This window comes from Ruegeria sp. AI2, assembly GCF_056541275.1.
Genome location: NZ_JBQFYB010000007.1, coordinates 1 through 57,671, shown reverse-complemented (window position 1 = coordinate 57,671; position 57,671 = coordinate 1). Strand labels below are relative to the sequence as shown.

Annotated in this window: 46 protein-coding genes (1 of these 46 running past the window's edge); 20 read left to right on the top strand and 26 right to left on the bottom strand. The window is 59.3% G+C overall.

Annotation, left to right across the window (positions count from 1 at the left end):
• A protein-coding gene (locus ACR0LL_RS13455; RefSeq protein WP_480587530.1) for an EF-hand domain-containing protein crosses the window boundary here: on the bottom strand, positions 1 to 207 show its 5' portion. Its footprint begins 42 nt before the window's first position; the window shows 207 of its 249 coding nt (coding positions 1-207); the start codon lies at positions 205 to 207; its stop codon lies off the left edge, out of view.
• Between the two features lie 256 nt (positions 208 to 463).
• Between ACR0LL_RS13455 and ACR0LL_RS13450 the strand changes: the two genes are divergently transcribed.
• On the top strand, positions 464 to 1,330 hold the full coding sequence (locus tag ACR0LL_RS13450; RefSeq protein WP_480587527.1) for a LysR family transcriptional regulator: 867 nt from the start codon (positions 464 to 466) through the stop codon (positions 1,328 to 1,330).
• 337 nt (positions 1,331 to 1,667) lie between these two features.
• Here the strand turns inward: ACR0LL_RS13450 and ACR0LL_RS13445 are convergent, their stop codons facing one another.
• From ACR0LL_RS13445 to ACR0LL_RS13430, 4 genes are all read right to left on the bottom strand, one after another.
• Positions 1,668 to 2,312, bottom strand: coding sequence for a queuosine precursor transporter (locus tag ACR0LL_RS13445; protein ID WP_480538470.1), 645 nt, complete (start codon positions 2,310 to 2,312; stop codon positions 1,668 to 1,670).
• A 91-nt stretch (positions 2,313 to 2,403) separates the two neighbouring features.
• A complete protein-coding gene (locus tag ACR0LL_RS13440) occupies positions 2,404 to 3,288 on the bottom strand; it encodes an esterase-like activity of phytase family protein (RefSeq protein WP_480587524.1) in 885 nt (294 codons plus the stop codon).
• On the bottom strand, positions 3,261 to 4,124 hold the full coding sequence (mepA, locus tag ACR0LL_RS13435) for a penicillin-insensitive murein endopeptidase (protein WP_480587521.1): 864 nt from the start codon (positions 4,122 to 4,124) through the stop codon (positions 3,261 to 3,263). Before mepA ends, ACR0LL_RS13440 begins: the two co-directional genes overlap by 28 nt.
• Positions 4,121 to 5,488, bottom strand: coding sequence for an MFS transporter (locus tag ACR0LL_RS13430; RefSeq protein WP_480587518.1), 1,368 nt, complete (start codon positions 5,486 to 5,488; stop codon positions 4,121 to 4,123). Before ACR0LL_RS13430 ends, mepA begins: the two co-directional genes overlap by 4 nt.
• 129 nt (positions 5,489 to 5,617) lie before the next feature.
• On the opposite strand from ACR0LL_RS13430, the gene ACR0LL_RS13425 reads away from it, so the two are divergent.
• The 3 genes from ACR0LL_RS13425 (at position 5,618) to yaaA (ending at position 8,826) form a co-directional block, all read left to right on the top strand.
• Positions 5,618 to 5,905: a YggT family protein gene (locus ACR0LL_RS13425; protein ID WP_170382138.1), complete on the top strand. Its 288-nt coding sequence runs from the start codon at positions 5,618 to 5,620 to the stop codon at positions 5,903 to 5,905.
• 78 nt (positions 5,906 to 5,983) lie between these two features.
• A complete protein-coding gene (gene recQ / locus ACR0LL_RS13420) occupies positions 5,984 to 8,023 on the top strand; it encodes a DNA helicase RecQ (RefSeq protein ID WP_480587515.1) in 2,040 nt (679 codons plus the stop codon).
• A gap of 32 nt (positions 8,024 to 8,055) precedes the next feature.
• Positions 8,056 to 8,826, top strand: a complete 771-nt coding sequence (yaaA, locus tag ACR0LL_RS13415; RefSeq protein WP_267365408.1) for a peroxide stress protein YaaA — start codon at positions 8,056 to 8,058, stop codon at positions 8,824 to 8,826.
• Positions 8,827 to 8,873: 47 nt separating this feature from the next.
• Here yaaA and ACR0LL_RS13410 read toward each other — a convergent pair whose 3' ends face one another.
• The gene (locus ACR0LL_RS13410; RefSeq protein WP_480587512.1) at positions 8,874 to 11,132 is read right to left on the bottom strand and encodes a response regulator; all 2,259 of its coding nucleotides are present in this window, start codon (positions 11,130 to 11,132) and stop codon (positions 8,874 to 8,876) included.
• A 115-nt stretch (positions 11,133 to 11,247) separates the two neighbouring features.
• On the opposite strand from ACR0LL_RS13410, the gene ACR0LL_RS13405 reads away from it, so the two are divergent.
• Entirely contained in the window at positions 11,248 to 16,674 is a 5,427-nt protein-coding gene (locus tag ACR0LL_RS13405) for an alpha-2-macroglobulin family protein (RefSeq protein WP_480587510.1), read from the top strand.
• A 36-nt stretch (positions 16,675 to 16,710) separates the two neighbouring features.
• On the top strand, positions 16,711 to 18,768 hold the full coding sequence (gene pbpC / locus ACR0LL_RS13400) for a penicillin-binding protein 1C (protein ID WP_480587508.1): 2,058 nt from the start codon (positions 16,711 to 16,713) through the stop codon (positions 18,766 to 18,768).
• A gap of 20 nt (positions 18,769 to 18,788) precedes the next feature.
• On the opposite strand, the gene ACR0LL_RS13395 is transcribed toward pbpC, so the two are convergent.
• The 4 genes from ACR0LL_RS13395 to ACR0LL_RS13380 are packed head-to-tail and all read right to left on the bottom strand — an operon-like array spanning position 18,789 to position 25,466.
• Positions 18,789 to 20,831: a hypothetical protein gene (locus ACR0LL_RS13395; protein WP_480587505.1), complete on the bottom strand. Its 2,043-nt coding sequence runs from the start codon at positions 20,829 to 20,831 to the stop codon at positions 18,789 to 18,791.
• Positions 20,828 to 23,590, bottom strand: coding sequence for a DUF4159 domain-containing protein (locus tag ACR0LL_RS13390; protein ID WP_480587502.1), 2,763 nt, complete (start codon positions 23,588 to 23,590; stop codon positions 20,828 to 20,830). The genes ACR0LL_RS13395 and ACR0LL_RS13390 overlap by 4 nt, the downstream gene beginning before the upstream one ends.
• Positions 23,587 to 24,462, bottom strand: coding sequence for a DUF58 domain-containing protein (locus ACR0LL_RS13385; RefSeq protein WP_267365920.1), 876 nt, complete (start codon positions 24,460 to 24,462; stop codon positions 23,587 to 23,589). Before ACR0LL_RS13385 ends, ACR0LL_RS13390 begins: the two co-directional genes overlap by 4 nt.
• Positions 24,459 to 25,466 carry an AAA family ATPase gene (locus tag ACR0LL_RS13380; protein WP_480587500.1) on the bottom strand — a complete coding sequence of 336 codons (1,008 nt, stop codon included), beginning with the start codon at positions 25,464 to 25,466 and terminating at the stop codon, positions 24,459 to 24,461. Before ACR0LL_RS13380 ends, ACR0LL_RS13385 begins: the two co-directional genes overlap by 4 nt.
• 64 nt (positions 25,467 to 25,530) lie before the next feature.
• On the opposite strand from ACR0LL_RS13380, the gene ACR0LL_RS13375 reads away from it, so the two are divergent.
• Positions 25,531 to 26,106: a DUF1285 domain-containing protein gene (locus ACR0LL_RS13375; RefSeq protein ID WP_480587497.1), complete on the top strand. Its 576-nt coding sequence runs from the start codon at positions 25,531 to 25,533 to the stop codon at positions 26,104 to 26,106.
• On the opposite strand, the gene ACR0LL_RS13370 is transcribed toward ACR0LL_RS13375, so the two are convergent.
• Positions 26,089 to 26,943: a DMT family transporter gene (locus ACR0LL_RS13370; RefSeq protein WP_480587494.1), complete on the bottom strand. Its 855-nt coding sequence runs from the start codon at positions 26,941 to 26,943 to the stop codon at positions 26,089 to 26,091. The two genes, ACR0LL_RS13375 and ACR0LL_RS13370, sit on opposite strands and share 18 nt — an antisense overlap.
• A gap of 268 nt (positions 26,944 to 27,211) precedes the next feature.
• Here ACR0LL_RS13370 and ACR0LL_RS13365 point away from each other — a divergent pair, with 268 nt between their 5' ends.
• Both ACR0LL_RS13365 and ACR0LL_RS13360 read left to right on the top strand, forming a co-directional pair.
• Positions 27,212 to 27,976, top strand: coding sequence for a hydroxypyruvate isomerase family protein (locus ACR0LL_RS13365; RefSeq protein WP_480587491.1), 765 nt, complete (start codon positions 27,212 to 27,214; stop codon positions 27,974 to 27,976).
• Between the two features lie 53 nt (positions 27,977 to 28,029).
• Positions 28,030 to 28,260, top strand: coding sequence for a DUF2798 domain-containing protein (locus tag ACR0LL_RS13360; RefSeq protein WP_480474477.1), 231 nt, complete (start codon positions 28,030 to 28,032; stop codon positions 28,258 to 28,260).
• Between the two features lie 43 nt (positions 28,261 to 28,303).
• On the opposite strand, the gene polA is transcribed toward ACR0LL_RS13360, so the two are convergent.
• Together polA and ACR0LL_RS13350 are read right to left on the bottom strand one after the other, a co-directional pair.
• Positions 28,304 to 31,105, bottom strand: coding sequence for a DNA polymerase I (polA, locus tag ACR0LL_RS13355; RefSeq protein ID WP_480587488.1), 2,802 nt, complete (start codon positions 31,103 to 31,105; stop codon positions 28,304 to 28,306).
• A 126-nt stretch (positions 31,106 to 31,231) separates the two neighbouring features.
• The gene (locus tag ACR0LL_RS13350) at positions 31,232 to 31,411 is read right to left on the bottom strand and encodes a zinc-finger domain-containing protein (protein WP_267364399.1); all 180 of its coding nucleotides are present in this window, start codon (positions 31,409 to 31,411) and stop codon (positions 31,232 to 31,234) included.
• Between the two features lie 87 nt (positions 31,412 to 31,498).
• On the opposite strand from ACR0LL_RS13350, the gene ACR0LL_RS13345 reads away from it, so the two are divergent.
• Positions 31,499 to 32,491, top strand: coding sequence for an ABC transporter ATP-binding protein (locus ACR0LL_RS13345; RefSeq protein WP_480506606.1), 993 nt, complete (start codon positions 31,499 to 31,501; stop codon positions 32,489 to 32,491).
• Here the strand turns inward: ACR0LL_RS13345 and ACR0LL_RS13340 are convergent.
• A complete protein-coding gene (locus tag ACR0LL_RS13340; protein ID WP_480587485.1) occupies positions 32,488 to 32,952 on the bottom strand; it encodes a DUF1203 domain-containing protein in 465 nt (154 codons plus the stop codon). The two genes, ACR0LL_RS13345 and ACR0LL_RS13340, sit on opposite strands and share 4 nt — an antisense overlap.
• A gap of 110 nt (positions 32,953 to 33,062) precedes the next feature.
• Between ACR0LL_RS13340 and ACR0LL_RS13335 the strand changes: the two genes are divergently transcribed.
• From ACR0LL_RS13335 to ACR0LL_RS13325, 3 genes are all read left to right on the top strand, one after another.
• Positions 33,063 to 35,981: an error-prone DNA polymerase gene (locus ACR0LL_RS13335; RefSeq protein WP_480587482.1), complete on the top strand. Its 2,919-nt coding sequence runs from the start codon at positions 33,063 to 33,065 to the stop codon at positions 35,979 to 35,981.
• 48 nt (positions 35,982 to 36,029) lie between these two features.
• Complete coding sequence (locus tag ACR0LL_RS13330) at positions 36,030 to 36,443, top strand: group III truncated hemoglobin (protein WP_480587480.1); 414 nt, start codon at positions 36,030 to 36,032, stop codon at positions 36,441 to 36,443.
• A 153-nt stretch (positions 36,444 to 36,596) separates the two neighbouring features.
• Positions 36,597 to 37,535, top strand: a complete 939-nt coding sequence (locus ACR0LL_RS13325) for a DMT family transporter (RefSeq protein ID WP_480587477.1) — start codon at positions 36,597 to 36,599, stop codon at positions 37,533 to 37,535.
• A gap of 59 nt (positions 37,536 to 37,594) precedes the next feature.
• Here the strand turns inward: ACR0LL_RS13325 and ACR0LL_RS13320 are convergent, their stop codons facing one another.
• The gene (locus tag ACR0LL_RS13320; RefSeq protein WP_267364409.1) at positions 37,595 to 38,707 is read right to left on the bottom strand and encodes an S-(hydroxymethyl)glutathione dehydrogenase/class III alcohol dehydrogenase; all 1,113 of its coding nucleotides are present in this window, start codon (positions 38,705 to 38,707) and stop codon (positions 37,595 to 37,597) included.
• 130 nt (positions 38,708 to 38,837) lie between these two features.
• Between ACR0LL_RS13320 and ACR0LL_RS13315 the strand changes: the two genes are divergently transcribed.
• Together ACR0LL_RS13315 and ACR0LL_RS13310 are read left to right on the top strand one after the other, a co-directional pair.
• Positions 38,838 to 39,128 (top strand): I78 family peptidase inhibitor, encoded by a 291-nt coding sequence (locus ACR0LL_RS13315; protein WP_267364411.1) that lies wholly within the window; start codon positions 38,838 to 38,840, stop codon positions 39,126 to 39,128.
• Between the two features lie 66 nt (positions 39,129 to 39,194).
• The gene (locus tag ACR0LL_RS13310) at positions 39,195 to 40,847 is read left to right on the top strand and encodes a DUF6504 family protein (RefSeq protein WP_480482653.1); all 1,653 of its coding nucleotides are present in this window, start codon (positions 39,195 to 39,197) and stop codon (positions 40,845 to 40,847) included.
• Positions 40,848 to 40,850: 3 nt separating this feature from the next.
• On the opposite strand, the gene ACR0LL_RS13305 is transcribed toward ACR0LL_RS13310, so the two are convergent.
• Complete coding sequence (locus ACR0LL_RS13305) at positions 40,851 to 41,576, bottom strand: SDR family NAD(P)-dependent oxidoreductase (RefSeq protein ID WP_480587475.1); 726 nt, start codon at positions 41,574 to 41,576, stop codon at positions 40,851 to 40,853.
• Positions 41,577 to 41,728: 152 nt separating this feature from the next.
• Between ACR0LL_RS13305 and ACR0LL_RS13300 the strand changes: the two genes are divergently transcribed.
• From ACR0LL_RS13300 to ACR0LL_RS13280, 5 genes are read left to right on the top strand one after another with little or no spacing between them, the layout of a single operon-like run.
• The gene (locus ACR0LL_RS13300; protein ID WP_480587471.1) at positions 41,729 to 43,060 is read left to right on the top strand and encodes an NAD(P)/FAD-dependent oxidoreductase; all 1,332 of its coding nucleotides are present in this window, start codon (positions 41,729 to 41,731) and stop codon (positions 43,058 to 43,060) included.
• Positions 43,014 to 43,559 (top strand): hypothetical protein, encoded by a 546-nt coding sequence (locus tag ACR0LL_RS13295; RefSeq protein ID WP_480587468.1) that lies wholly within the window; start codon positions 43,014 to 43,016, stop codon positions 43,557 to 43,559. Before ACR0LL_RS13300 ends, ACR0LL_RS13295 begins: the two co-directional genes overlap by 47 nt.
• Entirely contained in the window at positions 43,559 to 44,782 is a 1,224-nt protein-coding gene (locus ACR0LL_RS13290) for an MFS transporter (protein ID WP_480587465.1), read from the top strand. The genes ACR0LL_RS13295 and ACR0LL_RS13290 overlap by 1 nt, the downstream gene beginning before the upstream one ends.
• Positions 44,779 to 45,396, top strand: a complete 618-nt coding sequence (locus ACR0LL_RS13285; RefSeq protein ID WP_480482643.1) for a DUF3833 domain-containing protein — start codon at positions 44,779 to 44,781, stop codon at positions 45,394 to 45,396. The genes ACR0LL_RS13290 and ACR0LL_RS13285 overlap by 4 nt, the downstream gene beginning before the upstream one ends.
• Positions 45,393 to 45,935 carry a DUF3833 domain-containing protein gene (locus ACR0LL_RS13280; protein WP_480487914.1) on the top strand — a complete coding sequence of 181 codons (543 nt, stop codon included), beginning with the start codon at positions 45,393 to 45,395 and terminating at the stop codon, positions 45,933 to 45,935. The genes ACR0LL_RS13285 and ACR0LL_RS13280 overlap by 4 nt, the downstream gene beginning before the upstream one ends.
• Before the next feature lie 517 nt (positions 45,936 to 46,452).
• Here the strand turns inward: ACR0LL_RS13280 and ACR0LL_RS13275 are convergent.
• The 10 genes from ACR0LL_RS13275 to ACR0LL_RS13230 form a co-directional block, all read right to left on the bottom strand.
• On the bottom strand, positions 46,453 to 46,905 hold the full coding sequence (locus ACR0LL_RS13275; protein WP_480560077.1) for an SRPBCC family protein: 453 nt from the start codon (positions 46,903 to 46,905) through the stop codon (positions 46,453 to 46,455).
• Between the two features lie 99 nt (positions 46,906 to 47,004).
• Positions 47,005 to 47,817 carry an XdhC family protein gene (locus tag ACR0LL_RS13270; RefSeq protein WP_480587462.1) on the bottom strand — a complete coding sequence of 271 codons (813 nt, stop codon included), beginning with the start codon at positions 47,815 to 47,817 and terminating at the stop codon, positions 47,005 to 47,007.
• Between the two features lie 13 nt (positions 47,818 to 47,830).
• Positions 47,831 to 49,021 (bottom strand): vWA domain-containing protein, encoded by a 1,191-nt coding sequence (locus ACR0LL_RS13265; protein WP_480587459.1) that lies wholly within the window; start codon positions 49,019 to 49,021, stop codon positions 47,831 to 47,833.
• Positions 49,021 to 49,887 carry an AAA family ATPase gene (locus ACR0LL_RS13260; RefSeq protein ID WP_480587456.1) on the bottom strand — a complete coding sequence of 289 codons (867 nt, stop codon included), beginning with the start codon at positions 49,885 to 49,887 and terminating at the stop codon, positions 49,021 to 49,023. The genes ACR0LL_RS13265 and ACR0LL_RS13260 overlap by 1 nt, the downstream gene beginning before the upstream one ends.
• 105 nt (positions 49,888 to 49,992) lie before the next feature.
• On the bottom strand, positions 49,993 to 52,410 hold the full coding sequence (locus ACR0LL_RS13255) for an aerobic carbon-monoxide dehydrogenase large subunit (protein ID WP_480587454.1): 2,418 nt from the start codon (positions 52,408 to 52,410) through the stop codon (positions 49,993 to 49,995).
• Complete coding sequence (locus tag ACR0LL_RS13250; protein ID WP_480474462.1) at positions 52,407 to 52,901, bottom strand: (2Fe-2S)-binding protein; 495 nt, start codon at positions 52,899 to 52,901, stop codon at positions 52,407 to 52,409. The genes ACR0LL_RS13255 and ACR0LL_RS13250 overlap by 4 nt, the downstream gene beginning before the upstream one ends.
• Positions 52,902 to 52,915: 14 nt before the next feature.
• Positions 52,916 to 53,749, bottom strand: coding sequence for an FAD binding domain-containing protein (locus ACR0LL_RS13245; protein ID WP_480587451.1), 834 nt, complete (start codon positions 53,747 to 53,749; stop codon positions 52,916 to 52,918).
• A 139-nt stretch (positions 53,750 to 53,888) separates the two neighbouring features.
• Positions 53,889 to 54,977: an MHYT domain-containing protein gene (locus ACR0LL_RS13240; protein WP_480587448.1), complete on the bottom strand. Its 1,089-nt coding sequence runs from the start codon at positions 54,975 to 54,977 to the stop codon at positions 53,889 to 53,891.
• An 85-nt stretch (positions 54,978 to 55,062) separates the two neighbouring features.
• On the bottom strand, positions 55,063 to 56,556 hold the full coding sequence (locus ACR0LL_RS13235; RefSeq protein WP_480587445.1) for a heme biosynthesis HemY N-terminal domain-containing protein: 1,494 nt from the start codon (positions 56,554 to 56,556) through the stop codon (positions 55,063 to 55,065).
• Between the two features lie 10 nt (positions 56,557 to 56,566).
• On the bottom strand, positions 56,567 to 57,671 hold a 1,105-nt coding region (locus ACR0LL_RS13230; RefSeq protein ID WP_480587443.1), incomplete at its 5' end, for a COG4223 family protein.

The following is a 57,671-nucleotide window of genomic DNA, read 5'->3' as shown; positions in this document are numbered from 1 at the left end:
CGCAGCGACCACTTCTTCGTCATTGACGAAACCATCGGCATCCGTGTCAATTTCGGCAAAGCTCTCACTGGTAATATCGGGATACTTTGTCTGTAGCTCGGTCAGCGAAGCCAGACCATCACCGTCCGTGTCCAGTCCTACCGGCAAGGCAGCGGCCGGAAGGGCAAGGAATGACGCGAGCAGAGCAACAACAGAAACTCGACTCATTTTGTTCTCCATCAGGGAATGGGCGGTTTACCCATTGAGGGGTTGGTGCAGCGCTTGTGTGTCGGAGGCTTATCTACGGCAGACAGATTACACCTGTTCCGCAGATCGGGTTGTCCACTATACGATGAAAACTGTTGATTGGCGGTCCGATCCGGTGGGGGCACTTTCGCGCTACGCAGCATATATCGCACAATCGCATAGCGTTGAATAACGAATTTATATCACCCATAATATCGAATATTCAAATAGGTGAACGATGGACATTGAGCTCGCCCGAACCTTCCTTGCGGTCGTTGAAACCGGTACTTTTCTTGACGCAGCGGACAAGGTCCATGTTACGCAATCGACCGTCAGCATGCGGATCCGAACGCTCGAACAACAGCTTGGACAGCCCGTGTTTGAACGCAGCAAGTCCGGTGCGACCCTGACCATTGCCGGGCGGCATTTCCTCAAACATGCGCAGGTTCTGGTGCGAACGTGGACCCAGGCCAAGCTGGATGCCGGTCTGCCTGCTTCGATGGCAGCCGCCTTGGAAATCGGCGCAACACCAAGTCTTTGGGACGGCTATCTAATCAACGCCCTGCCCAAGTTGATGGCGGCACTCCCTGACGTCGCCATCCGGGCGACAGCGGCCTCGTCGGAAACACTCACGCGCGAAATCGAGGAAGGCAGCCTGGATCTTGCCATCATGTACCGGCCGCGAAACGCGCCGGGCTTGTCCGCGCTCCAGCTTTTCGAGGACGAGTTTGTCCTTGTCAGCAGCGGCCCGGAAGCCCTGCCCGCTGATCTGGGCAACGCTTATGTCCTGATAGACTGGGGCCCGGAGTTTCGCGCCGATCATATGTTGAACTTTCCGGAACTTGATGCGCCGCGCCTTCAGCTGGGCATTGGCACCCTCGGCCTGCAATATCTTAGGTCGGTTCCCTCGGCCGGATACTTCCCACAGCGCGTTGTCGACCCGGAACTTCGCAAAGGCTGGCTCAAGTTGATCGAAACGGCACCCAGATTCGCTTATGCCGCCTATGTCGTGTTCGATGAAAGCGAGGAAGACGGATATCCGGGTCAGGCCGCGCGGCAGCTTTGCCAGACATCAAGTGCACGCGGCCAGACACCGAAGCTTTGACGACACGTATTCACGCCGTTGCCGCGACCAAGCTTTATGCTGCGTCAAACGCAGCCAGCCTCCGCGCATGGTAAGTTTTGAACACCCCCAGAAGGTGAAGGGAACAAAAAGGGCCGCCCCAGCGGGACGGCCCTTCGAAAGTTCAGGAGGTCGGGTCGGTTAGATCAATCGACCAGCCGGAGCGAGCGCTCCGCCAAGGGCTGCCCTAACGGGCGATCCCCCCGGTTGTTCCGACACCTCTCTCCAATCTCTTTCTTGACACTGGATCACCTCCTTTTCTATCTGTTGCGGTTGAAAAGAAGCGTGCCACAAGTTGTGCCATTCTCAAAGCGTTTTTTTACACAGGCTGAACAGTCAGCCGCGCAACGATCACCTTGAACGGAATCAGGGCGATCAGGGCCAGCGAAAGCTTCACCAACCAGTCCGCAAAAGCCAGCGTCACCCAAAGCGGTGCCACCGGGCCGGACAACATGAAGGGTACCGGCTCCCACGCCCAGTTGATTGCGGCGTCAGCATTGGCGCCGAAGAAGGTGACCGAAGCCGAAAAGGCGAGGGTGAAGAAGATCGCCGTATCCAGTGCCGACCCCACCAGCGTCGACACCAGCGGTGCACGCCACCAGCGACCACCGCGCAGGGAATTGAACACGGTGACATCCGTCAGTTGCGCGATCAGGAAGGCGGTTCCCGATGCAACGGCGATGCGCAGCGGTACGGCAGCATAGGTGAACCCGTCACCCTGCAACATGATCTGGCTGCCGATCAGCGAACAGATAACACCGGTGACAAAGCCGGCAAACACGACCTTGCGGGCCGGACCCACGCCATAGACGCGGTTCATGATGTCAGTGACCAGAAAGGCCAGCGGATAGGTGAAAGCACCCCATGTCAGCAGCCCGTCAAGGATCAGGAACTGGACCAGAATGTTCGAGGCCACAACAATGGTGGCCATGGCAATAATGCCGGGAATGAAGTTACGTTGCATGTTTTGATGCCCGTTTTGACAAGGTAGCGGCGACTTGGCCAAGGGACCGTCCCAAGGCAAGCCGTGCCTTTAGACCTTTGCCTGCGCCCTGTCAATCGGGCAGCAGGTATTCCACAAGTTCGGTCCGCTGCAACGCCAGAAAGTTGTCATCCGAAATCATCGTGGCGCGCAACCGGCCTTGCCCGTCGCGCCAGACCGACAATCCTTCGAGGTTGTCATGCGCGCCCGTTCCGGTTTCGAACAGGGTTTCCTCGGTGCCTGGTTTCTCGTCTACCACGTCCCATCGCCGCAGTCGCGATCGAAAACCGACCAAGGATACCTTGCGTTCCAAAACGTAGAAACGCCCATCGGGACCGAAATCCGCGGCAACGGGTTTAAAGCCGCTGCGCTGTGACAGAACAAACGGGGTCGACCATGTGCCGCCATTCCAACGGTAAACCGGAATGTCCCCTTTAGCGGTGCGGTTCTTTTCGGGCAAAGTGTAAAGCCAGCCGCGCCCATCAATGGCCAGAGCTTCGAAAGAACCATTGTCGGCAAGGTCCCGAAACGCATTCGGGCGAGGTAACACACGCGCGCTCGAGCCCGGTGCAGGGTAATAGGCGACACGATGCACCCCTTCGAACGAGATGAATATCCCGCCATCCGGCGTCACCGCGATGCCTTCGGAGTCGCCGACGCCGCCTTTCATGATATGCCCATTGCTGGACAGCACCGGCCATTGACCAAGAACGTGAATATCCGCAATCTGGCCTTCGCGCCGCTCAATCCGCGCGGTCACGATCCGCGCCCGGTCGCTAAGCGCAATCATCTGGCCTCCGTCGTCCGAGATATGAAGCGCTGAAAATCCGCCAAACCAACTTGCTGGATGCCGCCAAACGAAACTGTCCAGGTGGGCCGCAGATTTCACATCCAGCGCGGCGGCCACCGGGGCAAGAAACAGCGCAGCACTCAGTTGGATTGCAAAACGGCGGAGCATTGTTGCGGCAAGTCGGCCAGAACGTATTCCCGGCGTTTCTTCGGCGGCGGTGCATTCGGATCGGGTGGCGGCGGGTTCAGAATGTTGTGCACCCATTGCCGGGCCTCGGCGCAGCCATCGCCCTTGGGGGGGGCGTCCTGATTCACGCAACCCTTTGACCCTCTGGGGCAGTTCAGGCGCACGTGGAAATGATAGTGATGCCCCCACCAAGGCCTGATTTTCCGCAGATAGGCGCGATTGCCTTTTTCGTCATCGCACATCTGAACCTTGGCCCCGGGAAACACGAAAATCCGGGCGACTCGCTTGTCTTTTGCCGCTTCGCGCAACAGCGCATGATGCTGCTTGGTCCAGTTGCCGTTGACGTAAGCGCCATTGGAACGACGAAGAGAGATGGACGAGATGTTTTCGCGTGACTTGCGGCTCAGGCGCATGTTTTGGCCTGGCAGCATCCAGATATCGATGTCCAGCCCCAGCTGATGGCTGCGATGGCCCGAGGTCATCGGCCCGCCGCGTGGCTGGCTGATATCCCCGATATACAGACCGTTCCATCCCGATTGACTTGCTGCAAACCTGCTGAGGTCCTGCACGTAGTCAATCGCCTGCGGATGCCCCCAGTTGCGATTGCGCGACAGGCGCATAGCTTGCCATGTAGGCCCCGTTTCAGGCAGTTGAACTGCCCCCGCAGCACATCCGCGCGAATAACTGCCGAAAGCGGCCGGTTTTTGCTGTGAACCTTGTTTCTGCGCCCCGAACAACTGCTTTGCCAGCGGTTCTGCCGTCGCAGTGCCTGCAAAAGCAAGCGCCGCCAAAATTACCAAAAAACGTTTTAAAATCATCTGCTCTGATCCCCTTCCGGTCTCACCCAGCGCATCAGGAATAGACCCAGAATAAACAACAGAACGATGGGTGACACCCCCAGACGAGCACTTCCTGTCACCGTGGTGGCGATCCCGATCAGAAGTGGCGCAGCAAAGGCGGTGGCACGACCCGACAGACCATAAAGGCCAAAGCTTTCGACGGGGGTCGCCGGGTCCGTATGCCGGACCATCATCGACCGGCTACAGGATTGCAGAATGCCGCCCATGCCTCCGATCAGGATACCGCAACCAAAGAAAACCATATCCGGCAAGCCCGACCCTTCGGACATGGCGATACTGAATATCTGGGACCGGTCCATTGAAACGATGGTGATGCAGACAAGGATCAACACCCAGATCGCAACGATAATCACGGGCTTGGGACCATATTTCTTGTCCAACTTGCCGCCCACCCAGGAAAATGCCGCTGCAGCCAGAACGCTGACGATGCCGAAAACACCAATCTTGATCAGGTCCCATTCCAACACTAGCCGGGCATAGACGCCGCCAAAACTGTAAAGCCCGTTCAGCGCATCCCGATAGAACATGGATGAGCCCAGGTAACTGGCCAAACTGGTGCGATGGCGCAGGTTAGACACTGATTTTGCCAACAGCCGCAGCGCCTCGGCAACGCTGCCCTTTTTGTTTGTCGTTTCGTCGTCATGGACCCAAAGGAAGTAGGGCACCATGAACAGAATGAACCATCCGGCGGTAAACGGCCCAACAAAGCGCGTACCCTGCTGTTGCGACGCATCCAGCCCAAACAAGGGGTCCATCCCGATCAGCGTTTTGCCGTTGGCCTGCTCCACAAACAGCGCAAGCATGATCGCCAGCGAGATCAGGCCGCCGAAATAGCCGAAGGCAAAGCCCGAGCCGGAGATTTCGCCAACTTCGCTGTCATCACCCAGATCGGGCAGTTGGGAATTGATGAAGATCAGGGCGTATTCCGCGCCGATGAAACCCAGACCGAAGGCAGACAGCATCAACCACATGTTCGAGCCATCGGGCATCGTGTACCAAAGCGCGCCGGAACCTACTGCGTACATCACGGAAAAGGCGAATATCCAGGGGATTCGCCGACCCGACACATCGGCCATCGCCCCCATCAGCGGTGCACCGAAGGCAATAATCAAACCAACTATGGTCATGCAGTTGGCCCAGACCACCTGCGCCTGTGCATCCGCAGACCCCGCGTCCAAGCCGGATGCCAGATAATATTCCGCAGCGACGCCCGCGAAGTAAGGGCCGAACACGAACGTTACCAAAAGAGTGTGATAGGGCTGACTGGCCCAATCGAAGAACCACCAGCCCCAGATACGCCTGCGCTTGGATTTTTCTGCCATTTCTGCCCCTGTTTTCTTGTTGCGGTCATAAGACGGGGCTTTGGGGCAATTCGCAAGCGCAGAGTTCAGTCTACTTGCTCTTTGCTGAAAGGGTGCTTAGGTCTCGTCCAACAAGAAAACGGAGATCCCATGCTGTCGCTGATCCAAATCCTGCTGCTGATCCTGGACATTGTCTGGTTCATCATTCTGGCCCATGTGATCATGAGCTGGCTGATCAACTTTCAGGTGCTCAACCTCCACCAACAACTGGTTGCACAAATCTGGTACGGATTAAATCGGATATTAGAGCCTATTTACGGGCCGATCCGCCGCGTTCTACCCAATATGGGTGGGTTGGATTTGACCCCGCTGGTGGTGCTGATCGGCGTCTATGCCTTGCGGATCATCCTTATCAACAACGCGCCCTATTTCTACTGACCTCTTGTTCACTGAATCTTAGTATGTGATTGTCCTGTTTTAAGAGCAGATAAACCTTAAAACAGGGCACCCCCGCATATGTTCGACGCCGCACCCTTGCTGCGAGATGTCTTTGGATTCGACGCCTTTCGCCCCGGGCAGGAAGAGATTGTCGACGCCGTGACGGCAGGTGAAAACGTGCTGGCGATCATGCCCACAGGTGGCGGGAAGTCTCTTTGCTTTCAACTCCCTGCACTGTTCCGCGATGGCGTGACGGTCGTTATATCTCCGCTCATTGCCCTGATGCGTGATCAGGTGCGGGGGCTGCAAGAGGCCGGGGTCGAGGCCGGTGCGCTGACATCCGGCAACACGCCCGAGGAAACCGAGGCCGTCTGGGACGCTCTGGAGGACAGGCGGCTAAAGCTGCTTTACATGGCACCCGAACGTCTGGCTGCCGGATCGGCGCTTGGGATGCTCCGTCGGATCAACGTCAGCCTGATCGCCGTGGACGAAGCCCATTGTGTTAGTCAATGGGGGCATGACTTTCGCCCTGATTACCTGCGGATCGGAGAGTTGCGGCGCGCCCTGAAGGTTCCGCTGGCCGCGTTTACCGCTACGGCGGACGCCGAAACGCAGGATGAGATTGTCGAAAAACTGTTCGATGGCATTGAGCCACGCAAATTTCTGCGCGGATTTGACCGGCCTAACATTCATCTGGCTTTCGCCGCAAAGGACGGACCGCGCAAGCAGATCCTTGATTTCGCAGATGCGCGCAAAGGCCAGTCCGGTATCGTTTACTGCGGCACCAGAAATAAAACCGAGGTGATTGCTCAGGCCCTGCGCGCCGAGGGGCACTCGGCTTGCCACTATCACGGCGGGATGGACCCCGAAGATCGCCGCATTGTCGAAACCCGTTTCGCGCGCGAGGACGGGTTGATCGTGGTCGCAACAGTGGCTTTTGGCATGGGCATCGACAAACCCGATATCCGTTGGGTCGCCCATGCGGACCTGCCCAAATCGATCGAAGCCTATTATCAGGAAATCGGACGCGCCGGACGCGATGGCGGCCCGGCCGAAACGCTGACCCTGTTTGGCCCCGATGACATTCGCCTGCGGCGGTCACAGATTGACGAGGGTCTAGCGCCGCCCGAGCGGCGCATGGCCGATCACGCGCGCCTGAACGCCTTGCTGGGTCTGGCCGAGGCCTTGGAATGCCGCCGCCAGACATTGTTGGGTTACTTTGGCGAGGCCACAGCACGCTGCGGCAAATGCGATCTGTGCGACAGCCCGCCCGAAGTTTTCGACGGCACAACTCCGGTGCGTATGGCCCTGTCCGCGATCCTTCGGACCGAGGAATGGTTCGGGACAGGCCACTTGATCGACATCCTTCTGGGAAACGAGACCGACAAAATCCGCGCCCGCCGCCATGAGGATTTGTCCACATTTGGCATCGGCAAAGATTGGACGCGCCCGCAATGGCAGGCCGTTTTCCGCCAGATGATGGGCCACGATCTGGTGCGCCCAGACCCTGAACGTCACGGCGCATTGTGCATGACCGAGGCGGCCAAACCAATTTTGAAAGGCGAGGCAAAGATAAACCTGCGCAAGGATACGCTGCGCAATGCGGTACGTCGACCTGCGGTCAAGGCTATGGTGTCCGAAGAAGACGCTCCGCTGCTGTCGGCGCTCAAGGCCAAACGCCGTGCCCTGTCCGAAGCTGCACGTGTTCCGGCCTATGTCATCTTTCCGGACCGCACGCTTATCGAGATGGCGGAAAAGCGCCCTGTAACGCTGGACGATATGGCCCGGATCGGCGGTGTTGGGGCCAAAAAGCTGGAACGCTATGGCGACACGTTCCTTGAAGTGATCGCAGGGGCGGTAAAAAGCGTCCACCCGGCGCGGCGAAAGCTGGCTGGCCGCAATCAGGGTGAGATTTACGACCGCTTGATGGAAGTTCAGTCCTTGCTGTCGCGCGGACCGGACGGGATCGACAAGCCCCTGACCTGCTCGGCCTCACAATTGGCAAAAGTTGCACAACTGCGCCCCGATGATCCCCGTGGAATTGCACAGGTGCTGGGTGATCGACGTCACGAAAGGTTTGGCGCCGCTTTTCTGGACGTACTGCGAGAGGCGGGCTAGATACCCCAAAACAGGCAAGAAAGAGGGCGGATATGCTGATCGTGATTTCCCCGGCCAAACGGCTGGACTGGGCCGAGCGGAGTGTAGGGGTTACGCAGCCCGATTTTCAGGATGATGCAATCCGGCTGTCCAAAACCGCCCGCAACCTGACGCTGGGTGATCTGAAAAAGCTGATGGACCTGAGCGACGATCTGGCACGCCTGAACCGCGACCGGTATCGCGCTTTTTCGGATGCACCCGACGCCAAGGCCACACGCCCGGCTGCGCTTGCTTTTGCTGGCGACACATATCAAGGACTTGAAGCTGCATCGCTGGACGAAGACGAGCTGTCATGGGCGCAAGACCACTTGCGCATCCTTTCCGGCCTTTATGGAGTGTTGCGACCACTCGATGCGATACAGCCCTACCGGCTTGAGATGGGCAGCAAACTGAAAACCCGAAGAGGGAAGAACCTTTATGAATACTGGCGCGACCAGCTGAGTAAGGCACTGAATGCACAAGGTGCCGAGATTAACAGCAACATTCTGGTGAATTGTGCCAGTCAGGAGTATTTTGGTGCGGTGGATTTGAATGCCCTGAACCTGCGCGTCATCACACCGGTCTTCATGGAAGATAAGGGCGGCACCCCAAAGATTGTGAGCTTTTTTGCCAAAAAGGCGCGCGGTGCCATGGCGCGGTATATCATCCAACACCGCTTGACCGACCCTAAGGGACTGCTGGATTTCGACAGTGGCGGCTATGAATACCGCCCTGATCTGTCGGAAGCGGATAAGCCCGTTTTCGTCAGACCTTATGCGGCCTGAAACCCAGGTCACTTGAACTTGCATCCCGATGACAAACGCCTGAAGTGTCAGCCCGACGAGGTCGGATTTGGGTTTTCGCCCCGCTCACGCCGGATTTTGACACTGGGCATGGTGTCTGCGACCGAGCAGACGCAATCGGGTTTATGTTGCAGGATCATCTGGTGAATTCGGTTCTTGTGTAGCGGTTTGGTCAGGTAGTGGTCCAAGCCGGCTGACAGAATACCCTGATCATCCCCCGCCATGGCATGGGCCGTCAGGGCAACGATAGGAACGTGACGACCGGTTGCAACCTCAAGCCCGCGAATTTCCGCTGTTGCCTGTTTGCCGTCCATCTTCGGCATTGAAATATCCATGAAGATCAGATCTGGCTCGAACGCCTGATAGATCTCAACTGCTTCAATCCCATTGGAGGCAAAGCGAAGATCGATATTCAGATCCTTGACCATCTTCTTCAGGATCAATTGGTTGGTGCGGTTGTCTTCTGCGGCAAGAACCCTCATGCGTCGGGGGTGCGCAGATTCAGAATCTCGCTTTTTAGAGACTGTTTTACCCACATCCAGAGCGCCCCTTTCCAACGATGAGCCATCGAGTGCCATCAGCCTGCCATACAACTCGGATCGAGGGATGGGTTTCTGCAAGACACCGTCGATCAGGTCAAGGGCAGGATGCGCGTGAATCAAACCGGGGCTTGCAGACATCACGACCACCGGAATGTCACCCCACCCGCGATCCCTGAGCGCGACCGCAAGATCCAACCCATCCATATCCGGCAGATCGTGGTCACAAAGAACCAGATCAATCTGATCATTCATCTGTGACAGCGCCTCGGTCCCCGACGTGCAAACTGTCACCTCAGCCCCCAGTCGTCCAAGCTGCTTGGCAAGAATGGCCCGGTTCACGGCAAGATCTTCGACCAGCAGGACATGTTTCAAACAATCCGCCAGGTTCGGAGGCTCGGGTTGCGGGCCTTCTACCGTGGGCAGTGTCACGCGAAAACCGAAACAGGATCCCTGTTCCGGTTCGCTTTCAACCCAGACCGTGCCGCCCATCAAGGTGATCAGCCGCTTGGTGATGGCAAGGCCAAGCCCGGTGCCTTCAAACTGGCGGTTGCGCTCGTCTTCGACCTGATTGAACTCGCCAAATATGTGGTCGATTTTCTCGGCGTCGATGCCAATTCCGGTGTCTTCAATCGCGATATGGATGTCGCAGATCTGCGCATCCGGGTTGGGCACCCCTGTCACCCGGACCAGCACGTAGCCTTCGGAGGTGAACTTGACGGCGTTGCCGACCAGATTGGTCAGAACCTGCCGTATCCGACCAGGATCGCCCACAAAAAGGGTTGGCAAGAACAAGTCGTAATCCACCAGCAATGTCAGCCCCTTATCCCGCACGCTGGGCTGTAGCAGCATCGCAACCTCAAGAATGCAACGTTCAAGATCAAACTGTTCGGGGTGCAGAGTCAGCTTGTCCGCCTCAATCTTGGAATAATCCAGAACGTCGTTGATGATGACCAGCAACGCCTCACCCGAATTGCGGATCGTGTTGACGTATAGCCGCTGCTCTTCGTCCAGCGGTGTCTCGTCCAGCAATTCGGACATGCCAACGATGCCGTTCATCGGGGTGCGGATTTCATGGCTCATATTGGCCAGAAAGGCCGACTTGGCCCGGTTTGCTGCTTCGGCTCGCTCGCGCGCCGCCTTAAGCTCGATTTCGTGCCGGACCGACGCTGTGATGTTGAGAGCAAGGCTCACCATATCACCACCGCTGCCGCGCTGGTCGATCAGGCGGATATAGTGACCGTTCCAAAGCTGCATAACGATTGGTGGCGGGTTGGCGCGGCTCCAGCGGGCCAGCATTCTGTCCTGCCAGTCTTCTGCGGATTCATCCCCGATATCGACAATACCTTCTGACGTCAGCAAATGCAGAATACGCGGGTATGATATTCCCGGCGCGACCTCGTCCAGGCCTTCAAAAACGCTCAGATACGCGGTGTTTGCGCCGATCAGCCGGTTGTCACCGTCAAAAAAGGCAAATCCGTCCTGTATTGTCTGAATCGAGTGCCACAAACGGCGTTCGGCAACCTCGATCTTGGCGTTGGCCACGCAGAGATCGGATTTGACCTTTTCGTTTTCATCCCGAACGGTTTCAACCTCAGCCTGCGTTTCGCCAATACGTTTGGTCAACGCCATGGCATGTTGGCCGAGTTTGCGATTGGCTGCCGAAAGCTCGGCCTGTTTCAGGGCCAGCATCCGTTCAGCTGCCAAACGCGCGCGCCGTTCCTGTGCCAATTTATGTGCAAGACTCATTTGATTGATTCCAGAACGCTCTGCTCCCAGCATCCCGGCGGAAGATGAAAAACTGTTTAAGCCGTTGCACAACAGGCGTACACCATGCAACGCTGTGCCCAAAGAGGAGGGCACCATGCGCCGCTTTGTTTTTATTTCAATAACTTACGTCTTTTCACTTTTAGTCCTGCCCGGCGCCACCCAGGCGCAAGATGCAGTGCCTGATTTCCGCTACATCACGACACGGGACGCAGATTTTTATGGCTCGGATCTGGACGCCCTTTTCGATACCGATCTGAAGTCCTGCATTCAGGCTTGTTCCGCCAATACACTTTGCACCGCGTTCACCTACAACACCCGATCCAATGCCTGTTTTCCAAAAAGCGGTGTAAACCGGCAAGAGACCTATCAGGGGGCTGTGTCTGCGCAGAAGGTATCTACCGCAGATCAGACCCAAACATTGGCCAAAACGCGTGCAGATGCGTTGAATGTACTTGGTACTGCCGACCTGAAGCAGGCCGCAGATCAGGCCCGAGATCTGGGCTTTGTGCATATTGCACAGGGCAACGACCTGCAGGCTGTTCTGGACGCGGCGCGCAGCGCGAGCAGCCCGCGGCAGGCGATGAATTGGACTGGTGTGGCCGTATCGCTCAGCGATGCGCCTGATCTGTGGGTGGAATACGCGCGCCTGTTGTTGCAGACAGACTCTTCGGACTGGAGTGAAAGGCGCGACCTGCGCAACCGTGCGCTGAATGCCGCAACCAATGGCTATTTGCGCGCGGACGCTCCCGGCACGCAGGTTGCCGCCCTGATGGCATTGGCCCGCGCCCTCGAGGAGGTCGAGCGTGGGCGCGATATGATCCCGGTGCTGCGGCTGGCCGAGCAAATCCAACCGCGCGAGGATGTACTGGCCGCACTGAATGATGCCATCGGGAAATACGGGTTTCGCGTGGTCGACAGTTCTGTCGAAAGCGACGCCGCCGCGCCGCGGATCTGCGTCGAGTTTTCGGAACCGTTGGTCAAGGCGGGGGTCGACTATGATCCGTTTGTCCAGCGCAACGATGACGGGTTGGTGGTACAGGCTGAGGGCAGGCAGCTTTGCGTTGACGGTGTCGCCCATGGTCAGCGCTATCGCCTGACGCTACGCGAAGGCTTGCCTTCCGCCTCGGGCGAGGCGCTGAACCGCAATGTTGAGCTTACCCATTACGTGCGCGACCGGGCGCCTTTAGTCCGGTTTCCCGGGCGCAGCTACGTGCTGCCGAAATCCGCTGATGCTGCGTTGCCCGTTGAAACGGTCAACGTCACCGAGCTGAACCTGATCCTGCGGAGGGTCAGCGACCGGAACCTGTTGCGCGCGGTTCAGCAGGATTTCTTCGGTCGCCCGCTCAGTGAATGGCAGGAAGCAGAATTTTCCGATGAAATTGCCGAGGATATCTGGACCGGTACCGCCGAAGTGGCCAACGAACTGAACCAGACCATGACGGCGCGCCTGCCAATAGCCGAGGCGATCGCGGATCAGCCCGCCGGCATCTATGCGCTGACCGCCCGTGTTCCGGGGGCTGATCCCTATGACGACCCGGGCGCAACGCAATGGTTTGTTCTGTCCGATCTTGGGATCAGCAGCGTGCTTGGCACCGATGGATTGCACGTCACGGTGCGCGGGTTGAGCGACGCGGCACCCCGTGAAGGTGTCGAGGTTTCACTGGTCACAAGCGCAAATGCGGTCATCGCCCAAGCGCGAACGGATGAATCAGGTTATGTCCGGTTCGATCCCGGCCTGACACGGGGCAAGGGTGCCAGTGCGCCCGCGCTGGTGATGGCATCGACCGGGGACAGCGACTTCAGCTTTCTATCCCTGACCGATCCTGCCTTTGACCTGTCAGATCGTGGTGTTGAAGGACGTGCACCTGCGGGGCCGGTTGATGTTTTTCTAGCCACGGATCGCGGCGCTTATCGAGCCGGAGAGGTGATACACCTCACCGCCCTTTCGCGCGATGGTGAGGCGCAGGCTATCGAGGGCCTGCCCCTGATTGCGATCCTGTATCGCCCTGACGGCGTGGAATACCGCCGAACCGTCTCGGATGGCGGCGTCGCCGGGGGGCATATCTTTGCCCTGCCTGTTGCGGAGGATGCACCACGCGGCGCTTGGCGGATCGAGATCAGGTCTGATCCCAAAGGCGATGCGCTGGCGCGACAAACAGTGCTGGTAGAAGACTTCCTGCCGGAACGTATAGATTTTGAGCTGACCCTGCCGGACGCGCCCCTGCGTCCTGGCGACAGCCCTCCGCTTTCGATCGACGCGCGCTATCTGTTTGGTGCGCCGGGGTCGGACCTGAGCATCGACGGTCAGGTTATCGCACGCCCGGCGGACACAGTGCCGGGCTACGACGGGTATCGCTTTGGCCGCTATGACGCCGAGACATCGATCAAAAGCACCTATTTTGGTGACACGCGTACAGATGCAAACGGCAAAGCATCTATTGCCGTTGAAATCCCTGTGTTAGAGACGGAAGGGAAGCCAATTGAAGCCGAGGTTATTGCGCGACTGGCTGACGGCTCAGGCCGCCCTGTTGAACGTCACCTGAGCGTTCCTGTCCTGCCGCCGCAACCTGTCATCGGTGTCAAACCCCTGTTCGAGGACGTACTCCCCGAAGGTACCGAGGCCGCGTTTCAGATCATCGGCCTTGCACCCGACCTGAGCCCCAGCCCGATGCGCCTGCGCTGGACGCTGAACAAGATCGAAACGCGGTATCAATGGTATCAGCTTTACGGAAACTGGAATTGGGAACCGACAACCAGACGCACTCGCGTTGCCACCGGAGAGATTGACGTCGCCACTATTCCTTTGACGTTGTCCCAACCCGTGGACTGGGGCCGTTATGAACTGGTGGTCCAACGTATTGATGGCACCTTTACGGAAACCGCTGTCGATTTCCACGCAGGCTGGTATCAGGCCGCAGATGCTTCGACCACGCCTGACCGGCTTGAGATGTCGCTGGATCGCGACAGCTATCGCGCCGGGGAAACCGCACAGCTGCGCATCGTTCCGCGCATGGCAGGTATCGCCCAAGTCGAAGTGTTGTCGAACCGACTGATCCATCGCCAGATGGTTGCCGTAAAGGAGGGCGAGACAGTTATCCCGATAGAGGTGACAGAAGATTGGGGTGCAGGTGCCTATGTCACAGCCACGGTGATCCGACCGATGGATGTTGCGGCCGGTCAGAACCCGGCACGCGCCATGGGCGTCGCCTATGCTGCCATTGATCCTGCGGATCGCACGCTGTCGGTTGCCGTTGAGGTGCCCGAGGTTACCTCGCCCCTTCAAACACAAAAGGCCCTTGTTAGGGTCGAAAATGTTGCAAGCGATGATCCAGTCTGGCTGACCCTTGCTGCTGTGGATGTGGGCATCCTCAACCTGACGGAGTTCGAAAGCCCAAGCCCGCAAGAGTACTACTTCGGGCAACGTCGGCTGGGCGTGGACCTGCGAGATGTTTACGGGCGGCTGATCGACGGCATGAATGGAGCGATGGGTACGGTTCGCTCTGGCGGCGACAATGACAACGGGATGCGCCGCCAATCCCCGCCACCGACGCAAGATCTGATGGCGGTGTTCAGCGGCCCGGTTCAGGTCGGTGCGGATGGCGCGGTTGAGGTCGACATCCCCCTGCCCGCCTTCAATGGTACGGTCCGACTGATGGCCGTCGCGTGGTCACAAAAAGCCGTCGGTCAGGCCGAAGCTGAAATGATCGTCCGCGACCCGGTGGTGGTTACGGCCAGTCTGCCGCGGTTTCTGGCCCCAGGCGATCAAAGCCGGATGCGCCTTGAGATCGTCCATGCGGATGGCGCATCCGGAGACATGGCGCTTGGCCTGACCACCACTGGTGGGCTGGAACTGGGCCCGGTACCGGCACGCTTTCAGCTGGAGGATGGTGGCAAAGCGGTGTTCGACATCCCTGTTACAGCCCATGTCATTGGCGATCCAGAGATCAGCGTTTCCATCACCACACCAGACGGGCGCGATCTGTCGCAAACCCTACGGATGCCGGTGCGGGCCAACGATCCCGTAATTGCCCGGACGCGGCGCTTTGCGCTGGGTGCGGGTGACAGCTTTTTGTTTTCGCAGGATGTTTTTGACGGGTTTCAACCCGGCTCGGCCAAAGCCATCCTGTCAGCCGGGGCGTTGGCCAAATTTGACACGCCCGGCCTGCTGGATCAGTTGAACCGTTACCCTTATGGCTGCACCGAGCAGATCACAAGCAAGGCGCTGCCGCTGCTTTACCTGTCCTCCGTCGCGCAGGCCTCGGGGCTGGGCAATGGCCCGGAGGTGGATCAGCGCATCACGGAATCAATCCGAAGCATCCTGACTCGTCAGGCTGCAAACGGTGCCTTTGGCCTGTGGCGCGCAGGCAGCGGTGATTTCTGGCTGGACGCCTATGTGACCGATTTCCTGTCGCGCGCCCGTGCGCAGGGGCACCCGGTACCGGATCGGGCTTTTGCGCAGGCCATGGATAACCTGCGCAATCGGGTCAACTATGCGCCGGATTTCGACGAAGGTGGTCAGGATATCGCTTATGCCCTGATGGTTCTTGCGCGGGAAGGCGCGGCGGCGATGGGCGATCTGCGCTATTATGCGGATGTCAAAGGGGATGCTTTTGACACGCCGTTGGCCGCCGCACAACTGGGCGCTGCGCTGGCGTCGTACGGGGACCAGACCCGCGCAGACGCGATGTTCGCCCGTGCGGCGCGGATGCTGCAACAGGTGCCGAACTATCAGGAAAACCACTGGCGCGCGGATTACGGCACCCGCCTGCGGGATGCGGCGGGCCTGCTGACCCTAGCCGTAGATGCGGGCAGCGAGGCGATTGACCGCAACGCATTGATCCAACGGGTAAGCACGGGCCGAACACCCCTGTCCACACAAGAGGCCGCGTGGTCCCTGTTGGCGGCGCACGCGCTGGTGTCAGACCCTTCCGGGTCCGGCTTGACGGTCAATGGCGTGTCAGTTTCCGGCCCCTTTGTTCAGGTTCTGCAATCCAGGCAGGCGGAAGAGGTCAACATCACTGCGACCGACGGTCAGGCCACCGATATCACCCTGACGGTGACCGGAATCCCCGAGGATCCGCCAGGGGCTGGTGGTACCGGCTATGCAATCGAACGGCAGTATTATTCGATGGACGGCGATCTGATTGACGCAAGCCGCTTTGCCGTGGGGGACCGGTTTGTTACGGTTCTGACGGTCACGCCGTTTGAAAGCGGTGGGGCGCGTCTGATGGTGGACGATCCTCTTGCCGCCGGGATCGAGATTGACAACCCGAACCTGCTGCGATCGGGCGATGTGCGGTCGCTGGACTGGTTGGATCTGTCTGATGCCACACATACCGAGTTCCGCTCGGACAGGTTTCTGGCTGCGGTTAACCTGTCAAGGCGCCAGACCGTGACACTGGCTTATGTCGCCCGTGCCGTCACACCGGGCGTGTTCCACCGTCCCGCGGCCTCGGTCGAAGATATGTACCGCCCCCAGAACCGTGCGCGAACGGCGACGGGACGGGTCGAGGTGCAGTGACCGGACGTCGTTCATACCCCTGTTTGGGCGGCTCTCATGCCTAGGGTGCCGCGCCTGTTATTTGCGTTGGCCGGTGCTCTCTATCTGGCGGCGTTGGCGCGGGATGGTGTCGACCGCTGGGTCGACACCACGGTGCTGCCGCCCGTTCTGACTGAAACTTCGGTCGAGATGCGGGATCGTAACGGCGACCTCCTGCGTGTGTTTCCAGTTGCAGATGGCATCTGGAGGCTGCAGCCCGGTGTGGTCGATCCCAATTTCACCACCATGCTGATCCGGTACGAAGACAAACGTTTCTGGACCCACGCGGGCGTGGACCCTGTCGCGTTGCTGCGCGCAGCCGGGCAAAGCCTTTGGAACGGGCGCGCGGTTTCGGGCGGGTCAACCCTGACCATGCAGGTCGCGCGGCTGATCGAAGATGGATCGACCGGACGCTGGAGTGGCAAGTTTCGCCAGATTAGGGTCGCATTGGCGCTGGAACGGCAGCTGAGCAAGACACAGATCCTGAACCTCTACCTGACCCATGCTCCCTATGGCGGCAATCTGGAAGGTATCCGTGCCGGTGCCCGTGCCTGGTTCGGCAAAGAAGCAACCCGTTTGACCGCCGCACAGGCGGCCCTGCTGGTCGCTTTGCCGCAATCCCCGGAGGCGCGGCGCCCGGATCGCAGACCCGAGGCAGCCCAAATTGCCCGTGATCGGATTTTGCGCAGGTTGGAGCGCCACGGCGTATTGACCAAGGCTGAGATGCACGCAGCCCTGACGGAAACCATTCCTGATCGAATGATCCCGTTTCTGCGCCTTGCACCCCATCTGACCGACCGCGTGAAAGGCCAAACCCGTGCAACCGGAGTATTTGATCTGACCCTGGATGCAGGGGTGCAAGCCCGGTTGGAAACTGTGGTCGCTCGGGCCGCCGCGCGCGTCGGGCCGCGCGTGTCCGGTGCGCTGATCGTGGCAGATCATCGCGACGGTAAGATTTTGGCCTCGGTCGGGTCAGCCGGGTATCAGGATGCACGACAAGGGTTCGTGGATATGACCCAAGCCGTGCGGTCGCCCGGATCGACGCTGAAACCCCTGGTTTACGGGCTGGCATTCGATCAGGGGCTGGCCCATCCGGAAACCCTGATCAGCGATAGCCCGGTGATGTTCGGACGTTACGCCCCGCGAAACTTCGATGGCGTTTTCCGAGGCGATGTAAGGGTTCGGGACGCGCTGCAATTGTCGCTGAATATCCCTGTCGTGCGCCTGACGCACGAGCTGGGCCCTGCGCGCGTGATGGCAGCACTGCGGACAGCAGGATCAGAACCGCGCCTGAGCAGTGGTACACCCGGATTGGCAATATCCTTGGGTGGCGTCGGTCTGAGCTTGCATGATCTTATGCAGATCTACGTGACGCTGGCCGCTGGTGGGCAAGGCCCGATCCTGCGCCATGACGCCCTGGCTGATGCACGGCTCACCTCTCGTGTTTTGTCCGAAACCTCGGCATGGCAGATTGCGGATATTCTATCCGGGATCACACCATCCACGGGCAGCACTTCAGGGACGCTGGCCTTCAAAACGGGAACCTCTTATGGGCACCGCGATGCCTGGGCCATTGGCTTTGACGGGCAGCATGTCATCGGGGTCTGGCTGGGACGCGCGGATGGCACACCTGTTCCCGGCGCATTCGGAGGGGACGTTGCCGCGCCGCTTCTGACCGAGGCTTTCGGCCTGCTGAAACCCGAACTCACGCCCCTGCGCCCACCGCCACCATCAACACTGTTGGTTGGCGCGGCGCAATTGCCGCAACCGTTGCAACGTTTCCGGCCCCGCGCGGCGGCTTTCGAAACGGACCAAACCGCACCTGATCTGTTGTTTCCACCAGAAAACGCTGTGTTAGAGACTTTCGGGAGCCCTCTGACGGTGAAACTACGCGGTGGTGTCGGGCCGTTTTCCGTTCTGACCAACGGCGTGCCTGTCTTGACCGGGCAACGGCAGCGAGAATTCGAAATTCCCAATCCCGGACCCGGATTTACCTCACTTGTGGTGGTGGATGCACAGGGCCAATCCGACCGGGCCTCGTTCCGGATCGACCAGAGCGCGCCCGGTTCCCGTTAAAGAACAGCAACGGGCCAGCGTTAACGCCGCCCTTCCCGCAGCCAACCGCCCAGCAAAAAGCCCCCAGCCAGTAGCAAGACAAGCCAGGGCGGCAGCAACCCGGCCTGCGTGACATCCCGCGTCTCATACGCGTTGCGTGGGGTCAAACCGATCCAGCCTCGCCCGGCGGCGGGGCGTCCGGCGCGCACGTTGCGGATCGACGGCAGCCCATCTTCCAGTTGGATCACACCGCCCCGCATCCCGGCCAGTACCGGTTCAAGGACATCACCAGTCGCGATGGTGCGCTCGAACTCCTTCGGTGCAGCAGGGCCAAGGCCGATCGCAGCCATGTGGTCACCTTCCTGCAAACGATAAAGGCCGATCTCGGGGCCGTAATACTGCGCTTCAAACCGACCCGGAGAAACCTCTTTCAAAGTAACCTCCAACGTCTCACCATTCGGCAAGGTGACTGTTACCGGGCCGACTTCTGTCCCGAGCGTCTGACGAATGATACGCATGGACTGACCGTTGGCCTCGGCCCACAACGCCTCTTCTTCCAGTTCCGGTTCTTTCATCATCCAATGGGCCAGCCTGCGCAACAGCTCCAGCTGCGGACCCCCTCCTTCGAAGCCACGACTCCAAAGCCAGGCATGGTCAGACGCAAGCATCGCAACGCGCCCTTCGCCGACACGGTTCAGGACAAGCAGCGGACGATCCTCGACCCCGGTCATCAGCACGTCGCCCGAGCGATGTTTCACGTCGATCTGTCGCAACCACGCCCCCCAATCCTCGGATTCTCCAAGGTTGGTCGTGACCGGGTGACGATGCCCCAGATCACTGACCATCGGCACATATCGTTCCTCGATCACCCGCGCGGTTGGCTGAGCAGGCAGAACTGGCGCCAAGGGCGAGCGGAAGATGCTGTCGGCACCGGCGAAATCAGGTCCGGCGGCAACCAGGACCGCGCCGCCTTCGTTGATGTAGCTTGTGACATTGTCCAGATAAATCGCAGGCAGAATCCCGCGCCGCTTGTAGCGGTCAAAGATGATCAGGTCGAAATCGTTGATCTTTTCCAGAAACAACTCACGAGTCGGGAAGGCAATCAGCGACAGCTCGTCCACCGGCACACCATCCTGTTTCTCGGGCGGGCGCAGAATGGTGAAATGCACCAGATCAACAGAACTGTCAGATTTCAACAGGTTGCGCCACGTGCGACCGCCCGGATGCGGCTCGCCCGAGACCAGCAGCACACGCAGGCGGTCCCTTACGCCATTCATCTGGATCAGGGCCGTGTTGTTGCGGTCGGTCAACTCGCCCTCAGCCTGAGGGACGGAAAACTGGATCACGTTGCGCCCGCCATGGGGCAAAGTGACGGGCAGTTCGACATCGCGACCGACTGGAATGCTGAACTGCTCGGGCTCGCCCCCGTCCACCGAAATTTCCAACGGTGCAGATGTTGCACCTGCGGGGGCAGCTCCGCTGTCTTCGACGCGCAGGGTCAAGGTCACCGATTCACCGATTATGGCGAAAGCAGGGGCGTTTCGGACAATAAGCCTGCGATCCCAGTCGCTTTCCCGCCCGGTTTGCAGCAGGTGCATCGGTGCGGGCAGATCCGGGGCCTGATCGACATCATGCACTATCCCGTCGGACACCACGAGGATACCGGCAATACGCGCACGCGGCTCTTCGGCCAGGGCCTCATTCAGGGCTGCCATGATCTGCGTGCCCTCATCGCCTTCACCATCGCCGACCCGGATGCGGCGCAGTTCTGTATTGTCGCGTGCCTCGATCTCGGTGGCCAAATCCTCTGCGGCCATAGCCGTTTGTTCCACCCGGTCTGAAAGCGTCTGGCTGGCGCTTTCATCCTCGAACATCAGAACGATATCTGTCAGAGGTGCACGATCCTCGATCTGATAGACAGGGCCGGACAGCGCAGCGATGATCACCAGCGCCGCCAACCCACGCAAGGCCCATCCCGACAACCCGCGCCACAAGGCCATCACGACCCCGGCCACGGCAATCATACCCACGACAAGCAGCATCGCCCACGGGATCAGCGGATCAAAGATCACGGTTCCTGTCATTGTCCCAACCTGTCCAGAAGGGCGGGCACGTGAACCTGATCGGATTTGTAGTTCCCCGTCAGCACATGCATCACCAGATTGACACCAAAACGATTGGCCAACTCGCGTTGCCGTTCCCCGGCATAACCGCGCCCGACGGGTAACAAAGCCTGCCCGTTGCGATCCACCGCCCAGGCACCGGCCCAGTCATTGCCGCCAATGACCACCGGCGTCACATTGTCGTTCAGATTGCGGAAAGGCATCCCGTCGATCTGTTCTGCATCCAGCGGCGCAGCTTCGACCCAAACCTCGGTGCCTGAATATCGGCCCGGAAAATCCTGTAACAGGTAGAACGTGCGTGTCAGAACATGATCGCGCGGTATCGGCTCTAACGCGGGGATATTCAGCGGGCCGGCCAGTTGTTGCAGTTTGCGGCCATTTGGGCTGGAGGCACCGAAACCGGCGATATCCGCATCACGTGTGTCAAACAGGATCATCCCTCCGGACCGCAGATAGGCGTTCAGCTTGACATAGGCCTCGGCTGAAGGTTGCGACTGGTTCGCTGAGATCGGCCAATAAAGCAACGGAAAGAACGCGAGTTCATCCCGTTCCAGATCAACACCGATAGGGTCTGCGGGTTCAACCGATGTGCGATAGAGCAGGGTTTGGCCAAGCCCGCGCAACCCGGCTTGCGCAATATCATCTACCTGCGCATCGCCAGTCAGGACATGCGCCAATACCAGTTCGTGGGTCGCAGCCAATGCAAACTCGGTGTCCTCAGGCGTTTGTGCGTGACCTTCGGGGACCAGCAGTAAACCGACCAGCGCAGCAACCGTTGTTCGGGCCAAACCCAACCTGCCCGACAAAGCAAGCGATGCAATAACATCGACTGTCAGCAAAATCAGTGCAAGGCTGAGCAACAGACCGCCCAGTGGCGTTTCCGTACTGACCTCCTGCCCTTTGATCGGCACATTCGCGGGCCAGACAACAGGGCGCAGCTGAGTTTCTTCCGAAACGACGTTCAACGCCAACTTCTGCTTGCCACTTTCATAAAGACCCGGACGCAGTTCCGGCCCGATCTGGCCCGATATCAGTTCAACACCGTCGACACCTGCCAGGGTTCCGGCATCTGACAAGGTGCCAAACCCGTCCATGATTTGTACCGGCTCCCATGTTGTTCCCAGTAACTGAGCCTCTTGCCGGGACTTTGCAGCCGAAGCCACGGCCAGCCGATCCAGCATTTCAACGAACAGGCCCGACAGTGGCAGGCTGGACCATTCTGCATCGGCGGTCACATGGAACAACACCACCTGCCCCAACCCCAACGCCTTACGAGTCACCAAAGGCGTGCCGTCAGACAGTGAGGCAATTACGCGATCCGCCAAGTTAGGGTCTGGTTGTGCCATGACCTGAGTGGAAACGACCACGTCATCAGGGACGTCCAGTCCATAGAAGGGCGAGGTTTCGGGGAATGGTGCCAAGGTCTTGGCCTCACCCCAGCTCATCGCGCCGCCGACAGATCGCCCACCGCTGCGCAGCCGTGCAGGCAGCAGGGTGTCTTCGGTGTCACGCCCAAGATCGCTGGCCGCCATGCGCGGGCCGGCAAAGCGCAGCAACAAACCGCCCTGTTCGACCCATTCAATCAGGTCCGCCTCTTCCGGTTCCGACATCTGGGCCACATCTGACAGAACAATGACATCCGGATTGGCGGGCAGAACTTCGGGTAGGCCACCATCGACGAAATCCGCCGTGGGGCTCAGGACCTGAGTCAGATAATGCAGGGGTGACAGCAGCTCCAGACCTTCGCGGTTCAAACTCCCGGCAATCAGCGCGACCTCGCGCCGACGCAGGCTGTCATCGGTCAGGGTCACGGCCCCGGCAGACCTTTGGCCCTGGATTTCGAACCGCGTGATCCGCGCGCGGAGTTCGGATGGCAGCGCCAGATCGACCTGCGCCGAAGCGTTCCCGGCTTCCAGGGTCAGTTCCACTGAATGTAGCACACGCGCCGTTCCGGCCGGGTCGCGCCCTTGTGCCAATACTGTCACACGTTCCTCGGGTCCGGGGCCCGCGCGCTGCACTGTCAATTGGATCAACCCGTCCTGATAAGCGGCTGGCAGGATCGCCATGGGCCGGGACGCTGCCTGAAACACCACCACATCGCCACGAGCCTGCAAGCTGGAGACCAGCGCCGCATGATCTGCATAATCCAGCCGGTCGCTGAACCAATGGGTATCAAACCCGCCATCAATTGAATTTAGTGCCGCAATGGTCTGTGCGATCTGAGGTTCGGTCGGCTGCCATGGGTTGGGCATCAATCCCGGCAAATGCCCTCGCCATGCCTCGGCCGCCTGAAAAACGGGTGTTTCTGGTTCGGTCAGGCGCAGGATAGCCACCGTGCGCCCTGCGCGGCCAGCCTCGGTCAGTTGCGCATCGATCTGATCCAGCGTAGCCGACCATCGGGTCGCGCCAGCCCAACTGGCGTCCAGCACCATCAGCAGCGGCCCGGACCCGATCTCATCCCGCGACGGGTTCAGAACCGGACCGGCCAGACCTATGATCACCGCCGCAGCTGCCAGCATCCGCAGCAGCAACAGCCACCACGGCGTGCGGTCCGAAACGCTTTCGTCATCCTTCAGGCCCAAGAGCAACGTCACCGCCGGGAACATCCGGCGGATCGGCGCCGGCGGCACCGCGCGCAGGATCAGCCACAGGATCGGCAGGGTCAGAAGACCCAGCAGCACCCATGGAGCGGTAAAGCCGATGCCCGCCAGAACCGTCATCGCGTTCCCCCGTCCAGCGCACGATATATCCACAACAGAGCCGCTTGCGCGCTATCGCCCGTGTGATGCAGGCCCATTTGCCAGCCAGTCGCCCGGCAAAGCTGCGTCAGCGCATCCTTACGGTGGGCGAGGCGTTGCAGATAGCGGTCCCGCAGCTCTGCCGCCTTGAGGGTTTCGTGCCGGACGGACCCCCCGACGCTTTCGAAAATCGTACGCCCACGATAGGGAAATGTCTCTTCGCCCGGGTCCAGCACCTGAAGGATTACGCCGCGAACACCACGGTCTGCGGCTTTGGTCAGGGCCAGTTCAACTTCGTCCATTGGACCAAGAAAATCCGAAATGAACACGGCACGGGCATGCGGGATCATGGCGCGATGTTCAGGCGGGGCGTAATCCGTTTGATCATCCTCGGACCAGGCTTGCGCCAGCCGGATGATCTGCGCATTGCCACGCCGGGGTGGCAAGGTCGTGCCTGTTAGGCCAACACGCTCTCCACCGCGGACCAGCAGGATGGACGTTGCCAGTCCCAATAGCCGGGCGCGATCCGCCTTGGTCGGCAACGATTTGTCGGACGCAAACCGCATCGACGCCCCCTGATCGACCCAAAGCATTACCGATTGCGCGATCTGCCATTCGCGTTCCCGCACATATTGCTGATCTCCACGCGCCGAGCGGCGGTGGTCGATCATCCGGCGGCTGTCCCCGATCTGCGCGGGGCGGTATTGCCAGAAATCATCCCCCATGCCAGAGCGCCGCCGACCATGGTCACCCAGCAGAACGGTGCCCGCCAGATGCTCGGCCCGCGCCAAAAGGGGCGGCAGCCGCGATGCCTCGGCCTCGGATCTTTCGCGAAGGGTCAGCGCGGCATTCACGCTGCCGCCTCGGTCCGAATCAACCCGACAGCAGTCGAGTCGATCAGGTCGGCCAAACTGTCGCCGCGTGCCCGTGCCGCAAAGTTGAGAGCCATCCGGTGGCTAAGCACCGGGCGCGCCATGTCCAGCACATCCTCGGCATTGGGTGCCAGACGCCCCTGCAACATCGCACGTGCCCGAACCGTCATCATCAGCGCCTGCGCAGCGCGTGGCCCAGGACCCCACGCGACGGTTTCAGCAACCCGTTCGGATACACCCGCTTCTTCTGGGCGGAAGGCCCGCACCAGATCAAGGATCAGCTCGACAACCGATTCCCCGACCGGCATCCGACGCAGCAGGACCTGCGCAGCCAGCAACTCTTCCTTGCTGAAAATCTGATGTGCTTCGTCTTCGTCAACACCGGTCGTGGCCAGCAGAATATCCCGCTCGGTCTGGCGGTCGGGGTATTCTACATCGATCTGCACCAGAAACCGGTCCAGCTGCGCTTCGGGCAGGGGATAGGTGCCTTCCTGTTCGATCGGGTTTTGCGTGGCCAGAACATGGAATGGCACACCAAGGGAACGGTCCTCACCGGCCACTGTCACCGTGCGTTCCTGCATCGCCTGCAGCAGCGCAGATTGCGTTCGCGGGCTTGCGCGGTTGATTTCATCCGCCATCAGCAGCTGACAGAAGATCGGGCCTGGAATGAAACGGAAATGGCGGCTGCCATCATCGGCCGTATCCAACACCTCAGATCCAAGAATATCGGCGGGCATCAGGTCGGGCGTAAACTGAATGCGATTGCCATGCAGGCCCATCACGGTCGACAACGTCTCGACCAACCGCGTCTTGCCCAAGCCCGGCAGACCGATCAGAAGGGCGTGACCACCGCACAAAAGCGCAGCCAGGGTCAGGTCCACGACCCTTTCCTGCCCAATGAAGCGGCGGGTGATCGAGGCCTTGGCCTCTTGCAGCTTGTTTTCCAGCGCTTCGATCTCGGCTACGAGGTCGGCAGGTTCGTTCATGACTTTCCCTTCCGTGGACGAATATGGTTGAAGTGTATCGCGCTGAGAGGAAATGGCAAAAGCAATGAGCGGACAAAAACCTGTGAAACCCTCGCCCGACGGATTGGCCGCATCGGTAAAAGCCGCCAAAACCCGGGGTTTACCGCCCGTTCACCTGTGGAATCCTCCGTTTTGTGGCGATCTGGACATCCGTGTCGCAAAAGATGGTACATGGAGTTATTTAGGCTCGCCCATCAATCGGTTTGAGCTTGTGAAGCTTTTTTCCTCAATTCTTAAGAAAGAAGACGGGAAATACTATCTGGTCACGCCGGTTGAAAAGGTGGGAATCACTGTCGAGGACGCGCCGTTCATCGCCGTGGATTTCGAGCAAACCGGCGAAGGTCAGACGCAAGACCTGACCTTTCGCACACAAGTGGACGACATCGCTGTTGCAGGTCCTGGGCATCCGATCCGGATTGTAATCGATCCTGAAACAGAAGAACCGTCACCCTACATACTGATCCGCACGAACCTCGAAGCGCGCATAGATCGCAAAAGCTTCTATCGCCTTGTCGAGATTGGCGGCCATCATGAGGGCTGGTTCGGTGTCTGGTCAGGTGGGCAGTTCTTCCCGCTGATCCCTTCAGCCGATCTTGGCTGACCGTGGAGCGCGATCCTGGGCCAGCACGACGGCCAAAGCAACCACGCCCGCGCCCAGCGCACGGGTCCAGTTCCAGTCTTCCCCCAGCATCAGCATGATCAGCATCACGTAAAACGGGGCGATATTGATGTGAAACGAAGCCAGCGCCACGCCCAGCTTTCCCACGGCCGAGATGAACAACACTTGGCTGAGCCCCAGTGATATCAAGGCATAGATCCCAAGCATCCCCCATTGCTGCCCATCAATGGCGGCGGTTGGCAGCACATCCATGCCCAGCTGGGCCGCCCCAAAATTCAGCACTGCGGCCATGAGCAACCCACCGACGAAAGTAATCGTACAGCGCCCAATCTGACTAAGCTCGGGGAAGTCGCGCGCAGTGGCCATGCTACCCCAGCAAAACAGGCCCGTTGCAAGGATCGCCAGAACCGCGCCCAGCCCCAGCTGTTCGGGCGCGGCGGTGCTGGTTGCAATCAGCCCACCCAGAACCGACACCAGAACACCCAACGCAAAGGTCCACTTCAGCCGTCGGGTTCCTGCCGTCAGCTCCAGTACCGTTGCAAGCAAAGGCGCGCAGGATGCAATGATCGCGACTGTCACCGGGTCCGTCATTTTCTGCGCAACGATCAGCAGAAACATGGCAAAGCCAAAACCAAAGCCGCCGACAACCATCGCCCGGCCCCATCTTGCGCGTAACACTCTGCTGGGGCCATCCAGCAGGATCCAGACCGGTATCAGAACGGCAATCGCCAGCGCCAGGCGCGCGGTCAGCAATGCAACAGGGGGCCAGGTTTGCAGCAAAACTTCCGCCGCCGGGAACCCCGCTGCCCAGGTAATCATGGAGGCAACCGCCAGCCCATTCCCTGACAACACAGGGTTTTGGCCACCAGACATAGCGGTAGTTGCCCCGCGTACGGGTTCCGGGCTCATCGCCATTGGATTCGGACCTTTTGTTAATGCGGCACCCGTAATGACGCGCCGCGCTGTGCGGACCCTTGCTGATTCGGAGCAAGCGATCTGGTCGATTTTCGACAATCTGTCGTTTTCGATCCCTTCCCCGAAAATCATCCCTTGCGTATGATCGGATCACCACAACCACTGACCGCTCATGCCCAGATTTGCTGCCAACCTTTCGCTTCTGTTTACGGAAATGCCTTACCTGGATCGGTTTCAGGCGGCGGCAGATGCCGGGTTTACCGCGGTCGAGGTTTTGTTTCCTTACGACATCGCCGCGACGGAAACCCGCCGCGCCTTGATTGCCAACGGGTTGGAGCTTGTGTTGATCAACGCGCCACCACCCAACTACACCGGGGGTGCGCCGGGTTACGCAGCGATCCCCGATGGTCAATCGCGGTTCCAGTCGGACATTCGCCGTGTCCTGCGATATGCGGGGGTGCTACGCCCCGGCCTGATCCACATCATGTCCGGATACGCCACCGGGCCGGATGCATTGAGTTGTTTTGTGCAAAATCTGCAATGGGCCGCCGATTTCGCCCCACAGCAACAATTCACCATCGAGCCGCTCAACCCGGTTTCACAGCCCGGATATTTTTTGAACGATTACGAACTGGCAGCAGAGGTTCTCAACCAGGTGGATCGCCCGAATGTCGGCCTGCAATATGACAGCTTTCACGCCCATATGATCCATGGCGACGCGCTGGCTGTCTGGGACCGCTTTCATCCGCAGGTGGTCCATGCCCAAGTTGGCGCAGCCCCGGATCGCACGGAACCGGGTCGCGGACCAACGGATTTCAAGGCCTTGTTCTCGGCCATGGACGCGGCAGGTTATAGCGGCTGGATCAGCGCGGAATACACTCCTTCAACTCAATGCACCTGCGACACACTCGACTGGATGCGGGACTTGCACTGGTAATTTTCATTCAGATACCGCACATCAAGGGCATTGCGACCATTAGGATGCCTGCCTTGATACCAGCCCGCTATGCCCGTGCCGTTTTCAGCCTGATCATGTCCGGCCTCATGTCCTTGATTGTAACGGGGATCGCGACGGTCAAAGCAATCGGGTTTAACCCCGGCACAGTTGGCGACTGGATGGCGTCCTGGGCATTTTGCTGGCCCATCGCCTTCACCGTAATCCTCCTGTTTGGCCCGTCCGTGCAACGAATGGTGAACCGTATGGTCAGGCCGCAGGGCTGACCCGCTGCAAGGACAGCCCGCCGAGGCCTGATGAACAACGCCGCTAGTGCGCCTCGGCCCAGTTCGCCCCCTTCCCGGCATCCACGACCAGCTTCACATCCAGTTTGACCGCAGGATCCGAGGCGCCCTCCATCACGTCTCGGGCCACGTCGATCACCTGATCCACCGCACCTTCGGCCACTTCGAACAGCAACTCGTCGTGAACCTGCAACAGCATCCTGGCAGGCAATCCGGCGATCGCGTCCGGCATTCGCACCATCGCGCGCCGGATCACATCCGCAGCCGTACCTTGAATTGGCGCATTGATCGCCGCGCGGCGCGAGAACCCGGCATGTGGCCCTTTGGCATTGATCTCGGGCGTGTGAATCTTGCGCCCGAACAGGGTTTGCACATAGCCGTGCTCTTTCGCGAATTCGACTGTGTCGTCCATATAACGGCGAATGCCTGGGAACCGTTCGAAATAACGATCAATAAAGCCCTGCGCCTCGGCCCGCGGAATGCGCAGGTTTCGGGCCAGACCAAAGCCCGAGATGCCGTAGATCACACCGAAATTGATTGCCTTTGCCTGACGGCGGATATCAGGCGTCATCTCATCCAAAGGCACATCAAACATCTCGGACGCAGTCATGGCGTGAATGTCCAAACCGTCCGAAAACGCCTGTTTCAGAGCCGAAATATCGGCGATATGGGCCAGAATCCGCAACTCGATCTGGCTGTAGTCGAGACTTACCAACACATTGCCCGGCTCGGCGATGAAAGCCTCACGAATACGCCGCCCTTCTTCTGTCCGCACCGGAATGTTTTGCAGGTTCGGATCGGTCGAGGCCAGACGCCCTGTATTTGCTCCGGTGATCGAATAAGACGTATGCACCCGACCTGTGTCGGGGTTGATATGGGTCTGCAGCGCGTCGGTATAGGTCGATTTCAGCTTGCTCAGCTGCCGCCAGTCCAGAACACGGCGCGGCAGTTCATGCTCGGTTGCGAGGTCTTCCAGAATATCAGCGCCGGTCGAGTATTTGCCGGTCTTGCCTTTCTTGCCACCTTCCAGACCCATTTTGTCGAACAGGATTTCGCCCAGCTGAGCAGGCGACCCGACATTAAAGCTTCCTCCGGCCAGCTCGTGAATTTCAGCCTCTAACCCGGCCATTTTCTGGGCAAATGCGTTGGACATCCGGCTCAGGACATCACGGTCGACCTTGATGCCATGCATCTCCATCTCGGCCAGCACCGGCACAAGCGGCCGTTCCAGCGTCTCATAGACCGTGGTCACCTGCGCCCGGTGCAATTGCGGCTTGAACAGCTGCCACAAACGCAAGGTGATGTCCGCATCTTCGGCGGCATAAGCCGTGGCCTCGTCGATCGCGACCTTGTCGAAGGTAATTGCCGATTTTCCTGACCCCAGCAGCGGTTTGATCGGGATTGGTGTGTGGCCCAGATAACGCTCGGACAGGGTGTCCATCCCATGCCCATGTTCACCGCCATGCATGGCGTAGGACATCAGCATCGTATCGTCGATGGGTGCCACGTCGATGCCATACCGCCTGAAGATCTTGGCATCATATTTCATGTTCTGCCCGATCTTGAGGACCGACAGGTCCTCGAGCATCGGTTTCAAAAGCCTCAGTGCTTCATCCAATGGCATCTGCCCCTTGGCCAAAGCATCCGAGCCAAACAGATCATCCGCTGATCCATCGCGGTGGGTCAACGGGATGTAACAGGGCTCTCCGGCCTCGACACACAGCGAAATACCCACCAGACCGGCAATCATCTCGTTCAGGCCCGTGGTCTCTGTGTCTACAGCAACCCAACCACGCTCATAGGCCTGGTCAATCCACTTTTGCAGGGCCGCTGCATCACGCACGCATTCGTATTTCGAGCTGTCAAACGGGATCACCTCAGCCTCGACCGCTTCCACCGCTGGCGCAGGGGCGTCGGCAATCACCGGAGCCTCAACTCCCAGCTTGTCAGCGATACGCTTGGTGAGGGTGCGGAACTCCATCTCAGCCAGAAACGCCAACAGTGTGTCAGCATCGGGGTCCTTCACCTCAAGGTCGTCCAAGGTGAAATCCAGCGGAGTATTCTCGTCCAGTTGAACCAGTTTCTTCGAAAGCTCGATCTGGTCTCGCATTTCGATCAGGGTCTGGCGGCGTTTGGGCTGCTTGATCTCATCTGCCCGGTCCAGCAGGGTCTCCAGGTCGCCGAATTCGTTGATCAGCAAAGCCGCCGTCTTGACCCCGATCCCCGGCGCCCCCGGAACATTGTCGACGCTATCACCGGCCAACGCCTGAACATCGACCACACGTTCCGGTCCGACCCCGAACTTCTCGACCACGCCATCCCGGTCAATGCGTTTGTTCTTCATCGCATCCAGCATTTCGACGCCGTCCCCGACCAGCTGCATCAAATCCTTGTCGGAACTCACGATGGTCACACGGCCACCTGCATCCCGCGCCTGAACGGCGAGGGTCGCAATAATGTCGTCAGCCTCATAACCCTCCATCTCCTTGCAGGCGATGTTGAACGCTTTTGTCGCCTCGCGGGTCAGCGGCATCTGTGGGCGCAAATCCTCGGGCATCGCCTCGCGGTTGGCTTTGTAGAGGTCGTAAAGATCGTTCCGGAAAGTATGGGAACCCTTATCAAAGATCACCGCCACATGGGTCGGCGCATCTGCCCCGGTGTTTCCCTCGACATATTTCTGCAGCATGTTGCAAAAGCCCGAAACAGCCCCAATCGGCAACCCATCCGACTTGCGGGTCAGTGGCGGCAGCGCATGATAGGCCCGGAAAATAAAGGCCGATCCGTCGATCAGATGCAGGTGACACCCTTTTCCGAAATTCGTGGTCATTTCGCGCCCTCTCTGATCGTTTGCGAAAACACTAATGCCACGGGCGCAACGATAGAGCCACCCGCACCGCAGCCGCAAACTTCATCTTTTCATAAATACTCAATGCCCACACAGGGCAACACAGGCTCAGGCGTCAGTCTGATGCCCGGCCAGAACATATTTGCAGTCGCAATAGGGGCATTCGACCCAGCCTGCGTCTTCTGGAATTTGCAGCCACACGCGCGGATGGCCCAACGCACCTTCGCCGCCATCACAGGCAACACGGGCGGTTTCGACGATCTTGGTTTCCGGCGCTTCGATGGTCACGGCTGGCGATCCTTCTTCGGTTGTCGGCCACGCGGGCATGTATTAGGTGCGTTTATGAGCGATGATCAAACCGGGGGCAAGTGCCACATGTGCGACGCGGCAATCAGGATCGAAGGGCTGCGCAAAACCTATCGCGGTGGCAAGGGTCAGCCCGAAAAGCATGCGCTGAAAGGCATTGACCTGACCGTCCCGCGCGGCTCGGTTTTTGGTCTGCTGGGTCCGAACGGTGCCGGAAAATCGACCCTGATCAATATCCTGGCTGGTCTGGTGGTGAAATCGGCGGGTCGCGTGGCGATCTGGGGCTTCGATCAGGATCAGAGTCCACGCCAGTCGCGATCGGCCATCGGTGTAATGCCACAAGAGCTCAACCTCGACCCGTTTTTCACCCCGCGCGGCGCGCTTGAGGTTCAGGCCGGTCTCTATGGCGTTCCGAAATCCCAACGGCGCAGTGATCAGATTCTGGAATTGGTCGGTCTCAGCGACAAGGCCGAGGCCTATGCACGCACTCTTTCGGGCGGGATGCGGCGGCGTTTGCTGCTGGCCAAGGCACTGGTGCATCACCCGAAAATCCTTGTGCTTGATGAGCCCACAGCGGGTGTGGATATCGAACTGCGCCAGATGCTCTGGGCCAATGTGCGCAAGCTGAACGAACGGGGCATGACCATCATCCTGACCACCCACTACTTGGAAGAAGCGCAGGAGATGTGCGACGAGATCGCCATTATCAACCACGGCGAAAAGGTCGCGCAGGACAGCACGGCCAACTTGCTGGGCCGCATGGACAGCCGCACCATGGTGATTGTGCCCGACAGCCCGATCATTGATCTGCCTGTGTCAGAAGGCGTCGAGGCAGCTCTCCGCGATGATGGCAGCCTTGTCCTGCAATACCGAAACATTCAGACCAGTGCCGAGCAGGTTCTGGAATCGGTGCGCGCCGCGAATATCCGCATCCGCGACGTCCGCACCGAAGAGGCCGATCTTGAGGATGTATTCCTTGCCCTGACCTCCTCCCGTACCGAGGATCACCCAGCGGATGATCAGGATCAGCCACGCCGGGGCATCCACCGGGTCAAGCTTTAGGCGCGGTCTATTCGTGCCTGATAGCAGTTATTCCGCGCAGACCGCACGTGAATATAGGCGACGTCGGATCGGGAAAGGATTTCCCTGACTTTTGCGCCGATCCTGTCCGTCGGTGTGACCGCCCCGGTGCCATAGACGATCCTGTCATCCGCACCGTAGCCCTTGATCAGATAGTCGGGCGAGGTGGTCAGAATTTCGGGCAGCGCGTCTTCCTCGTATCGCTCGCATGGTGTTGCACACAGAAAGATCGGGCCGGTTTCTGCATAAGGATGTGTCTTTGAAAAAGGTCGATGTGCCAATATCAGCATCTCATCGCCCTCTGGAATATGTCGCAGGCAGTGGCGGCACGGGTTACCTGCACCCGTCGAAACAGCACGTTCCGGCGTTGAACCATATGCATCCGCGCCACCTGCCTGAAGGGCGCGTACATCGTTGGTGGGCAAAGCGGTGATTTTGAACATCTCGGATCTCCTTTTTTGCTGACCATGCCTGTGCGACCGGACCCAATCGACCCGTTTCCTGCGCAAAGGACTCGAAAAAGAACAAAACGTGAATATAATGTGGAATCGCCATGTATGCCGAGCTGTCGATCACGTCGAATTTTACCTTCCTCACCGGGGCGTCGCACCCCGAGGAGTATATGGAGCGTGCCGTCACCCTGGGCCTACCCGCCATTGCGATTGCCGATGACAACTCGGTCGCCGGGATCGTCCGCGCCCATACTCAGGCGCGCGAGATCGCCCGCAAGGTCCGCGAACGGCTGGCGTGGGAGGCGCAGAATACCTCAATCGGGCCACCCTGCCCCGATCATATCCCCAAGCCGCCCTCCTATCCCATCCACGCGGTTCCCCGCCTGATCCCGGCGGCGCGACTGATCTTCACCGATGCGCCCATGGTCACCGCTCTGCCCCTGAACCGGCAGGGCTGGGCCAACCTGTGTCGCATCCTCTCCAAAGGCCGCCTGCGCGCCGATAAGGGCGACTGCATCCTGCACCTGTCTGACCTGCTCGAATTTTTCGATGGCCTCCACCTGCTGCTGTGGCCACAGGCGGCGGGCTCTCCGGGCGGCGCGGGCGCGTGGCGGACACAGGCGCAGCAGCTGACGCGCCGCTTTGCCGGGCGGATGCATCTGTTGATGCACCCCCGGTATGATGGCGCCGATGGTTCGTATTTCTCTTTATTAGAGACCGAAGCAAAACAGCTTGGCATCCTCACGCTCGCCAGCGCGACACCGATGATGCACCACGGCACCCGCCGCAAACTGGGCGATGTGCTGACCGCCATCCGCCTGCGCCGCAAAGTGGACGCATTGGGCCGGGACGCTTTGGCCAATGGTGAACAGCGCCTGCGCTCCGGGGCCGAGATGCTACGCATCTTCAAAGGTCATGAGGGGGCCGTTGCCCGCGCTTATGCGCTCAGCGAACAACTCACGTTCTCGCTGGACGAGCTGCGTTATGAATACCCCAACGAGGGCAGCACGCAAGAAACCCCGACCCAGCGCCTGCACCGTCTGGCGCATGAGGGGTTGAAATGGCGTTATCCCGCCGGGGCGTCCGAAAAGGCGAAAAAAATGCTGGCGCATGAGCTGACGCTGATCGGCAAGCTGAAATACGAACCCTACTTCCTGACCGTCCGCGATATCGTCCATTTCGCCCGTTCGCGCAGCATCCTCTGCCAGGGGCGTGGATCGGCTGCCAACTCGGTCGTTTGCTTTTGCCTCGGCATCACCGAGGTCAGCCCCGAGATGGGCACCATGGTGTTTGAACGCTTCGTCTCCGAGGCGCGCGATGAACCGCCAGACATAGACGTCGATTTCGAACATGAACGCCGCGAAGAGGTGATCCAGCACATCTATGACCGCTATGGCCGCGAACGCGCAGGCCTTTGCGCCACTGTCGTGCATTATCGCGGCAAACGCGCAATTCGCGAGGTTGGACGCGCCATGGGTCTGACCGAAGATACGATCTCGGCGCTTTCCTCACAGCTTTGGGGCTTTTTCTCGGCCTCGGGGCTTGAGGCGCAACGGATGCGCGAAATTGGCCTCGACCCCGAAGATCGGCGCCTGAAACAGACTCTAATGCTGGTTTATGAGATCGACGGCTTTCCCCGCCACCTCTCGCAGCATGTGGGAGGATTCATCATCACCGAGGGTCGGCTGGATGAGCTTGTCCCCATCGAAAACGCCACGATGGAGGGTCGCACGGTCATCTGCTGGGACAAGGACGATATTGACAGCCTTGGCATCCTCAAGGTCGATGTCCTCAGCCTCGGGATGCTCACCTGCATCCGCAAGGCATTCGAACTGATCGGCCAGCACCACCAGACCAGCTATACCCTTGCCACCCTGCCACCCGAGGATCCGGTGGTCTATGACATGCTCTGCAAGGCGGACAGCATCGGTGTGTTTCAGGTGGAATCACGTGCACAGATGAACTTCCTGCCGCGGATGCGGCCGCGTAATTTCTATGATCTGGTGATCGAGGTTGCTATCATCCGCCCCGGCCCCATTCAGGGCGACATGGTCCACCCCTATATCCGCCGCCGGAACGGAGAGGAGGAGGTCAGCTTCCCCTCGGACGCGCTGGGCGAGGTGCTGGGCAAAACGCTGGGCGTACCGCTGTTTCAGGAACAGGCAATGCAGATCGCCATTGTCGGCGCGGGCTTCACCCCGGAACAGGCCGATCGGCTGCGCCGCTCGCTGGCGACCTTCAAGAAACATGGCAATGTCAGCGAATTCCGCGCGCTCTTTTTGCGCGGGATGAAACGCAACGGGTATGAACAGGATTTCGCGGAACGTTGCTTTTCCCAGATCGAAGGCTTCGGCTCGTACGGTTTCCCCGAAAGCCACGCGGCCAGTTTTGCGCTGCTGGTCTATGCCTCGGCCTGGATCAAATGCCACCATCCGGGCATCTTCGCCTGCGCCCTGCTGAATTCGCAGCCGATGGGGTTCTACGCGCCGGCCCAGATTGTGCGGGATGCGCGCGAACATGGGGTACAGGTGCGCCCGGTCTGCATCAATGCCAGCTTTTGGGACAATGTGATGGAGCCTGATGGTCATGGCGGGCTGGCGCTGCGGCTGGGCTTTCGCCAGATCAAGGGCCTGAGCGAGGAAGACGCCAGCTGGCTGACCGCCGCGCGCGGCAACGGCTACACCCAGGTCGACGATGTCTGGCGCCGCGCAGGCCTTGGACCATCGGTGATCGAACGGCTGGCCGAGGCTGATGCCTTCGCCGCCTGCGACCTGACCCGGCGCGAGGCGCTGTGGCAGGCCAAGGCAATTGCCACAGCCAAGCCTCTGCCCCTGTTTTCGCAAGATCTGGAGGGCGAGGCGCTGGACGAACCCGAGGCTTATCTGCCGCAAATGACGCTGGGCGAACAGGTGGTCGAAGATTACGTCGCCACCCGCCTCAGCCTACGGGCGCACCCGGTGGCCCTGCTGCGGCATCTGCTGACGCCGGATGGGCGCGACAAAACCACCTCTGTTCCGTAACCCCGGAACACCCTATCTGCCGAAAACAGAGTCGAAATTCAGGCCGTCATGACCAGACCCATCCTTCCCCCGCGCTTTCCCGCGACGCCCGCGCAGATCAACGCGCAAGTTCGCGCCTTTTATGCCCGTGTCCGGCAAGACGCGGTTCTTGGGCCCGTATTTGCCAACCACGTCACCGACTGGCCCGCGCATGAGGACAAGATCGCCGCCTTCTGGCGCAATGCCATCCTGTATGAGCGCTGCTATGACGGCAATCCGCAACGGGTTCATATCGAACGGCCCGATGTGAAACCGGAATTCTTTGCCCATTGGCTGGATCTGTTCGAAGAGGTTGCCACCCGAACGCTGCCCGCGGAAACGGCCACCCCGTGGGTCGCCTTGGCCCGCCGCATCGGTGTCGGCATGAAGGCAGGTGTCCAATCCGCACGACAGCCCAAAGACGCGCCGCCGATCCTGCGATGATCCCGGATCATGGCGGCCATGCGATGTTAGCGGTAAAATAAGGGCTATTCGCGCCCTCGGAATAGGGTTAAGCAGAACTACGGACAGCCGGGAACCCTGCCTGCGCTGCTATGATGTATAGTCACCATATCAACATAGGCCGAGGCCGGATCGATGAGTGCTCAAAACAACACCCTGCGGGGGCTTGGCTATGCATTTCTGGGCTTTGCCGTCTTTGCCAGCCACGACGCGCTGATCAAGGTGCTGGGCGGCACCTATTCAGTGATGCAGATCATCTTTTTCGCCACGCTGTTTTCGTTCGTTCCAATGGCCGTCACGATCCTGACCGACCGCACGACGGGAAACTTTCTGCCGCATCATCCATGGCTCGTTCTGCTGCGCTCGGGCCTGATGGTAACGGCCATGTCCTGCGCGTTTTACGCGTTTTCGGTTCTGCCACTGGCCGAGGTCTATTCCTTGCTGTTTTCATTCCCGTTGATCGTCACGGTGCTGTCGATCCCGATACTGGGTGAAGTGGTCCGCGTCCAGCGCTGGGCTGCGGTTGGCGTCGGCCTGATCGGCGTCCTGATCGTTCTGCGCCCCGGTGCAACGGATATCACACTGGGCCATATGGCCGCCCTGATGGCCGCCTTTTGCAGCGCCTTTGCCTCGGTCCTTGTGCGCAAGATCGGGAATGAGGAGCGCTCGGCCGTGCTGATCCTCTATCCGATGCTGCTGGCCATCGTCGTGATGAGCCTTGCCCAACCGGCTGTATACCAGCCGACTTCCCTGCTGCATCTGGCGATGATGGCGCTGGTTGGGGTGTTCTCGGTCATCGCGCAACACCTGATCATTCTGGCCTACCGCGCCGCACCCGCCGGTGTCGTCGCCCCCAGCCAGTACAGCCAGATCATCTGGGCAACACTGTTTGGCATGATCTTCTTCGACGAGCGCCCTGACATCTGGGTCGCCGTCGGTGCCAGCATCATCATCGCGTCCGGCGTCTATGTTGTTTGGCGAGAAAGCCGGGCCAACACCACCTCGGTCAACACCCCGGTTCTGCGGGTTCGGTCGCCGCGTTCAGATACCGGGGCGTCACGGCCTGGAAAATAGATCTAACAAAAACGGCGCGCCGATCAGCGCGCCGTTTTCGAGAACTTTGGTGTTTACTCTTAGTAAATCACCACCGAACGGATACTTTCGCCCTTATGCATCAGGTCGAAGCCGTGGTTGATGTCGTCCAGACCCATGGTGTGGGTGATCATCGGGTCGATCTCGATTTTGCCTTCCATGTACCAGTCGACGATCTTGGGCACGTCCGTGCGCCCACGTGCGCCGCCAAAGGCAGTGCCGCGCCACGACCGGCCGGTGACCAGCTGGAACGGACGGGTCGAGATTTCGGCCCCCGCGGGCGCCACGCCAATGATGATCGACTCACCCCAGCCCTTATGCGCTGATTCAAGTGCTGCGCGCATCACGCCGACATTGCCTGTGGCGTCAAACGTATAATCCGCTCCGCCCTTGGTCAGGTTGACGAGATACGGCACCAGATCGCCTTCTACTTCGGACGGGTTCACGAAGTCGGTCATGCCGAACCTGGTGGCCATTTCCACCTTGGAGGGGTTCAGGTCGACGCCGACGATCTGGTCAGCTCCGGCCAGACGCAGGCCCTGAATGACGTTCAGCCCGATACCGCCCAGACCAAACACGATTGCGCGGCTGCCGATTTCCACCTTGGCGGTGTTGATGACCGCGCCGATACCGGTCGTGACACCACAGCCGATATAGCAGATCTTGTCGAACGGCGCGTCCTCGCGCACCTTGGCCAGCGCGATTTCAGGCAGAACCGTGTGGTTCGAGAAGGTCGAGCAGCCCATGTAATGCAGGATCGGATCGCCATCCAAGGTCGAGAAACGAGAGGTGCCATCGGGCATCAGACCCTTGCCCTGGGTTTCCCGGATCGCCTGACACAGGTTGGTCTTGGGGTGCAGACAGTATTCACACTCGCGACATTCCGGCGTGTAAAGCGGGATCACATGATCGCCCGGCTTCAGGCTGGTTACGCCCGGACCCACTTCAACCACCACGCCTGCGCCTTCATGGCCCAGAATGGCCGGGAACAAGCCTTCGGGGTCGGCACCCGACAGGGTGAATTCGTCGGTATGACAGATACCGGTGGCCTTGATCTCGACCAGAACCTCGCCCGCCTTGGGGCCTTCGAGGTTCACATCCATCACTTCCAAAGGTTTGCCTGCCTGAATGGCGACGGCGGCACGGGTACGCATGCTACTTATCTCCCTGTCACTTTTGCCCCGACCCTGCGTCAATTACAGGGTGTTTTCAACCGTGCTTTCATGGCAGGTTGGCTAATTAATTGATATTGCAGAAACGACATTGCCAGAATGAGGAACGCCAATGCACCGATTTTTCCCGATCCTGTTCTTTCTGGCGGCCTGTGCTGAAACCCCGCCCGCGCCCGAAGACGCTTTGCTGCCGCCGGAACCTGCCCCGGTCGATCTGGCCTTTTGTCAGGGAGAAGATTTTTCCGATACCGTTGGCCAGCCGGTTTCGAACATTCAGGCAAACCTGCCTGCGCGGTCGCGCGTGCTGGGCCCGGATGGCATCGCCACACAGGATTACCGCATCGACCGGCTGAACGTGTACGTGAATGGCGACGGGATCATCCTGCGGCTGACCTGCGGATAAGGGCGGACTCGACTCAGGCATCGATTCTCACTTAAGAACAAAGTAAGAACATTGTGATGCCTGCAAATGCCCAAACGCCGAATACTTTCGCTATGGTTCCCCCGTCTGGGGGCTGAACGGCTGATCCGCGCTGCGCGGGGGCTGCATACCGGGCCTTTGGCCATCGTGGCCGAACAGTCGAACATGCAGGTTATTACCTCAGTGAATGCCGATGCGCAGGCTGTCGGGCTGCGTATCGGCCAGCCGGTGCGGGATGCTCATGCCATGTGTGCCAACCTGATCACGCGGCACCGTAACGCCCCGGCCGAAGCCGCGTTCCTGGCCGCGTTGCGTCGCTGGGCGGGAAAGTTCAGCCCATGGGTGGCCGAAGAGGCCCCGGACGGGCTGATCGTCGATCTGTCAGGTTGCGCCCATCTGTTTGGCGGAGAGGAGGCGTTGCTGAACGTTCTTGAAACCGATTGCGCGGATATGGGCCTCAGCGTACAGATTGGCATCGCCGACACGCTGGGCGCAGCCTGGGCTTTGGCGCGCTATGCGGGGCAGGCGGCCACATCCGACCGCAATGGCGACGCCATCAGTCAGGAGGCCCGTGCCACCCGCGCCCGGGCGGGTAAACGGCGGCACTGGACCAAAGGCGGCACCGCGCCGCAAGTGAGGGCCCTGGGCGGAGGCGCGCGGATCGCGCCGCCGGGGCAATCTTATGGCGCACTCAGCCCCCTGCCTATCGCCGCGCTGCGGTTGGAAGATCAGGTTGTCGTGCAGCTGAACCGTCTGGGCCTGCGCCGCATCGGCGATCTGCTGGGTCAACCCCGCGCCAGCCTTGCGCGGAGGTTTGGACGCGGGCTGGTTCTGCGGTTGGATCAGGCCATGGGCAGCGCGCCCGAGCCTGTCTCGCCCGCCCGCCCGCCGCACCATTTCGCGGTGCGGATGACCCTGCCCAACCCGATTGGTCTGGTTGAGGATGTCATGGCTGCGGTTGATCGGGTTCTGCCAACGCTTTGCACCAAGCTGGAAGAAAAGGGGCGCGGTGCCCGCACCCTGCGGCTGGAGGCGCACCGCGCCGATCAGGCAGCTGAGGTTATCGAGGTCGGCCTGGCCCGCCCAACTTACGATAAATACCGCATTCGCCCTTTGTTAGAGATGAAAGTTGACAAGATCGACGCAGGCTACGGCATCGACATGCTGCGGCTTGAAGCGGTTCAGACAGAACCCATCCACGCCCGTACCGTGGCCGGCCATGCCGAAGCCCGCCGTGTGGCCCGCAACCGGCTGGCGGGCAACACCGCCGTGGATGATCTGATCGGCAAGCTGGGCGCGCGGGTGGGGCTTGAGGCGATCACCCGGCGCCATCCCGCGGCCTCGCACATCCCTGAGAAAACGGCGCAAACGCTGGCGGCCGCATGGTCGGAACCCGCCCGCGACTGGCCTGCGCCGCCCCGCCCCCGCCCCCTGCTGATGTGGCAGCCTGAGCCGGTGATGGCACCGGAAACCCCCGACGTGCCCAGCGCCTTTCGCTGGCGCGGGCGTAACTGGCAGCTGGCGCAGGCCACCGGCCCGGAACGTATCGCACCGGAATGGTGGCTGGATGACCCGAACTGGCGCAGCGGCGTGCGGGACTACTGGGTTGTGGTGACACAGCAGGGTGAGCGGTTGTGGCTGTTTTACGGCCATGGCGGAACCATGTCTGCAGGCTGGTTCTGTCACGGGCAGTTTGGTTAGGGTCTATTTCCCTCGGTACACCAACAGATCCGGCAGATAGTCAATCAGACGGATAAACCACGAGAATGGTGCAGGAAAATCCGTACGAAAACGGCGCCGCGACATCGCCTTGACCACACGACCCGCCGCATCCTCGGGGCTCATCAGCATGGGCATCCTGAAGCTGTTTTTCTCAGTCAGTCGGGTCTTGATGAAGCCGGGATTAATGATCCGCACGGTCACGCCGGTGCCTGCCAGATCATGGCGCATCGTTTCCGCCAGGGAAATCAGCGCCGCCTTGCTGGCCCCATATCCGATGGCCGCTGGCAACCCGTGATAGCCCGCGAGCGACCCGATCAGCGTAATATCCCCCCGACCTGCCTTCACAAGGTCCGGAACGGTTTCACCCAACACACGCAAAGCACCCAGATAGTTCACATCACCCATCCTGAGCGACGCTTCTGTATCCCAATCCGCCGAGCGCACGGGGTCATACGCGCCGGCATTGTAAACCAGCCCATCGACCAGACCCGCCTCGGCCACAGCCCCGCGAACAGAGTCTAAATCAGTGACATCGCACCGGATCGCGCGGGCATAGGGAAGCTCGGAACAAATGTCAGCCAAACGTTCAGAACTACGCGCCGACAAGATCAAATGCGCGCCCCTGTCGCTTAGCGCATTAGCCAAAGCACGACCCAAGCCTTCGCTTGCGCCGATGATCCAATAGGTTTTTCCGTCAAAGCTGCTCATGCGCGCGCCGATTCAGTCATGTTTCATATTTTACGGGCCCGTGACGCAATTGGATCAAACGGGATCGCACCTCTGGTAAAACTTCCAACCGGATTGATCCAACTGCACCTACCCTGCGTATTTCATTCTAAGAACCACATAACGAGGCTGGAATGTTCGACGAAACCCAGGGTGTACGGAAGAAAATCGCAGTTATTGGTGCAGGTATTTCAGGCCTTTCAGCCGCCTACTACCTTTCAGAAAACAACGACGTGACCCTCTATGAGGCGGAACCGCGTTTAGGTGGCCATGCCCGCACAATCATGGCCGGAAAGAACGGCGATCAACCAGTGGATACCGGTTTCATCGTCTTCAACTACGCAACCTATCCTTTTCTGACCCGACTTTTTAATGAGCTCAATGTTCCCGTTATCGAAAGCGAAATGAGTTTTGGCGCGACAATCGACAATGGTCGTATCGAATATGGGTTGAACAATCTGCGCACCCTGACCGCGCAGAGACGCAATCTTGCGCGCCCCGCCTATTACAAGATGATTGCCGACATTCTGCGCTTTGGCAAAATGGCTCCGGAGGCTGCAAAAGACGACGACACCACGATTGGTGAGCTGGTGGATCAGCTTCGGCTGGGACACTGGTTCCGCCACAACTATCTGATGCCCATGTGTGGGGCGATCTGGTCAACTCCAGTTGAGCTGGTGGATCAGTTCCCTGCACGCTCATTGGTACAGTTCTTTCGAAATCACGCCCTTCTGGCCAGTGGCCGCGCAAATCAACACCAGTGGTACACAGTAAAAGGTGGCAGTATCGAATATGTCCGCCGGATCGATGCCGCCCTGCGGACACGAGGGGCGGCAATCCGTTTGGCCAGTCCGGTTCAGAACATTTCCCGGAGTGAGACGGGTGTTACGGTCCGCAGTCAGGGTGCGGTGGATCAGTTTGATGAGATCATCCTGGCCACCCATTCTGACCAGTCGCTTGCCATTTTGGGCGGGAATGCCACCCCGGCGGAAACCGCTGCGCTGGGCGCAATTCGGTACCAACCCAACACCGCCACTCTGCATTGCGATCCTGGCCAGATGCCAAAGCGGCGTGCGTGCTGGTCCAGCTGGACCTATCGATCACAGGCCGGAGAGGTAGGCGTTACATATTGGATGAACCGACTGCAGAGCATCCCGGACAACGACCCGCTTTTTGTGACGCTGAACGCCTCGACAGAGATTCCAGCGGACAAAATCTATGATCAGGTCGAATTTGCCCACCCGGTATTCGACAAAGCCGCCCTGAAAGCACAGGGGCATATTCGAGAGATACAGGGACAGAACCGAACTTGGTTCGCCGGTGCGTATAACCGGCACGGATTTCACGAAGACGGGATTGCCAGCGCGATGCATGTTGTTGAGCGGATAAATGGCACCCCGCAAATGATCGGAGCTGATTATGCCATTCTTGGACAAGATCCGGCCATCTCTGTTGCCGCCGAATAGCGGGATGCTGCGCGCGACCCTTCTGAGCCTTTCCTTGCTGGCCCCCACTGGGTTGATTGCCTCGCCAGTGACGGAAGAGTTGGATGGTGCACAACTTCGCGGAACTGCAACCTTCCGCTATCTCGGGTTTCCGATCTACGACGCCAAGCTTTACACACCCAAAGGTGCTTCGTTCAGCTGGAGTGAAGATTTCGGGCTTCAGCTGACATACCGTAAAAGCATCAAGAAGAATGCGCTGGTCGACTCGACGCTCGACGAGATGAAACGCGTCGGCCACCCTGCCCCGATTGGCGACCAACTGGATGTATGTTTTAAAGGTGTCACCAAGGGTGACAGCTATCTGGCGGTGTCCGACGGGCCAGACAAGGTCAGTTTCTGGCTGAACGGTCGAAAGACCTGCACAATGGCATATCCGGGCATCAAACGCAGTTTCATGTCGGTTTTCCTTGGCGAAAACACGCGGTCGGCGTCCTTCACCCAAATGCTTCAGGGAAAGTGATGCTTTACCCTCGGGTCAGCTTATACGCGCTGATGCTCGCTGCGGCGGGCATCCCGCTATACATTCATCTACCGCGTTTTGCGGCGGTGAATCTGGGCATTGGACTGGGGGTGATTGGCACCGTCTTGCTGATGATCCGATTGGTCGATCTGGTACAGGACCCACTGATCGGTTGGGCGATAGATAGATGGCCCGGTGGCCAGCTTGTCTTTGCGTCCATGGCAGCACTCGGCCTTGCCATTGGATTCCCGGTGCTGTTCAGCCTGCAACAAGGAACAGATGTGCTGACGCTGGTTGTTCTTCTGATGCTTTTGTTTTCGGCTTATAGCCTGGGGACTATCCTGCTCTACGGGCGAAGTGCGACGCTGGCGAAACGCGCTGACGCGAAGGAGTTGATGACCCTCGCCGCTTATCGGGAAGGCGGACAACTGACAGGCGTTATCATCGCGGCAAGTGCCCCTGCCCTTTTTGTTGCTGCCGGAGCCCACGCGCAAGGCTATCCCGCGTTTGGTCTGTTTCTGGGTCTGCTATCGGTCGCAACCCTTTTGTTGACCGTTCCGATCTGGCGGCGGCCCGCAATCACCGGATCCGGTCTGTCTTTCTCAAGCCTGGGCCAGGCCGGAGGTTTGCGTCTTTTGGTGCTGGCTTTGATCAACGGCCTTCCCGTGGCCATTACATCGACCCTGTTTCTATTTTTCGTAGAGGACCGATTGCAATTGCCGGGTAAAGCCGGGCCACTGTTGATCCTGTTTTTCCTCAGCGCAGGCGTAAGCGTGCCGCTTTGGGCAAATCTCAGTAACCAAATTGGCCCGAAACAGACACTGATGATTGCAATGCCGCTTTCCATCGCGGGATTTATCGGTGCCGCCACACTGAGCGCTGGGAACCTCACCGGTTTTGCGGTGATTTGCCTCACCTCGGGTGCCGCTCTGGGCGCGGATATGGTCGTGCTGCCCGCCATGTTTTCGGTCACATTGACCCGAGCCGGTCTTAACGCGTCCACAGCGTTTGGTATCTGGTCCTTTGCTGGCAAGCTGGGCCTGGCCCTGGCAGCCTTTTTTACCCTGCCATTGCTGGAGCGCAGTGGCTTCACCCCCGGTCAAACCAATTCCGCCCAAGCGCTTGATACACTCAATCTCGCCTACGCGGTGCTGCCCTGCATCCTGAAACTTGGGGCCTTTGGAATGGTCCTGACCCTGCCAACCGAGGTCACAAGCAAATGAATGCTTTCGCCATCATCCTGCTGGCTCTGCTGATTGCAATGTTTGTCCGCGCCCGACTGCTGAGCTTTCGTGCGCAGAGCCCGTCAGACTATGCCGGTACCGGGCCCACTTTTTCGCTGAAGAAGCATCTGAACGGTGAAATCCTGTCCGAAGGTCTGATCTATGGCCCCAATGGCAGGATGTCGAACAGCTTTGTGGCCCGCATGGTTGGTGAGTGGAATGGGAACACAGGCACACTTTCCGAGTTTTTCACGTACTCAAATGGCAAAAAGATGAACCGTAAGTGGTATCTGACGCTGGGCACCAGAAATACGTTTACGGCAACGGCAGAGGATATCGTTGGCGAAGGTCACGGCACGATATCCGGCGCAACGATCAAGCTGACCTACAGGATCATTCTGCCCAAGGACGCAGGAGGACACACGCTGGATGTTACAGACTGGATGTATTTGACAGAACAGGGCGTTATCATGAATCGCTCCGAGATGCGTAAGTTTGGCATCAAGGTTGCTGAGCTCGTTGCAACAATGCGCCCAACCCCCAAATCACATCCGATCCACGTAGGTGGCGCAAATGAGTATAGCATCACTTCAGAAAGGCGGCTGGTGCAATGATCACAGGTCGCTCTCTGATTACATGCGTTTCCGTCGCAAGCTTTGCACTTCTGGTTGCCTGCTCTGGCAAACCGAAGGTTCCGACAACCTTTCTGTCTGAACGGCAGCTGAACCTCGAGGAATTCTTCGACGGAAAGACCGTGGCTTACGGGCAGTTTCAGGATGTACTGGGGAATGTTCCACGCAGATTTGAAGTCGATATCGACGGCACATGGGACGGGGAAACCCTGACACTGGTCGAGGATTTTATCTACGACGACGGCGCAACCGAACAGCGCATCTGGACGCTGACAAAGACTGGCGATGACACGTGGACTGGTACTGCGCCCGGTGTGCTGGGAACCGCCAGCGGGACCGAGAGGGGCGACACCTTCAACTGGAAATACAAGATTGACCTGCCTGTCAAAGATGGCACGATGCGCGTCAGTTTTGACGATTGGATGTGGCTGCTGACCGAGGACCGTCTGTTAAACCGCGCTTACGTCTCACGCTTTGGCATACGCCTCGGCGAGGTTATCCTGATCTTTGAAAAAGAATAGATTCCGCTATTTCCATCCAGACGTTGCCCATCAATAAAATATGAACTCGTCCACCGGCACCTGTAGCAGTCGCCTTGCTGCGCCAGCCATGTTTGCACTTTGCCCATCTGGCGTTGCAGAGTCGTGGTGGGCTCCGTCTTCAATTTTCAAACGGGCGCGCTCAATCTCGCCCCACAAGAAAAAAAGACCGTCCCGTTTGCCGACAAGACCGGCAGGTATCGTGGTCCGCAAAACACGAGTTTTTGCCTGTGACATCTGCTCTCTTACTGCCTCCGGTGTTTTCCACCTTTTGCAGAAAATCTACCGGTTATTTCGGGAAAAGCCAATTTTTTATGGGCAAAACCCGATTTTCAACCCCCCGTTGACAGGGGTGTTCGCAGCTCTCGCTGAAGGGTGTTGTCCTGACTGAATATTTGCAGTCACCGCCGATTGCCACACTTCGGTTGATGGCGGGTTCCCCCGCCTTGTCGTCAGTGGTCCATGCTTTGACAACCTCTCGGCTATGGAACGCCCCGGATCATGCAGTCGACTGCTCTGACACGATCTCCCCGAACCGCGTAAAGAACTTTGCCGACAACTTCTTGGCGGTTCCCGCAATCAGCCGACTGCCGAGCTGAGCAATCTTGCCACCAACATCAACCTTGGCCGTGTATTTCAGTACGGTTTCGTCCCCTTCTTCGGTCAACGAAACGTCTGCGCCGCCTTTGGCAAATCCAGCCGCCCCACCTTTGCCTTCACCCATCAAAGAGAACCCGTTTGGTGCATTGGCCGTGTCCAATGTGACCTCACCCGCAAAGCGCGCTTTGACCGGGCCAATTTTCAGAACAACTTTCGCCTCAAGCTCGGTTGGTGATTTCTGCGTCAGTTCCTCACATCCCGGGATGCATTCCATCAAAATGTCGGGATCGTTAAGCGCGCGGTAAACGACGTCGCGTGGCGCTGCGATACGGATTTCATCAGTCAGTTCCATTCAGGTCTTTCCTTTGTTCAACAATATCTTGGAAATAGGCGCATTGCAGCCGTTTCTATCCTTTGAGCCAGCAACGCAGGCCACATGTGGCAAAGGTGTTCAAGCAAGCTTTTCATCATGCGACACCTTTGCTGCCTTTTCACCGTTCCGCCACATCACAATCTCGGCCAAAATCGACAGGGCGATCTCATGCGGATCTATGGCATGTATGTCCAACCCCGCCGGGGATTTCAGGCGCGCAACTTTCAAAGGGTCCAATCCCTGGGCGATAAGCTTTGCAGTCAGCGTAGCTGCCTTGCGGCGACTGGCCACCATCGACACGCGTGCCGCATCGGTTTCCAATGCAGCCTTCAAAGCGGATGCATCGCTGCGCCCCTGCGCAGCCACCACGACAAAGTCCCGCGGCTCCACACCCAGCGCATCGACATGTGCCAAGGCAAACCGCACATGGTTTCCAGCAATATCAAGCCCATCCTCGACAGCCGTGCGAAATCCGGCCAGCGATCCATGCGCTGCCAGAGCTTTGGCAATCAACCCCTCGCCGAAAATCACCAGCCGGGGCGCGTGTTGATAGGGTTCGACCAAAAGATCAACTGTACCACCGGACGGGCACCCACTTTTGAACGTTTGAACACCATCGGGATCCGTCATGTTCACCACCTTTTCCGAAGGTTTGACACGGATAATCTGCGGCGCCCCGGACGCCCAAGCCTGTTGCGCCGCGGCCCGGACTGCGCGCTGCACACAAGCCCCGCCTAGATGCCCCAGGATTTCACCCGCCTGGGTAATCGCCGCCTTCCCCCCAGCTTTGGCCGAGGTCGCATCCGCCGTGCGCAAAACCGTCGCCACACAAAAGGCCTCTCCGGTTCCGCGCAGCTGATCGATGGTGTCAAAAATGTCGAAATTCGCCAAGGTCAGACTCCTTTCACAGCTTTTGGAACTGCGGCTCAAGCGCTGCCAATGCATCCAGTGTATTGGCCGGCAAATGCGCATCCAGATAGGGTTCAGCCGCCTGCATCGCTGCCGCAATAGGTTGATAGTCCTTCCAGCCCTTCAAGGGGTTCAGCCAGACGATCCGGCGTGCCTTGCGCCTGATACGCGCCAGCATATCCCCCAGAGCCTGCGGATCAGAACTGCAATATCCGTCCGACAGGATCAGGACGACAGTACGCCCGTTCAGTGCCCGCGCGCCGTATCCCGACAGAAATCGCTCCAGACTGCCGGAAATATCGGTACCGCCGCCGAAGCCTTCGGCCATCAGCGACAATCGCCCCGCAGCCCGGAGGGTGTCATGGTCGCGCAACGCATCTGTTACCCGCATCAATCGCGTGTGAAACAAATACGCATCTGCCTCGATCCCGCTGCCGGTCAACCCTTTCAGAAAAGCCAGAAACACGCGTGAGTACGCGGTCATCGAACCACTAACGTCGCACAATGCCACAATCCGCATCGGGCGCGGTGGCCGCGCTCGGCGATACAGGTCCAGCGGCTCACCGCCACGCGCCAGACTGGCGCGCTGTATTCGGCGCATATCCAGAACAGCCCCGCGCAACGCCCGTTTCCGGCGGCGCGATCGCCTGTCCCGAAATGCCCGCGCCAAGGTCAGCGCGGCTGTTTCAGCCTGTTTTAGGGCCTCTTCGTCCATCAACTCTCGCAAGTCCCGGCGTGACAGGTTGGCCGTTCGCGTGGCGATCAACTTGCCGTCCACCCCTTCGGCTTCCCCTTCACCGCAGTCAGGCAGAGTGGCCTCTTGCTCCGACCCGGATCGTGGTTCGTCCTCACCCTGAGTTCTGGTCTGCCAGATCATTGGCTTGGCGGACTGCACCCGCACATGCTTGTTTTTCGCTTTTCCCGAACGCTGTGCGCCAGCGTTGAACCAATAGGCGTCGAACAGTTCATCAAACCGGCGCCAATCTTCCGCATCTCCGGTCAATATCGCGCACATGGCTTGCCGGGCCTGTTTGGCATCCGTTGCATCCACTTCGGACAAGGCGGCAAGCACGTCCCCCGCATCCGACGCCCCCAATTGCATACCGTTCATTCGCAAATGCGCTATGAAACCCGACATACGGTCGGCAAGACCCGAGGCCCGAGAGGGAAAGCGCGTAACCTGCATCACGCGACCTTTCCAATCAGGCGATCCATCACCTCGGGCGGTGCCGCATTGTAATCTGCGGCAGTTTTCAGCAAACACACCAGCGTCGCCTGCACGTCTTCGCGGGATTTGGCCAGATCATTGACACCCAACCCGGACAGGGCTGCTGCCCAATCCAGCATCTCGGCGATGCCCGGTTTCTTCTCAAGATCTTCCTGACGCAGCGCCTGTACAACACCGATGATCTGACGCGCCAGAATCCCCTCGATTTCAGGCAGTCGCGCCCGCAGGATTGCCAGTTCGGTCTCCCTCGAAGGATAGTCAAGAAAGCTGTACAAACACCTTCTGCGCAGCGCATCCGACAAATCCCGCGTCCCGTTGGCCGTCAGAATGACAACAGGCCGCACATGTGCCTGCACCGTTCCCAACTCGGGTATGGTGATCTGAAAGTCTGACAGGATTTCCAGAAGATAGGCTTCGAACTCCTCATCCGCCCGATCAATCTCATCAATCAACAGAACCGGAGGTTTCGTTTCCGAGATAGCCTCTAACAAAGGCCTTTTCAGCAAATATTCATCCGAAAACAGCTGCGCCTCCGCGACGCCGCCTTGCGCTTCGCTCGCCCGGATCGCCAATAGCTGTCGCTGATAGTTCCATTCATAGATGGCATGACTGGCATCCAGACCTTCGTAGCATTGCAGACGTATCAATCGCGTATCGCGCCAGGCTGCCACCGCTTTCGCAACTTCGGTTTTCCCCACACCCGCCGGCCCCTCCAGCAACAAAGGGCGCCCAAGTTGCTGCGCCAGATGCAACGCCATGGCCAACCGATCATCGGCAACATAACCCTGCGCGGCCAACCCGTTCTGCACGTCGTTCAAGGTCAAAACCAGGATCCTATCTTCATCTGGCCCCAAATATCCCAGGGGAGGTTCGGAGGGGGCAGAGCCCCCTCCGTCCAGTCGGACCGGCAACAGCCGGTCCGATCCCAATCACCCATGCATCCCCAGACCATTGGCAATCTTCCAAATCCGCCAGTGATCGTGCGGCATATGGCTCTGCACCAACCCAAAAGGCCGGAACGCGTCATGCACTGCGTTTGAAAACGCAGGCACACCGCCGACATTCGGGCTTTCCCCCACACCCTTTGCGCCAATCGGATGGTGCGGGGATGGGGTCACCGTATGGTCAGTGGTATAGTTCGGCGTCTCCCACGCGGTTGGCAGGAAAAAGTCCATCAGCGTACCGGTTTTCACATTGCCCATGTCATCATAGGCAATCTCCTGACCCATCGCGATGGCCAGTGCCTCGGTCACACCCCCATGGACCTGCCCCTCGATGATCATCGGGTTGATCCGAGTGCCACAGTCATCCAGCGCATAGAACTGCCGGACTTCCCATTCACCAGTATCCACGTCAATCTCCATGACACAGATATAGGCTCCGAACGGATAAGTCATATTGGGCGGGTCATAGTAACTGACGGCCTCCAGACCCGGCTCCAGCCCAGGAATGGCCTGATTATAGGCGGCGAATGCGATTTCCTTCATGGTCTTGAACCGCTCAGGCGCGCCTTTCACAGCAAAGCGATCCACGTCCCATTCGACGTCATTGTCGTGTACCTCCAGCAGATAGGCCGCGATCATCTGGGCTTTTGCCCGAATTTTGCGGGCCGCCATTGCCGTGGCCGCGCCAGCCACCGGAGTGGACCGGGATCCATAGGTCCCAAGCCCGTAAGGCGCGGTATCCGTGTCACCCTCTTCCAGCGTGATGTCATCGGCGGGCAGGCCGATTTCACTGGCGATGATCTGGGCAAAGGTTGTGGCGTGGCCCTGCCCTTGACTGATCGTCCCCAGCCGCGCGATCGCTGATCCGGTCGGATGAATGCGAATCTCGCAGCTGTCGAACATCCCCAGCCCGAGGATATCGCAGTTCTTCACCGGTCCGGCTCCGACGATTTCCGTGAAATGCGTCAGGCCGATGCCCAGCAGCTTGCGCGTTTTTCCTTCCTTGAAATCCGCGATCCGCTGCGCCTGTTCCGCCCGCAGACCCTCATAGTTCACAGCCTTCAGCGCTTTGTCCCAAGCGGTGTGATAATCGCCCGAGTCATATTCCCAGCCCAGCGCGGATTGATAGGGAAACTGATCTGCCTTGATGAAGTTGATCCGACGCAACTCGGCTGCGTCCATGTTCAGCTTGATGGCCAGAACCTCGATCATGCGTTCGATGAAATAGGCGGCTTCGGTCACGCGGAAGGAACAGCGATAGGCCACACCGCCCGGCGCCTTGTTGGTATAGACGCCATCCACCGCCAAATAGGCAGTCGGGATGTCATAAGACCCGGTGCAGATATTCATGAACCCGGCAGGGAATTTGGTCGGGTCGGCACAAGCGTCGAAACCGCCATGATCCGCAGTGGTGTGACACCACAATCCAGTGATCTTGCCTTCCTTGGTGGCAGCAATCTTCCCCTGCATCCAGTAGTCACGGGCAAAGGCAGTGGACATCAGGTTTTCCATCCGGTCCTCGACCCATTTCACCGGCTTGCCGGTAACTATCGAGGCCACCACCGAACACACATAGCCTGCGTAGGCCCCCACCTTGTTGCCAAACCCACCACCGATATCGGGGCTGATCACGCGGATATTGTGCTCGGCCAGCCCCGAAATCAGCGACACAACCGTGCGGATCGCGTGCGGAGCCTGGAACGTCCCGTACAGAGTCAGCTTGCCAGTCACCTTGTCCATCGACGCCACGCAACCGCAGGTCTCAAGCGGGCACGGGTGGGTGCGGTGGTAATAGATCATCTCTTCGGCGACCACGTCCGCCTCGGCCAGCGCGGCTTCGGTCGCGTCCTTGTCGCCCTGTTCCCACGTGAAGATGTGGTTGTGATGTTTACGCGGTCCATGTGCGCCTTCGGTCTGACCTTCCAGGTCTTCGCGGAGCACCACGTCCGACTTCAACGATTCGAACGGGTCCGTGATGACAGGAAGCTCTTCGTATTCGACCTCGACCAATTCCACGGCATCCGCCGCGACATAGCGGTCTTCGGCGACGACATAGGCAACTTCCTGGCCCTGGAACAGCACCTTGCCATCGGCCAGCACCATCTGCTTGTCACCGGCCAATGTCGGCATCCAGTGCAATCCCAAAGGCGACAGGTCTTCGGCGGTCAAAACGGCGATCACGCCGGGCAGTGCCAAAGCGGCCTCTTTGTTCACGCTGACGACACGGGCATGGGCATAGGGGGATCGCACAAAATCGCCAAACAGCATCCCGTCCAGCTTGATGTCATCAACGTAATTACCCTTGCCTTGGGTGAAACGCACGTCCTCGACGCGCTTTCGGGCGCAGCCCATACCTTTGAGGTTGGCAGCGCGTTCTTCGGGGGTCAGAGTCTGGTCGTTCATTCCGCGGCCTCCTTCTGAGCATTGAGCAAATCAGCCGAAGCCGAGATCGCCTTGACGATATTCTGGTATCCGGTGCAGCGGCACAGGTTTCCGGCCATGCCGAAACGGATTTCCTCCTCGGTCGGGTTCGGGTTTTCCTGAAGCAGACGATGCGCCCGGGTGATCATGCCCGGCGTGCAGAACCCACATTGCAGCCCGTGATGTTCGCGAAACATTTCCTGCAACACTCCAAGGCTGCCATCATCATTGGTCAGGCCTTCAACGGTTGTGATCTCAGCACCGTTTACCTGCGCTACAAAGGCGGTGCAGGATTTGACCGACTTGCCGTCGATATCCACGGTGCAGGCACCGCAGTGGCTGGTTTCACACCCGATATGTGGGCCGGTGATTTTCAGGTCTTCCCGCAGGAAGTGGATCAGCAGCGTGCGCGGCTCGGCCAGACCTTCAACCTGCTTGCCGTTTACGGTCAGTTTGACATGCATTTTCGACATTGGTTCCCTCCCCCTCAGCCCGCGCGGCTTTGCGCACGGTCGATGGCGCGGCGCAGCACCACGGCTGCCACGTGTTTCTTGAATTCGACAGGGCCGCGGTTGTCAGCGACCGGATCGATCGCGTCTAGCATTGCGGCAACGCACCCTTCGACATCGCCCGCAGCCAGCGCGGTGCTTGCCTCATCCGACCAGATGGGCGTGTCGGCCAGATTGGTCATCGCAACCGAGGCCTGACCGTTGCCAACCATCACAGCCGCGGCGGCGGTCGCATAATCTCCTATCTTGCGCTTTTGCTTTTGATAGGCCTGCCCCACGCCTGCACCCGGTACAGGGATCGAAATCCGGGTCAGGATTTCTTCGTCTTCGCGGGCGGTGAAATACGCGGCCTCATAAAAATCACGCGCGGCAACTGTCCGGTTCCCGTCCGGGCCGGACAACTCGAACGCGGCGTTCAAGCATTGCATCAGACCCGGCATGTCATTGCCCGGGTCACCATTGGCTACATTACCACCGACAGTGCCCATGTACCGCACTTGCGGATCCGCAATCTGAAGCGCCGCCTCGCGGATCAACGGAATGGCTTCGGCCAGACCGCTGTGGGTGATCAGCTCGTGCTGCGTGACCATCGCACCCAAAGTAACGGTGTCAGGCCCGACCTCTATCCCCTTGAGTTCTTCAATGGCCTGAAGATCGACCAGATGACCCATCTCGGCCATGCGAAGCTTCATCATCGGGATCAGGCTGTGCCCGCCCGCGATCACGCGCGCCTCGTCGCCATATTCCTGTAGAATGCCGATGGCCGAGGCAATGTCGCCTGGCCGGTGATACTCAAAGCCGGCTGGTATCATGTTTTTCCTCCCTGGGTCCGGGCGATATGCCTTGGAGGACCTGAGGTAAGGAAAGAACGGCGGATTTAACTGATCCAGTTAAGGAAAACGGAGCGCGCGGCTTGTTTCACGAAATGCGAAAGAACTGCACGAGTTGCGCCTAGACCCCCAGCGCCTCGCGAATATCTGTCAGGCGGGACCGGCTGACCGGCACCTTGCTCAGCGCGTCAACACCATCGAAATAACAGGTGCCGTTGTCCTTGTGGCGTTCAAATCGCGAGACGTGTTTCGGGTTCACCAGATAACTGCGATGCGCCCGCAGGAACCCTTCGGGCAAAAGCCGCGTTTCCGCATCCGTGATCGACCAGGGGCAGAACAGTTTCTCTGCGTCCATATAGAGTACCGTGTAATGCCCTTCGGCCCGAATTGCGGCGATCCGCGCGGGATGCGCAAAAAAAGTCTGGCCTTCGCGCTCATACGGAACACCAGCGCGCATTGGGGCGGGTTCCGACACAGGTCCTGAGGCAGGTGCAGTCACGGGCTTTGGCTCTATGAACGTAATACCGGTCAACAGGAAAGCACCACAGATCAGAAAGACGGATACCGTCACCCCCATTGCCAAAACTTGGTTATCCAGCGCAGGACCCGCACCACCGAGGCTGTCGCTCGCGACGAAATCCGTAAGGCCTGTGGCGACAAAATGCATGGTGAACACCGCCAGCCCGAAACAAACCGTGCCGAGCAGGATGTTTCGTTGAGTCCGGTTGCCATAAGCCACCCAGATTGCAGACACCGACAAGATTACCGATGCCAGCGCTGACAGAGCAACATCGAAAATGTCATAGACAGGGCGGCAAAGCTGCATTCCAGCCATCCCGACATAGTGCATCGCGACGATACCCAGCCCGACAATCACACCGGACCCGATCATCGTCTGAACCGAACGAGGCCGGAAATGCAGCAGCAGCAACGCCAGCCCGACCATCAGGATCGCAACCAGTGCCGACATCAGGGTAATCAGGGCATCATAGTAGAACAGGATTGGCAGTTGCAGCCCCAGCATCGCTACGAAATGCATCGACCAGATGCCGCCGCCCAGAATGACAGCGGCCAATGCCACCACGAACTTGCGCTGCTGGCTATCCAGCCTTGACGCGCCATGCGTCAGGTACAGACCCGTGAACCCGGCCATGAGCGCCACGGCAAGCGAAGCCACCACCAACCAAGTGTTGTGAGAGTAGTCCAGCATTTGGATTTGAACGCCCTCCCCGACGCGAGGATGACGTTAGCAAACCGAATTGATTGCGACAATTCACAGTTAGCAACAGCAGGGCTCAGACCTGTTTCTGAGCCTCTGCATCGTCCGCGACCTCTACGGCATCAACTGTGACTTCAACCACATCGTCGTCTTCCGCAGTCTCGACTGTTTCGGGTTCTTCAGTCTGGCTCTCAAGTGCGCCGACGATCAGGGGCAACATGTGAACCCCGGTTGCTGTTGCAATCTCGGGTGTCTGTGGTGTCTGCCAGCTGAGCGTATCGAAGCTGTGGCAGTTCTGACAGACAGGTCCCCATTCGGGTTGAATGTCATGACAATTGTCGCACACCCATTGCGGGCCGCGCGGCGCGTTCAGTGCCTTGGCAAGCCAACCTTGGACAACAGCGTCCGTGGCACCCTCGCCGCGCTCAACAGCAGCCATCAATGTATAGGCGCGCGCATCACCTTGTCTTTCTACAACATCACCCAGGGCACGGCGGGCTTCGGGAAAGTCTTCGGCCACAATGTTCAGCTCGGCCAGGATCAAACGGGTTTCCATGTTTTCAGGATGGGTGCGGGTCAGTGCCGTGAATCGTCTGACCCGTTGTTCCGGAGTTTCATCCGGCGCGATCTCGGCAAAGGCATGGGCCAGATCCGGATGTGGGCGAACCTCCCACGCTTTTTTCAGGATCTTTGTCGCTGCCCGCGACTTGCCCTTGGCGATATAAGCGCGGGCTGCCATGGCGGCGGCGGGAACCAGATCGGGCGACAGGCGATTGGCTTCGATCGCGCGCTCCTGTTGCTCTACAGTTGCGCCTTCATCCAGGATTCCCTTGGCTTCGGACAGCGCCAGAACCGCATCGCGGCGTTTGAAGACGTCGCGCGGCAGATACCCTGCTTTCAACTTGGAAGTCAGCGTCGACCGGGCACCGGCCCAATCCTGCGCCTTGGTCTGCAAATTCAGCAGAACATCCTGTGTCTCTTCGTGACGCGGTTTGATGGCCAGTGCCTTTTCGGCCAGCTTGCGGGCGGTTTCATCATCTCCCTCGGCAAGCTTCTGTTTCATGATACCGCGCACCCCGACAAATCGGGTCGCACTGTTTGTCACCAGTTTCTTGTAGGTGTCCGAAGCTTTCTTGGTGTCACCCGTCATCTCGGCAGCCTGCGCCACCAGTAGATCCGTCAGTTCCGGCTTGTTCAACAGCTTTTCGGCTTTACTGGCCTTGGTCATGGCAATGCGCCCCTCGCCCGAGGCCAACGCCATCAACCCATCGGCCAGCGCCTGATAGCCGCGCTGTTCCCGGCTGCGGTCGAAATAACGCGACAGGGCGGTTTCGTCGCCGTTGAGGAATTTGAGCGTCGCAACCAAAAGGCTGAGCAGTTTGAAGAACAGCCAGACCGCAAATACCAGAACACCCAGCGCAATCACCGACTGAAGCGGCCCAAGGGTGAATTCCGTGCCCGCGACCGTGATCTGCACCCCACCACTGGTTTGCATCAGGAAGTGACCGCCCAGCGCCAGCAGGCCGATAATCGCAACAAAAACGAGGATCTTAAACAATGACCACAGCATGGCAGGTCCTTCAGTTCGAGTTCAGGCTGGAAGCCAGCGTATTCACGGCGTCAACGGCGGCGGCTCGTATCCCGGCCGCCTGCTCCCAATCGGCCATCGCAGCCTGCGCCACTTCGGGAAGTGATTTCAGTTCATTCAACGCTTTGGTCAGGTCGCCATCTGCCAGCGCAGCCTGCGCGCGCGACAGAACAGCGTCTGGACCATCACCTTCCTGAGGCGTGACGGAACGGGCGCCCGTTTGACGTTGCAGGAAGGCGACCAAACCCGTTCCTTTGTCAGTCTCGCGCGCCTCGGCCAATGCATTTCGCGCCGCAGGCTCGAACGACGCCCGAAGCGCGGTCAGTGTTTCCACGCCTTTTTCCGACGGGCCGGACAGGGCGTCCGGCACATTCACGCCGCCTGCCTTCAATTCAGCAACCAGTTCCGAAAAAGGCTGGCCGGTATCCAGCTGCCCACGCAGGCGGGCCAGAGTGGCAGCATTCGTTGCGGCTTGTGCTTCTGCCGAGGCTTTCGCTTCAAGGGCCTGAGCGTCCGAAACCATTTTTTCGACTTCAGCCCGTTGCGCTGCCAGCGAATCCTGAAGTTTCTTCAGTTCCGCCTCAAACACGGCGGTTGCCTCGGGCGAGGCGGTGGAGGCAATCGGGGCTTTTTCCAGCGCAGCGATCCGGTCCGTCAATGGCGCGACCTGACCGGAGAGCACATCAACCGAGGATTTTACCGTGCTCAGGTCGCCTTCAACCGGTGTCAGCTTGTCCGACAACGTTTTGACCTGATCTGCCAGTCCAGACACATCAGGGCTGTTTGCAAGCGCCTGTGACAGTTTGGCGATCTGGTCCGACTGCTCTGTCAGCTTTGCTTCCAGCGCTGCCAGCGCCCCCGAGTTGTCCGGGCTGGTTGGCAACAGCCCTCCGTTGCCCAGCGCGAAACCTGCAACGGCAGCCAGCGCGCCCCCCAACAGGGCCGGAACGAAACCGCCACGTTTTTCAACTACGCGTTCGACGGTCTTTTCAGTGACCGGGGCTTCGGCTTCGGCTTCGGCTTCGGCTTCGGCTTCGGCTTCGGCTTCGGCTTCGGCTTCGGCTTCGGCTTCGGCTTCGGCTTCGGCTTCGGCTTCG

Bases quoted from the DNA above. Each gene is read 5' to 3' on its own strand.
- ACR0LL_RS13450 (WP_480587527.1), top strand. From the start codon at position 464: ATGGACATTGAGCTCGCCCGAACCTTCCTTGCGGTCGTTGAAACCGGT.
- ACR0LL_RS13445 (WP_480538470.1), bottom strand. From the start codon at position 2,312: ATGCAACGTAACTTCATTCCCGGCATTATTGCCATGGCCACCATTGTT.
- ACR0LL_RS13440 (WP_480587524.1), bottom strand. From the start codon at position 3,288: ATGCTCCGCCGTTTTGCAATCCAACTGAGTGCTGCGCTGTTTCTTGCC.
- mepA (WP_480587521.1), bottom strand. From the start codon at position 4,124: ATGATTTTAAAACGTTTTTTGGTAATTTTGGCGGCGCTTGCTTTTGCA.
- ACR0LL_RS13430 (WP_480587518.1), bottom strand. From the start codon at position 5,488: ATGGCAGAAAAATCCAAGCGCAGGCGTATCTGGGGCTGGTGGTTCTTC.
- ACR0LL_RS13425 (WP_170382138.1), top strand. From the start codon at position 5,618: ATGCTGTCGCTGATCCAAATCCTGCTGCTGATCCTGGACATTGTCTGG.
- recQ (WP_480587515.1), top strand. From the start codon at position 5,984: ATGTTCGACGCCGCACCCTTGCTGCGAGATGTCTTTGGATTCGACGCC.
- yaaA (WP_267365408.1), top strand. From the start codon at position 8,056: ATGCTGATCGTGATTTCCCCGGCCAAACGGCTGGACTGGGCCGAGCGG.
- ACR0LL_RS13410 (WP_480587512.1), bottom strand. From the start codon at position 11,132: ATGAGTCTTGCACATAAATTGGCACAGGAACGGCGCGCGCGTTTGGCA.
- ACR0LL_RS13405 (WP_480587510.1), top strand. From the start codon at position 11,248: ATGCGCCGCTTTGTTTTTATTTCAATAACTTACGTCTTTTCACTTTTA.
- pbpC (WP_480587508.1), top strand. From the start codon at position 16,711: ATGCCTAGGGTGCCGCGCCTGTTATTTGCGTTGGCCGGTGCTCTCTAT.
- ACR0LL_RS13395 (WP_480587505.1), bottom strand. From the start codon at position 20,831: ATGACAGGAACCGTGATCTTTGATCCGCTGATCCCGTGGGCGATGCTG.
- ACR0LL_RS13390 (WP_480587502.1), bottom strand. From the start codon at position 23,590: ATGACGGTTCTGGCGGGCATCGGCTTTACCGCTCCATGGGTGCTGCTG.
- ACR0LL_RS13380 (WP_480587500.1), bottom strand. From the start codon at position 25,466: ATGAACGAACCTGCCGACCTCGTAGCCGAGATCGAAGCGCTGGAAAAC.
- ACR0LL_RS13375 (WP_480587497.1), top strand. From the start codon at position 25,531: ATGAGCGGACAAAAACCTGTGAAACCCTCGCCCGACGGATTGGCCGCA.
- ACR0LL_RS13370 (WP_480587494.1), bottom strand. From the start codon at position 26,943: ATGATTACCTGGGCAGCGGGGTTCCCGGCGGCGGAAGTTTTGCTGCAA.
- ACR0LL_RS13365 (WP_480587491.1), top strand. From the start codon at position 27,212: ATGCCCAGATTTGCTGCCAACCTTTCGCTTCTGTTTACGGAAATGCCT.
- polA (WP_480587488.1), bottom strand. From the start codon at position 31,105: ATGACCACGAATTTCGGAAAAGGGTGTCACCTGCATCTGATCGACGGA.
- ACR0LL_RS13345 (WP_480506606.1), top strand. From the start codon at position 31,499: ATGTGCGACGCGGCAATCAGGATCGAAGGGCTGCGCAAAACCTATCGC.
- ACR0LL_RS13340 (WP_480587485.1), bottom strand. From the start codon at position 32,952: ATGTTCAAAATCACCGCTTTGCCCACCAACGATGTACGCGCCCTTCAG.
- ACR0LL_RS13335 (WP_480587482.1), top strand. From the start codon at position 33,063: ATGTATGCCGAGCTGTCGATCACGTCGAATTTTACCTTCCTCACCGGG.
- ACR0LL_RS13330 (WP_480587480.1), top strand. From the start codon at position 36,030: ATGACCAGACCCATCCTTCCCCCGCGCTTTCCCGCGACGCCCGCGCAG.
- ACR0LL_RS13325 (WP_480587477.1), top strand. From the start codon at position 36,597: ATGAGTGCTCAAAACAACACCCTGCGGGGGCTTGGCTATGCATTTCTG.
- ACR0LL_RS13320 (WP_267364409.1), bottom strand. From the start codon at position 38,707: ATGCGTACCCGTGCCGCCGTCGCCATTCAGGCAGGCAAACCTTTGGAA.
- ACR0LL_RS13315 (WP_267364411.1), top strand. From the start codon at position 38,838: ATGCACCGATTTTTCCCGATCCTGTTCTTTCTGGCGGCCTGTGCTGAA.
- ACR0LL_RS13310 (WP_480482653.1), top strand. From the start codon at position 39,195: ATGCCCAAACGCCGAATACTTTCGCTATGGTTCCCCCGTCTGGGGGCT.
- ACR0LL_RS13305 (WP_480587475.1), bottom strand. From the start codon at position 41,576: ATGAGCAGCTTTGACGGAAAAACCTATTGGATCATCGGCGCAAGCGAA.
- ACR0LL_RS13300 (WP_480587471.1), top strand. From the start codon at position 41,729: ATGTTCGACGAAACCCAGGGTGTACGGAAGAAAATCGCAGTTATTGGT.
- ACR0LL_RS13295 (WP_480587468.1), top strand. From the start codon at position 43,014: ATGCCATTCTTGGACAAGATCCGGCCATCTCTGTTGCCGCCGAATAGC.
- ACR0LL_RS13290 (WP_480587465.1), top strand. From the start codon at position 43,559: ATGCTTTACCCTCGGGTCAGCTTATACGCGCTGATGCTCGCTGCGGCG.
- ACR0LL_RS13285 (WP_480482643.1), top strand. From the start codon at position 44,779: ATGAATGCTTTCGCCATCATCCTGCTGGCTCTGCTGATTGCAATGTTT.
- ACR0LL_RS13280 (WP_480487914.1), top strand. From the start codon at position 45,393: ATGATCACAGGTCGCTCTCTGATTACATGCGTTTCCGTCGCAAGCTTT.
- ACR0LL_RS13275 (WP_480560077.1), bottom strand. From the start codon at position 46,905: ATGGAACTGACTGATGAAATCCGTATCGCAGCGCCACGCGACGTCGTT.
- ACR0LL_RS13265 (WP_480587459.1), bottom strand. From the start codon at position 49,021: ATGCAGGTTACGCGCTTTCCCTCTCGGGCCTCGGGTCTTGCCGACCGT.
- ACR0LL_RS13255 (WP_480587454.1), bottom strand. From the start codon at position 52,410: ATGAACGACCAGACTCTGACCCCCGAAGAACGCGCTGCCAACCTCAAA.
- ACR0LL_RS13250 (WP_480474462.1), bottom strand. From the start codon at position 52,901: ATGTCGAAAATGCATGTCAAACTGACCGTAAACGGCAAGCAGGTTGAA.
- ACR0LL_RS13245 (WP_480587451.1), bottom strand. From the start codon at position 53,749: ATGATACCAGCCGGCTTTGAGTATCACCGGCCAGGCGACATTGCCTCG.
- ACR0LL_RS13240 (WP_480587448.1), bottom strand. From the start codon at position 54,977: ATGCTGGACTACTCTCACAACACTTGGTTGGTGGTGGCTTCGCTTGCC.
- ACR0LL_RS13235 (WP_480587445.1), bottom strand. From the start codon at position 56,556: ATGCTGTGGTCATTGTTTAAGATCCTCGTTTTTGTTGCGATTATCGGC.